47 protein-coding genes and 5 tRNA genes are annotated in these 57,671 nt (G+C 36.2%); 7 read left to right on the top strand and 45 right to left on the bottom strand.

The genetic code is table 11. From position 1 onward, the window contains the following. Window positions 1-71: 71 nt before the first annotated feature. Entirely contained in the window at window positions 72-1,079 is a 1,008-nt protein-coding gene (locus tag HRT72_01555) for a glycosyltransferase family 2 protein (protein ID NQY66398.1), read from the bottom strand. Window positions 1,080-1,087: 8 nt separating this feature from the next. After that, window positions 1,088-3,700 carry a valine--tRNA ligase gene (locus tag HRT72_01550; GenBank protein ID NQY66397.1) on the bottom strand — a complete coding sequence of 871 codons (2,613 nt, stop codon included), beginning with the start codon at window positions 3,698-3,700 and terminating at the stop codon, window positions 1,088-1,090. Window positions 3,701-3,912: 212 nt separating this feature from the next. On the opposite strand from HRT72_01550, the gene HRT72_01545 reads away from it, so the two are divergent. Continuing rightward, entirely contained in the window at window positions 3,913-4,419 is a 507-nt protein-coding gene (locus HRT72_01545) for a DUF1573 domain-containing protein (protein NQY66396.1), read from the top strand. A 55-nt stretch (window positions 4,420-4,474) separates the two neighbouring features. Beyond that, entirely contained in the window at window positions 4,475-4,861 is a 387-nt protein-coding gene (locus tag HRT72_01540) for a DUF1573 domain-containing protein (GenBank protein NQY66395.1), read from the top strand. Between the two features lie 110 nt (window positions 4,862-4,971). Here HRT72_01540 and HRT72_01535 read toward each other — a convergent pair whose 3' ends face one another. The 3 genes from HRT72_01535 to HRT72_01525 are packed head-to-tail and all read right to left on the bottom strand — an operon-like array spanning window position 4,972 to window position 7,680. Then, complete coding sequence (locus tag HRT72_01535) at window positions 4,972-6,132, bottom strand: hypothetical protein (GenBank protein NQY66394.1); 1,161 nt, start codon at window positions 6,130-6,132, stop codon at window positions 4,972-4,974. 9 nt (window positions 6,133-6,141) lie between these two features. Continuing rightward, window positions 6,142-6,471, bottom strand: a complete 330-nt coding sequence (locus tag HRT72_01530; GenBank protein ID NQY66393.1) for a hypothetical protein — start codon at window positions 6,469-6,471, stop codon at window positions 6,142-6,144. Between the two features lie 54 nt (window positions 6,472-6,525). Further along, entirely contained in the window at window positions 6,526-7,680 is a 1,155-nt protein-coding gene (locus HRT72_01525) for a DUF1343 domain-containing protein (GenBank protein ID NQY66392.1), read from the bottom strand. Window positions 7,681-7,783: 103 nt separating this feature from the next. Between HRT72_01525 and HRT72_01520 the strand changes: the two genes are divergently transcribed. Next, window positions 7,784-9,040: an ABC transporter permease gene (locus HRT72_01520; protein NQY66391.1), complete on the top strand. Its 1,257-nt coding sequence runs from the start codon at window positions 7,784-7,786 to the stop codon at window positions 9,038-9,040. A gap of 12 nt (window positions 9,041-9,052) precedes the next feature. Continuing rightward, entirely contained in the window at window positions 9,053-10,414 is a 1,362-nt protein-coding gene (locus tag HRT72_01515; protein NQY66390.1) for a pyridoxal-phosphate dependent enzyme, read from the top strand. A 103-nt stretch (window positions 10,415-10,517) separates the two neighbouring features. On the opposite strand, the gene HRT72_01510 is transcribed toward HRT72_01515, so the two are convergent. The 34 genes from HRT72_01510 to secDF all read right to left on the bottom strand — a co-directional run bounded on the left by HRT72_01510 (window position 10,518) and on the right by secDF (window position 45,220). Beyond that, complete coding sequence (locus HRT72_01510; protein NQY66389.1) at window positions 10,518-10,841, bottom strand: DUF3467 domain-containing protein; 324 nt, start codon at window positions 10,839-10,841, stop codon at window positions 10,518-10,520. 10 nt (window positions 10,842-10,851) lie between these two features. After that, complete coding sequence (rpoC, locus tag HRT72_01505; protein ID NQY66388.1) at window positions 10,852-15,162, bottom strand: DNA-directed RNA polymerase subunit beta'; 4,311 nt, start codon at window positions 15,160-15,162, stop codon at window positions 10,852-10,854. A 39-nt stretch (window positions 15,163-15,201) separates the two neighbouring features. Then, window positions 15,202-19,002 carry a DNA-directed RNA polymerase subunit beta gene (gene rpoB, locus HRT72_01500; protein ID NQY66387.1) on the bottom strand — a complete coding sequence of 1,267 codons (3,801 nt, stop codon included), beginning with the start codon at window positions 19,000-19,002 and terminating at the stop codon, window positions 15,202-15,204. Between the two features lie 103 nt (window positions 19,003-19,105). After that, the gene (rplL, locus tag HRT72_01495; protein NQY66386.1) at window positions 19,106-19,483 is read right to left on the bottom strand and encodes a 50S ribosomal protein L7/L12; all 378 of its coding nucleotides are present in this window, start codon (window positions 19,481-19,483) and stop codon (window positions 19,106-19,108) included. Window positions 19,484-19,515: 32 nt separating this feature from the next. After that, entirely contained in the window at window positions 19,516-20,037 is a 522-nt protein-coding gene (locus HRT72_01490) for a 50S ribosomal protein L10 (protein ID NQY66385.1), read from the bottom strand. Between the two features lie 22 nt (window positions 20,038-20,059). Further along, window positions 20,060-20,749 carry a 50S ribosomal protein L1 gene (locus HRT72_01485; GenBank protein NQY66384.1) on the bottom strand — a complete coding sequence of 230 codons (690 nt, stop codon included), beginning with the start codon at window positions 20,747-20,749 and terminating at the stop codon, window positions 20,060-20,062. A 21-nt stretch (window positions 20,750-20,770) separates the two neighbouring features. Beyond that, a complete protein-coding gene (rplK, locus tag HRT72_01480) occupies window positions 20,771-21,208 on the bottom strand; it encodes a 50S ribosomal protein L11 (GenBank protein NQY66383.1) in 438 nt (145 codons plus the stop codon). 12 nt (window positions 21,209-21,220) lie between these two features. Beyond that, window positions 21,221-21,787 carry a transcription termination/antitermination factor NusG gene (gene nusG / locus HRT72_01475; protein NQY66382.1) on the bottom strand — a complete coding sequence of 189 codons (567 nt, stop codon included), beginning with the start codon at window positions 21,785-21,787 and terminating at the stop codon, window positions 21,221-21,223. Between the two features lie 16 nt (window positions 21,788-21,803). Then, a complete protein-coding gene (gene secE, locus HRT72_01470; GenBank protein NQY66381.1) occupies window positions 21,804-21,995 on the bottom strand; it encodes a preprotein translocase subunit SecE in 192 nt (63 codons plus the stop codon). 17 nt (window positions 21,996-22,012) lie between these two features. Next, window positions 22,013-22,085 (bottom strand) — tRNA-Trp (locus tag HRT72_01465). Between the two features lie 45 nt (window positions 22,086-22,130). Continuing rightward, window positions 22,131-23,318, bottom strand: coding sequence for an elongation factor Tu (tuf, locus tag HRT72_01460; protein ID NQY66380.1), 1,188 nt, complete (start codon window positions 23,316-23,318; stop codon window positions 22,131-22,133). Between the two features lie 98 nt (window positions 23,319-23,416). Continuing rightward, window positions 23,417-23,488: transfer RNA gene (locus HRT72_01455), tRNA-Thr, on the bottom strand. Between the two features lie 23 nt (window positions 23,489-23,511). Continuing rightward, window positions 23,512-23,585, bottom strand: a tRNA-Gly gene (locus HRT72_01450). Window positions 23,586-23,599: 14 nt separating this feature from the next. Continuing rightward, a tRNA-Tyr gene (locus HRT72_01445) sits at window positions 23,600-23,681 on the bottom strand. A 33-nt stretch (window positions 23,682-23,714) separates the two neighbouring features. Continuing rightward, window positions 23,715-23,788 (bottom strand) — tRNA-Thr (locus HRT72_01440). 120 nt (window positions 23,789-23,908) lie between these two features. Further along, window positions 23,909-24,790 (bottom strand): tyrosine-type recombinase/integrase, encoded by an 882-nt coding sequence (locus HRT72_01435; protein ID NQY66379.1) that lies wholly within the window; start codon window positions 24,788-24,790, stop codon window positions 23,909-23,911. Window positions 24,791-24,824: 34 nt separating this feature from the next. Further along, on the bottom strand, window positions 24,825-25,016 hold the full coding sequence (locus HRT72_01430; protein ID NQY66378.1) for a 30S ribosomal protein S21: 192 nt from the start codon (window positions 25,014-25,016) through the stop codon (window positions 24,825-24,827). Between the two features lie 49 nt (window positions 25,017-25,065). Then, window positions 25,066-26,208, bottom strand: coding sequence for an acyl-CoA dehydrogenase family protein (locus tag HRT72_01425; GenBank protein ID NQY66377.1), 1,143 nt, complete (start codon window positions 26,206-26,208; stop codon window positions 25,066-25,068). 53 nt (window positions 26,209-26,261) lie between these two features. After that, entirely contained in the window at window positions 26,262-26,720 is a 459-nt protein-coding gene (locus tag HRT72_01420; GenBank protein NQY66376.1) for a hypothetical protein, read from the bottom strand. A gap of 314 nt (window positions 26,721-27,034) precedes the next feature. Next, window positions 27,035-27,922 carry a helix-hairpin-helix domain-containing protein gene (locus HRT72_01415; protein ID NQY66375.1) on the bottom strand — a complete coding sequence of 296 codons (888 nt, stop codon included), beginning with the start codon at window positions 27,920-27,922 and terminating at the stop codon, window positions 27,035-27,037. Between the two features lie 53 nt (window positions 27,923-27,975). Then, complete coding sequence (locus HRT72_01410; GenBank protein ID NQY66374.1) at window positions 27,976-29,538, bottom strand: alanine:cation symporter family protein; 1,563 nt, start codon at window positions 29,536-29,538, stop codon at window positions 27,976-27,978. A gap of 67 nt (window positions 29,539-29,605) precedes the next feature. Then, the gene (locus HRT72_01405) at window positions 29,606-30,505 is read right to left on the bottom strand and encodes an SDR family oxidoreductase (GenBank protein ID NQY66373.1); all 900 of its coding nucleotides are present in this window, start codon (window positions 30,503-30,505) and stop codon (window positions 29,606-29,608) included. 1 nt (window position 30,506) lies between these two features. Beyond that, window positions 30,507-30,671 carry a PspC domain-containing protein gene (locus HRT72_01400; GenBank protein ID NQY66372.1) on the bottom strand — a complete coding sequence of 55 codons (165 nt, stop codon included), beginning with the start codon at window positions 30,669-30,671 and terminating at the stop codon, window positions 30,507-30,509. After that, a complete protein-coding gene (locus tag HRT72_01395) occupies window positions 30,664-31,686 on the bottom strand; it encodes a potassium channel protein (GenBank protein NQY66371.1) in 1,023 nt (340 codons plus the stop codon). The genes HRT72_01400 and HRT72_01395 overlap by 8 nt, the downstream gene beginning before the upstream one ends. Before the next feature lie 9 nt (window positions 31,687-31,695). Then, entirely contained in the window at window positions 31,696-31,914 is a 219-nt protein-coding gene (locus HRT72_01390; protein ID NQY66370.1) for a PspC domain-containing protein, read from the bottom strand. Beyond that, window positions 31,910-33,196 carry a DUF2851 family protein gene (locus HRT72_01385; GenBank protein ID NQY66369.1) on the bottom strand — a complete coding sequence of 429 codons (1,287 nt, stop codon included), beginning with the start codon at window positions 33,194-33,196 and terminating at the stop codon, window positions 31,910-31,912. Before HRT72_01385 ends, HRT72_01390 begins: the two co-directional genes overlap by 5 nt. A 33-nt stretch (window positions 33,197-33,229) precedes the next feature. Further along, window positions 33,230-34,057, bottom strand: coding sequence for an orotidine-5'-phosphate decarboxylase (gene pyrF / locus HRT72_01380; protein ID NQY66368.1), 828 nt, complete (start codon window positions 34,055-34,057; stop codon window positions 33,230-33,232). Between the two features lie 7 nt (window positions 34,058-34,064). After that, window positions 34,065-35,138, bottom strand: coding sequence for a peptide chain release factor 1 (prfA, locus tag HRT72_01375; GenBank protein ID NQY66367.1), 1,074 nt, complete (start codon window positions 35,136-35,138; stop codon window positions 34,065-34,067). A 14-nt stretch (window positions 35,139-35,152) separates the two neighbouring features. Next, the gene (locus HRT72_01370) at window positions 35,153-36,322 is read right to left on the bottom strand and encodes a phosphoribosylformylglycinamidine cyclo-ligase (GenBank protein NQY66366.1); all 1,170 of its coding nucleotides are present in this window, start codon (window positions 36,320-36,322) and stop codon (window positions 35,153-35,155) included. Window positions 36,323-36,416: 94 nt separating this feature from the next. Next, window positions 36,417-38,411, bottom strand: a complete 1,995-nt coding sequence (locus HRT72_01365) for an OmpA family protein (GenBank protein NQY66365.1) — start codon at window positions 38,409-38,411, stop codon at window positions 36,417-36,419. 176 nt (window positions 38,412-38,587) lie between these two features. Then, window positions 38,588-40,774, bottom strand: a complete 2,187-nt coding sequence (locus HRT72_01360) for a glutamine synthetase III (GenBank protein ID NQY66364.1) — start codon at window positions 40,772-40,774, stop codon at window positions 38,588-38,590. A 179-nt stretch (window positions 40,775-40,953) separates the two neighbouring features. After that, entirely contained in the window at window positions 40,954-41,904 is a 951-nt protein-coding gene (locus HRT72_01355; GenBank protein ID NQY66363.1) for a calcium/sodium antiporter, read from the bottom strand. Window positions 41,905-41,962: 58 nt separating this feature from the next. Further along, entirely contained in the window at window positions 41,963-42,163 is a 201-nt protein-coding gene (locus HRT72_01350; GenBank protein ID NQY66362.1) for a twin-arginine translocase TatA/TatE family subunit, read from the bottom strand. Window positions 42,164-42,184: 21 nt separating this feature from the next. Then, window positions 42,185-45,220: a protein translocase subunit SecDF gene (gene secDF, locus HRT72_01345; GenBank protein ID NQY66361.1), complete on the bottom strand. Its 3,036-nt coding sequence runs from the start codon at window positions 45,218-45,220 to the stop codon at window positions 42,185-42,187. Between the two features lie 209 nt (window positions 45,221-45,429). On the opposite strand from secDF, the gene HRT72_01340 reads away from it, so the two are divergent. Then, complete coding sequence (locus tag HRT72_01340; protein ID NQY66360.1) at window positions 45,430-46,044, top strand: hypothetical protein; 615 nt, start codon at window positions 45,430-45,432, stop codon at window positions 46,042-46,044. 182 nt (window positions 46,045-46,226) lie between these two features. On the opposite strand, the gene mdh is transcribed toward HRT72_01340, so the two are convergent. Further along, window positions 46,227-47,153, bottom strand: coding sequence for a malate dehydrogenase (gene mdh, locus HRT72_01335; GenBank protein NQY66359.1), 927 nt, complete (start codon window positions 47,151-47,153; stop codon window positions 46,227-46,229). A gap of 303 nt (window positions 47,154-47,456) precedes the next feature. On the opposite strand from mdh, the gene HRT72_01330 reads away from it, so the two are divergent. Together HRT72_01330 and HRT72_01325 are read left to right on the top strand one after the other, a co-directional pair. Next, on the top strand, window positions 47,457-48,041 hold the full coding sequence (locus HRT72_01330; protein ID NQY66358.1) for a sigma-70 family RNA polymerase sigma factor: 585 nt from the start codon (window positions 47,457-47,459) through the stop codon (window positions 48,039-48,041). Then, a complete protein-coding gene (locus tag HRT72_01325) occupies window positions 48,034-49,392 on the top strand; it encodes a gliding motility-associated C-terminal domain-containing protein (GenBank protein ID NQY66357.1) in 1,359 nt (452 codons plus the stop codon). Before HRT72_01330 ends, HRT72_01325 begins: the two co-directional genes overlap by 8 nt. A gap of 103 nt (window positions 49,393-49,495) precedes the next feature. Here the strand turns inward: HRT72_01325 and HRT72_01320 are convergent, their stop codons facing one another. The 5 genes from HRT72_01320 to HRT72_01300 form a co-directional block, all read right to left on the bottom strand. Further along, window positions 49,496-50,038, bottom strand: a complete 543-nt coding sequence (locus HRT72_01320) for an Lrp/AsnC family transcriptional regulator (GenBank protein ID NQY66356.1) — start codon at window positions 50,036-50,038, stop codon at window positions 49,496-49,498. Between the two features lie 230 nt (window positions 50,039-50,268). Continuing rightward, window positions 50,269-52,239 carry a DNA topoisomerase (ATP-hydrolyzing) subunit B gene (gyrB, locus tag HRT72_01315; GenBank protein NQY66355.1) on the bottom strand — a complete coding sequence of 657 codons (1,971 nt, stop codon included), beginning with the start codon at window positions 52,237-52,239 and terminating at the stop codon, window positions 50,269-50,271. Window positions 52,240-52,376: 137 nt separating this feature from the next. Further along, on the bottom strand, window positions 52,377-54,056 hold the full coding sequence (locus HRT72_01310; GenBank protein NQY66354.1) for a TonB-dependent receptor: 1,680 nt from the start codon (window positions 54,054-54,056) through the stop codon (window positions 52,377-52,379). After that, a complete protein-coding gene (locus HRT72_01305; protein ID NQY66353.1) occupies window positions 54,046-57,312 on the bottom strand; it encodes a tetratricopeptide repeat protein in 3,267 nt (1,088 codons plus the stop codon). Before HRT72_01305 ends, HRT72_01310 begins: the two co-directional genes overlap by 11 nt. 126 nt (window positions 57,313-57,438) lie before the next feature. Further along, window positions 57,439-57,671, bottom strand: a 233-nt coding sequence (locus HRT72_01300) for a transposase (GenBank protein NQY66352.1), incomplete at its 5' end; no start/stop codon positions are given.

Below are 57,671 nucleotides of genomic sequence, written 5' to 3'. Positions count from 1 at the left end.
TAAATATTATAGTTTATTAAATAAACTACTTTACTTAATCAGTTATATTATTATATAAATAACATTACACCCTAACAGAAAAAGAAATAATCTTTGTTTCTCGCGAGTCCAAGCTCACCCAAATAGTAACTTATATATTCCACCGCATTACGTTGTGAAATAGCAATGATTAATTGATAATTATCCTTCTTCTTCAAATCTTCGTAAGGTTCAATTATCAACCCTTTAATGTTCACGCCGTACTTTCTTTCGTTGTTGCACATCCAAGTAAAGGAAACATCATTGGCCAATAAATTATCGGCAAGCGCCTTTCCCTTCGGCCCAGTTCCCCATAATACTAATTCTTTCGTGTTGTCGAATTCTAGCTCTAAAAAGAACTTTGTTTTGAGTTTGAAAAAATGGGGATTGGAATAATTCTCGTCGTTTCGCGAAGCCCTATACGGGTGGTCTCGCCATAGATGCAACACATCTTGAGAAGAGACAACTTGCAACCCATACTTGTAAAATCGAAAAACGAGCTCATAATCTTCTGGATACATACTTGAATCGAAGGCACCCAGCGCTTCAAAATCCGTACGATGAATCATCCAACAAGGTGACGCAACCACACACTCTTTGTATATATCATTGAACTGGCTATTCTCTGCACACAGCATATTAAGCCAATTGGCATAATTAAGGAAGCCTTCTTTAATTTCATCCTCCGGAAAGTACTTTACCTTGCCAGTCGCAAGATTCCCTTCTCCATTCGATATTAGAATATTCTTTAACTCCTTTAATTTTATTGCAGGCATTATATCGTCGGAGTCCATACGGGTAGTGTACTTCCCTTTCGATATACGATAGCCTGTTTTAAGCGCATCAATAATTCCATTGCCATTATTATCGAGAACTTGAATGCGGGAATCTTTGGCAGAGTAACCAGAGGCTATAGCCATTGTATCGTCTAACGAATTGTCGTTTACAATAATTAGTTCCCAGTTCTGTTCTTGCTGAGATACAATCGAATCGAGGCATTCGCGAATGAATCGTGAAGCATTCTTCGCAGGCATTATTATGGATATAAGTTCACTATCCATTCTACTGCTTATGCCAAAGAACTAAGTTGCTCTTCGATTAGTTTAATCTTCGTTTCGGTATCTTGTCGTTTCTTTCGTTCACCAACAATAACTTGCTCTGGTGCATTATCCACAAACCTAGAATTACTTAATTTCTTATCGATAGCTGTTAAAAAGCCTTTAAAGTAAACAAGCTCTTTCTTAAGTTCTTCGGCCTTTTCTTCTGCATTAACCTCTTCCTTGAAATCAATATAATATTGAGTTGCGTCTGACATAAAAGAAGGAACTCCTTCCATTTTTTCTTCTACTATTTCAATGCTATTGAGGTTCGTCATTTTAACAATGATAGAATCAAACGAAGAATTGATCGAATCATCTTTTTTAACCTTCAGATCCAGTTTTTCTTTTGGAGCAATATTCTTTTGTTTCCGAATATTACGAACTCCTCCGATAACACCCAGAGCAACTTCCATTTTCTTAATCACATCTTGGTCTATCGCAGAAACAGCCGGCCATTCCGAAACCATGATACAATCATCGTCTGATCTTTCTCCAACCAAATGCCAAATCTCTTCAGAAATAAAAGGCATAAAGGGATGGATCACCTTTAGTACTTTCTCCAAATCCTTAACCGTCGCATCATAAGAAGCTTTATCAATCGGCTTTAGATATTCTGGTTTAATCATCTCTAAATAATTTGAGCAGAAATCATCCCAGATTAATTTATAAGAAATCATTAGAACTTCCGAAATCTTATACTGATCGTAGCTAGAATTTGCTTTCTCAAGTTCAATACTAAATTTAGAATCGAACCAATCAATAGCAATCTTCGAAGTTTCTGGCTGAGATAAAGACGCATCAATCTCCCATCCTTTAATCAATTTAAAAGCATTCCAAATCTTATTATAGAATTTCTTGCCTTGTTCACAAAGCTTCTCATCGAACATTAAATCATTCCCTGCAGGTGAGCAAAATAACATACCAACACGAACACCGTCAGCGCTATATTTCCCCATCAATTCTATCGGATCTGGAGAATTCCCCAACGACTTCGACATCTTTCTACGTTGTTCGTCACGAACAATACCCGTTAAGTATACATTCTCGAAAGGCTTTTCATTTCTATACTCGTATCCAGAAATAACCATACGTGCTACCCAGAAAAACAAAATCTCTGGAGCCGTTACTAAATCATTCGTTGGATAGTAATAGTTTATTTCTTCATTATCAGGATTTTTTATTCCATCAAAAACAGACAAAGGCCAAAGTGCAGATGAGAACCAAGTATCCAATACATCCTCATCTTGTTTAAGATCATCCGCTCCAAATCCTTTTTCCTTTGCTTGCGCAATTGCATCTTCAACAGTAGCTGCAACAATATATTCCCCATCCGGTAAATAGTAAACTGGAATACGATGCCCCCACCACAACTGTCGAGATATACACCAGTTTTGGATATTCTCCATCCAGTGGAAATAAGTTTTAGAAAACTTATCTGGATGCAACTTCACTTCACCATCTTTTACTGCAGAGATTGCTGGCTTAACTAACTCATCCATTTTACAAAACCATTGCTTAGATAATTTAGGTTCTATAACTGCGTCTGTACGTTCCGAATGACCAACTTTATTGGTATAGTCTTCAATCTTATCAATGTGTCCAGCCTCTTCGAGATCAACCACAATTTTCTTTCTCACCTTAAATCGATCCAAGCCAACGTATAGCTTAGCAACTTCGTTAATCGTTGCATCGTCATTAAATATATCGATGGTTTCTAGCTTGTGTTTGATTCCAAGGTTGTAATCATTTACATCGTGAGCAGGTGTTATTTTAAGTACTCCTGTACCAAATTCCATATCCACATACTCATCGAAAATCACAGGAACCTCTCTTCCTACAATTGGAATAATTGCTTTCTTGCCTTTAAGCCAATCGTAACGAGTATCGTTTGGATTTACACAAATTGCAGTGTCTCCTAATATTGTTTCAGGTCGTGTAGTTGCAATTATTACTTGTCTGTCTTCACCAACTATATCATACTTCATATGATATAACTTCGACTGCTTCTCTTTGTGAATTACCTCTTCATCCGAAAGAGCAGTAAGAGCAACGGGGTCCCAATTTACCATTCTAACCCCTTGGTAGATGTATCCCTTTTTATGGAAGTCAATAAACATCTGAGTAACGGCAACAGACAAATCTTCATCCAATGTAAATCTGGTTCGATCCCAATCGCATGAAGCACCAAGCTTCTTAAGCTGTTCTAAGATTATTCCACCATGCTTATGTGTCCATTCCCAAGCATGTTCCAAAAACTCATCTCGAGAAAGATCATTCTTACTTATTCCTTCCTCTTTTAACTTAGCCACTACCTTCGCCTCAGTTGCAATAGATGCATGATCGGTTCCAGGAACCCAGCAAGCATTTTTTCCTTGCATTCTAGCTCTACGAATAAGTACATCTTGAAGTGTGTTATTGAGCATGTGCCCCATGTGCAGAACACCGGTAACATTTGGAGGAGGTATAACTATTGTATATGGTTCCCTATCATCAGGAGTAGATTTAAAAAAACCTCGATCCATCCAATGCGAATACCATTTTTCTTCACTTTTTACAAAATCGTAATTGCCTGAAATCTCCATTGTATTACTGTTTTTAGGGGAATGCGAAGCTACTAAAAGACGCTAATAAATCCTAGATAGAATTGGCGTCGAAAGTGGCACAATTTTAGCAACATAACTGACGTTAAAGGCAAAAGTGCAAAAGGCATTTTTGTCTATATTTGTAACTATAATAAAAACACAAACTTATTACAATGAAAAAATCAATCATAAGCATTTGCATCGTAGCAGGTATGCTAACTGCATCCGGAACTGTTTTGGCTCAGAATGGACCAGTAAAATTCAAAAGCACTCCAGGTAATAAAAGTAGCACTCCTCGTAAAGCAGCACCTGCAGTAGAAACAACACCTGCGGTTGTTAATCCTAATGCCGCTATCATGGAATTCGAAAATGAAACTTTGGATTATGGAACAATCAAACAAAATTCTGACCCATATAGAGAGTTCGTATTTAAGAACACAGGAAAAGAGCCTTTGATTATTACAAATGCAAAAGGATCTTGTGGATGCACTATCCCTGATTGGCCAAAAGAACCAATTAATCCAGGTGAGTCTTCTGTAATCAAAGTACGTTATGACACAAAAAGGATTGGTGCTTTTACTAAAACAATCACTATCTCTTCAAATGCTAAAAGCGCATCTAAGGTTATTAAAATAAAAGGAAAAGTAGAAGCTCTACCTTCAGTTCCATCTGAAGCTCCAGTTAAACCTACAACTCCTGGTTTACCTGTAGATAACTAGTCTATAAAACTTAATTCATTAAAGCCGTTTCGTTAGAGACGGCTTTTTTGTTGCTATGAGAAATTTATTATTGCTAGTTATCCTTTTAAACTCTTGTCTGCTTTCCATGGGGCAAGAAAATAATGCAGTGCTAAAATTTGAGTCGAAAGTAATTAAGCTTGGTAAAGTAGAAAAGGACACAATTATTCCATTCACATACTACTTTCAAAATACGGGGACAGTTCCATTGATAATTCAAGATGCCGCAGTAACATGTGGCTGCACTATTCCTAAATGGCCAGACTATCCTATTTTACCAGAAGCGAAAGATTCAATAAACGTTACGTTTAGTACAAAAGGAAAATACGGATATCAGGATAGAAACATTGAAGTAATTAGTAATGCCAAGAAAACTTCGGCATTCATTAGCTTTAGATGCAATGTAATTGATTCGTCAAAATAAACCTAAGCTAATAGCCTGAATCGTTCAATACAAAGCCATTCCACGACTAATCTTTATGGTGTATTCTAAAATCTTTTCTCATTACTGACGACCCAACAAAGGCTTTTCTCTCAACCTTTTTTTATTTTTTTATGACAAGCTTTATGCTCTGGTATTCTGGCTTTAAGTCCGAAGAAGAAGTCTAATCCGTATACATTATTCTTGAATAAATAATTTCCAAGCATATCTGTACCCATATAAAATCCAGCATACCGAAAAGACATTCCCATATGAACCTGTTCAAATTCATAAACACTGATGGGAATTGCAAACTCAAACTTCTCCTTTTCTATTCTTGTTGTAAAGGCAAAAACTGATGGTTTCTTAACTCCATATACGCCTGCATCTCTCTTAAAACCATGAACGTAGTTTACTCCGAAATAGACATCTTCTTTAAGTCTTGCCTCTAATTGAAATGCCATTGCCGAGGCTAATTTAATTTTATTAGGTTTCGACACAACCCCGCCGGTTGAAGATGCTGAAGCCCAAAATTTACTTGTAGCATCTCCTACCCCTTCGACAACTACTTCCCCATCCCGAACCATTACGCTCAAACTGTCTCTATAATTATAAACGGTGCTGGCGTAGCTCTTTAACTTAACGCTACCTATGTCTAAAAATGCGAAACCCAGTTTGTATCGGTAACCAACTTCTCTACATCTACTTAATGGGGAATTGGGAAAGTACTGCCTTACCTCATCGGTTGTGTGTTTTAACTCTAAACCTATATCTGATCCCCAACCAGATCCCAGTTTAAAACCAAACAATGGAGAATTCCCATCTCCAGAGGTAAACAGATACTCTGTATTTACATTATACCTAAAATAAGATGTATCAAATAATTGTTCCAATGTCATGTTCTCTACCCACATATCAGCATCATCGCAGTTTAGTTCATGAAATTTAAAACCTGCCGCCGCATGTGGAATAAGATATTTAACGGAGGCTCCTAATGTCAGTAATTGAAATTTTGTTTTCATCACGATACGACTATAGGTACCCATTATTTCAAGATAAGAAAGAGCGGAGCCTTGAACATTACCGAACTTAAATTCATCGATATTATCAATATCGATATCAGCTACTTCAAAACCATTTAATACCTGGTTGGTAATGTGTCGAGGGATTCCACGTACGTCAAACATTTCCCTGTCCCGTGTAGATAAAGCAAATCCATTATTACCTGAACTGTACACAAATACTGGAAGCTGAATTACAATTTCCGATACCATGTCATAGGATTATGGCTTTTGATTATAAGAAACATCGTCGGTAAAACTCTTATAACCAGCGGCAACAGAATCTCTAGATGCTTTAAGCACTCCTTTTCGTCTTATAGTTGCAAAGTTATTATTGACATACAGATTTACACCCAGAAAGGTAAGGTCCATTATGTTCTTGCAGTCTGTTATTGAGGCAGGATTGTTATATAGAGATACACCAGGGTTATAATTACTGTTTACCATCCCCCAATTATACTGTCCCAAAGCACTGTTAAGAAAGAACAGAGAAGAAATAAGAACTAAAGTTCCAATTCTCCATAAGAAATAAGCACGACTACATTTTACCATCGATTAACCTATAGGTTATCTAGTAGAAACGTTTTTCAGTGAGAAAGGATGCCTTTAATTTTCAATCAAATTTTGGCTAAAGTCGGGATACAGAAGATATTTTTTTCGAATTTCCATAAATACAGCAATATCCTTCTCCCAACTTTTCCGTATTTCGGCCTCACTCTTACCTTCTATTATTTGTTCCTTCAATGTCGAATTACCTGCTAACTTATTGAAGTAATTATTGAAAAAATCATCTTCGCTTGAAAGGTTCTTATAGACATCTAATAGCCAAAATAAATTTAATTGTTTACTCGCAGGCATAATGTTCTCCCCATAAATACTTAAATCAAAACCTTGACAAGCCACCCCTTTGTGTTTCGGATTAAGACTTGCACCAATTATGCTTTCAGGAGTAAATGAGTACTTACCCAAAGTTAACTTTGGGTGTCCCACAGATTGAAACGGTTTCTTTGTCCCTCTTCCAATACTTACGGTAGTTCCTTCGAAAAGGCAAAGTGATGGATACAAATAAATGGAGGACATATTAGGTAGATTCGGGGACGGTTTAATTGGAAGCTTGTATAAAAAATCATGGTCATAGCCTTTGCATGGGATTGTTACTAAATCGCATTTCTTTTTTTTCTTCAACCAACCTTCTCCGTTAACCATGAGAGCGTATTCAGCCATCGTCATGCCATATACAATAGGAACTTTATGCAACCCAACGAAAGATGAAAATTTTGGATCAAGAACTGGTCCATCTACAAAATGCCCATTAGGATTTGCTCTATCCATTACGATCATCTGGATATCATTTTCTGCACATGCTTCCATCGCATATGTCATTGTCGAAATATATGTATAAAACCGAACGCCGACATCCTGTATATCAAACACTACAACATCAATACCGTCTAAGTCTTCATTGCTAGGCTTCTTCTTATTACCATATAAAGACACAACAGGTAAACCGGTCTTAGCATCTGTATAGTCGGCTAAATGTTCTCCTGCATCTCCTACCCCTCTAAATCCATGTTCTGGGCTAAATATTTTAGTTACATTAATATCATATCGAAGCAAGGCATCTACCAAGTGCATATTACCTATCATGGAAGTTTGATTTCCAATAACGGCAACCGATTTACCCAATAACAATTCTTTATATGCCTTTAATTGATGACTTCCAGCAAGAAACACTTCACGTTCCTCAGGAATCGGATTCATCACTTTATTACCAGTAACTTTTTCTGATTGACCACAACTATAAAGAGCCAATAAAGAGAGTACTATTAAAAAGATTAATTTTTTATCTTTAGATTTCAATCTTGTGGATTTTAAAATTCTCAACTTATCTAATTACGCCTTGAATCTAGAACTTTTTATTGCTAAAAAAATAATTTTTGGTAAAAATGATTCACAAAATACATCTAGAACTATTGTTAAAGTAGCAACCTTTAGCATTGCTCTCGGATTAACTATAATGATTCTTTCGATTGCTATACTAAACGGTTATCGTGATCAAATTACAAGCAAGGTTATTGGGTTTAGTTCTCATATTCAAATAACAAGTTTCGACAATACCTCTTTCGACAGTTATCCTATAAAAGAAGATCAACCTTTTTTACAAGAATTTGATTCAGTAAAAGAAATTCGCCATACGCAAGGGTATGCACTTAAAACTGGCATCTTAAAAAGCAACGATGAGATCTATGGGATTTTACTCAAAGGCATTGATCAAAATTACGATTGGGATTTCTTTGAGAGTAAAATAATTTCGGGTAACAGGCTCCCCGAATATAAAAAAGGCAAGAATCAAATATTGCTTTCGAAGTTTATGTCTGACAAACTTAAACTTGGCGCAGGAGATAATTTGTTTGTTTACTTCTTAAAAGATGACAAACAACGTATCAGGAAATTTGAAATAGCCGGTATTTATGAAACAGGGCTAATTGACTTTGATAAACTATATGCTCTAACAAATATTGACGTAGTTCAGAAACTAAATGGCTGGCAAAATGACGAAGTTGGTGGTTTTGAACTATTCCTTCATGATATCGATAATCTTGAGGGCATTAATGACTATGTATACGATGCTATCGGTTCACAACTCATTTCGATCTCAGTCGACACCAATCACCCAGAAATTTTCAGTTGGTTAGAATTACAAAACATTTACGTTCAGATAATACTTGTATTGATGGTTCTAGTAGCATCAATAAATATTATTTCAACATTACTGGTTACTATATTAGAAGGTACTGGGATGATCGGCATACTCAAAGCACTCGGCGCAACGGATTGGACAGTTCAAAAGATCTTCATCTACCAATCAATCTCTATAATTGGCAGAGGAGTATTCTGGGGTAACTTGATTGGAGTTGGACTGGCATTAATTCAACATCAGTACTCGTTAATAACACTTCCTCAAGAGTCTTATTTTATTGATTACGTTCCCATAAACATTACCTTTTTTCACGTCCTCTTCCTTAACTTTGGACTACTTGTGATTTGCACAACAACATTAATTATTCCATCGTATATAGTCAAAAGAATATTGCCTATCAAAACGATTAAAATCAACTAATAAACAACCTGCATTATGTATTTCGAGGATATTTTAGGAACCATTGGTAATACTCCACTTGTGAAGTTAAATCATGTAACCAAAGAAATTGATGCGCTTGTTCTGGCCAAAGTAGAAACCTTTAATCCAGGGAATTCGGTTAAAGACAGAATGGCTGTTAAAATGATTGACGATGCCGAAGCTGATGGAAGGTTAAAACCAGGAGGAACTATTATCGAAGGAACTTCTGGAAATACAGGGATGGGACTTGCGTTAGTGGCAGTAGTGAGAGGTTACAAGTTAATATGTGTTATTAGCGATAAGCAGTCCAAAGAAAAAATGGATATACTGAGAGCCGTAGGTGCAGAAGTTGTTGTTTGTCCAACTAATGTAGAACCAGATGATGAGCGATCGTACTATTCAGTTTCGAAAAGATTAGCTAAGGAGACACCTAATAGTTGGTATGTAAATCAATACGATAACCCATCTAATGCCATCGCACATTACGAGCAAACTGGTCCTGAAATTTGGGAACAAACAGAAGGGGAAATTACGCATTTCGTTGCTGGAGTAGGTACGGGCGGAACTATTTCTGGAGTTGGAAAATATCTCAAAGAGAAAAACCCTAATATTAAACTTTGGGGCATCGATACATATGGATCTGTTTTCAAGAAATACCATGAAACCGGTGAGTTCGATGAAAATGAAATCTACTCCTATATAACTGAAGGTATTGGCGAGGATATTCTTCCTGAAAATGTAGACTTTGATATTATTGATGGTTTTACAAAAGTTACCGATAAAGATGCGGCTGTTTACACACGTAAAATCGCTAAAGAGGAAGGAATATTCGTTGGTAATTCTGCAGGGTCTGCTATAAAGGGATTACTTCAGCTGAAAGAGCATTTTAAACCAGAGGATATGGTTGTGGTGATGTTTCACGATCATGGAAGCAGGTACGTTGGCAAAATGTTTAATGACGACTGGATGAGAGACAGAGGTTTTCTTGACATAGACATTAAATTAGCTGTACAACTTATAAGCAATCATATAGATCAGCCTATGATTACCGTTAAAACGGAAGAACTTGTTTCGCACGCGATAGAGAGAATGAAGAAATATAACATCTCACAAATCCCTGTGGAAGACTCAAATGGGCTTGTGGGCTCAGTTGATGAAAGCGACTTGTTTAAATTATACTTTAACGATAAAAACGTTGCAGATACACCTATCAAGGATATAATGAAAGGCTCCTTTCCTATTGTTGGCAAAAACGCATCAATTGAAGAAGTGTCCAGACTAATTCACAAAGATAACAACGCTGTTCTTGTAGAACTAGAAGACAATAAATATCATATCATAACTAAGCATGATGTGATAAGCGCTATAAGCTAAGAAAAAATATTCGGGTAATATATTAGAAACAGATTCGGAAGGGAATTTCGTGTAAGTTTCAAATTCTGTTTAGAATTCAAAACTTACACTTAAAACTCTTTAATTAAGCCTCTGCGGCCGGCCCGCCAAAATTCATTGGAACGGTAGCCTGAGGTTCCATTTCAGGAATTGCACCATGCGTGCTTTCAAACTTTACAATATTATTATTAAGCGCTGATAATAACCGTTTAGCATGTTGAGGTGTAAGTACAATTCTAGATTTTACTTTCGCCTTTGGCAAGCCTGGCATTACTCTAATAAAGTCTAAAACAAATTCAGAGTTAGAGTGATTCACGATAGCAAGATTTGAATAGATACCATCCGCAATCTCTTCAGATAATTCAATATTCAATTGATTTTTATCCTTTCCTTCTATTTCGCCAGCCATCTTATCAACACTATTCAATTACTACTGCCTCTGTTACTTCCTCAGCCACTTCTTTACTAGTACCTGTAAGTTTATCATATTCACTTTGAGAACCCACAACTATGTTCGAGTATTCTCTAACGCCAGTACCTGCAGGAATTAAATGACCAACAATAACATTCTCCTTAAGGCCTTTTAAGTAATCTTCCTTCCCATTAATGGCAGCCTCATTAAGAACCTTAGTAGTTTCCTGGAACGAAGCAGCAGAAATAAACGAATCTGTCTGTAAAGATGCTCTAGTTATACCTTGAAGAATAGGACTAGAAGTTGCATTAATAGCGTCTCTGGACTCTATTAACTTCTTATCCTTTCTTTTTAGCATTGAATTTTCATCTCTTAGTTTTCTAGAAGTAATTATTTGCCCAACTTTCACAGTAGCAGAATCTCCACTATCAAGAACAACTTTACGACCAAAAATCCAATCATTTTCACCTCTAAAGCTAAGCTTGGTAACACTTTGCTTCTCTAAGAATTTAGTATCCCCTTGATCAGCAATAATTACTTTCCTCATCATTTGACGAACAATAACTTCAAAATGCTTATCATTAATCTTCACACCTTGCAAACGATAAACTTCCTGAATTTCATTCACTAAGTACTCTTGTACTTTAGTTGGTCCTTCAATAGCCAAGATATCAGCAGGAGTAATTGCTCCCTCAGATAACCTTGTACCAGCTCTTACATAGTCATTTTCTTGAACAAGAATATGCTTAGATAATGAAGCCAAGTATTTCTTAATCTCACCCGTTCTCGATTCAACAATTATCTCTCTATTACCTCTCTTGATTTTTCCAAAAGAAACAACTCCATCAATTTCAGAAACAACAGCTGGATTAGAAGGATTACGTGCCTCAAACAATTCAGTTACTCTTGGTAGTCCACCTGTAATATCACCCGTTTTACCAGATGATCTAGGTATCTTAACAAGAATTTGTCCTGCACTAATCTTTTGCCCTTTGTCAATTGAAATATGCGCACCAACCGGAATATTATAAGAATTCAAAACATCTTTGCCACTCATAATATGCATAGCAGGGTTCTTTGTCTTATCCTTTGAATCGATTATTACCTTTTCCTTAAATCCAGTTTGCTCATCAGACTCTTCTCTAAATGTATATCCTTCTTCAATACTCTCAAACTCAACCTTACCAGCTGATTCAGAAATAATTACCGCATTATATGGATCCCATTCGCAAAGAATATCTCCTTTTTTAACTTTAGAACCATTCTTAATAAATAAGTGTGCACCATAAGGAATATTATTTGTAGATAAAATAATTCCTTTTTCATCATCAATCAAACGCATCTCTGCAGAACGTCCAATAACCACTACTTCATCTTTAGAATTCTTAACTGTCTTGAGTTCATCAATATCTAATTTACCGTCAGCTTTTGCAACAATACTAGATGCAACAGTAGAAGTGGAAGCAGTACCCCCAACGTGGAAAGTTCTAAGCGTTAACTGTGTACCCGGTTCACCAATAGACTGAGCAGCAATAACACCAACGGCTTCACCTCTCTGAACCATAAATCCAGATGCAAGGTTTCTACCATAGCATTTAGCACAAACGCCTCTTGTCATCTCACAAGTAAGTACAGAACGTATTTCAACATGTTCTATCGGAGAATCCTCAATGATCTTAGCAACTTCTTCAGTAATTTGCTCTCCAGCTTCAATAATTAATGCATCATCAAGTGGATTAAATACATCATGAACCGTTGTCCTACCCAGTACTCTATCGTATAAAGATTCTACTTCTTCTTCATTCTTTTTAAGAGCTGATGCTATTAGGCCTCTAAGCGTACCACAATCTGCATCGGTAATTACTACATCTTGAGCAACATCTACTAATCTTCTAGTCAGGTAACCCGCATCAGCTGTTTTAAGCGCTGTATCTGCCAAACCTTTTCTAGCACCGTGAGTAGAAATAAAGTACTCAAGAATTGACAAACCTTCTTTAAAGTTTGCAAGAATTGGATTTTCGATAATTTCTCCTCCTGTTGCACCAGATTTCTGAGGTTTAGCCATTAGACCCCTCATTCCCGATAACTGTCTAATCTGCTCTCTAGAACCCCTAGCACCAGAATCAAACATCATATAGATTGAGTTAAACCCTTGCTTGCTTTCCTTAATGGTATCCATTAAGTTTTGAGTAAGCTTTGCATTCGCATTACTCCAGATATCTACAATTTGATTATAACGTTCGTTGTTCGTTATAAATCCCATTCCATAGTTTTTCTTAACCTCATCTACTTTAGCGGCAGCTGTAGCAACTAATTCAGCTTTAATATCTGGGATAATAATATCTTCAAGATTAAACGACAAACCTCCTTTAAATGCCATGGTAAATCCCATGTCCTTAATTTCGTCAAGGAATGCAGCTGTATTTGCCATACCCGTTCTCTTTTGGATAAGACCAATAATATCTCTTAATGCTTTTTTAGTTAAAACTTCGTTTATATAGCCTACTTCTTGAGGTACAACTTCGTTAAATAAAACTCGGCCACAAGTAGTATCAATAATAGCAAGTTTTGTTTCACCATCATCACCTAAAACTTCTGTTCTAATTTTAATCCAAGCATGTAGATCTACTTTCTTCTCATTGTAAGCAATGATAAGTTCCTCAGGAGAATAAAAAGATAATCCTTCACCTTTAACAGGAGCCCCTTCTTCACTCACTCTACCTTTGGTCATATAATATAGACCCAAAACCATATCCTGCGAAGGAACAGTAACTGGAGCGCCATTTGCAGGGTTAAGAATATTATGAGAAGCTAACATTAACATTTGAGCTTCCAAAATAGCTGCATTACCTAAAGGTAAATGAACCGCCATCTGATCACCATCAAAATCCGCGTTAAACGCTGTACAAACTAAAGGATGTAACTGTATTGCTTTCCCTTCAATAAGTTTTGGTTGGAAAGCTTGGATACCTAATCTGTGAAGAGTAGGAGCCCTGTTAAGCATAACTGGATGCCCCGTTAATACATTTTCCAATATATCCCAAATTACCGCATGCTTTTTATCTACAATTTTCTTTGCAGACTTCACTGTTTTCACAATGCCCCTTTCAATAAGTTTTCTAATGACAAACGGCTTGAAAAGTTCAGCGGCCATGTCTTTAGGAAGACCACACTCATGTAGCTTCAAATCTGGCCCTACAACAATTACAGATCTTGCAGAATAATCTACCCTCTTTCCTAATAAATTTTGACGGAATCTACCAGACTTACCCTTTAAACTATCACTTAATGACTTAAGCGCTCTGTTTGATTCAGTTTTAACAGCACTTGCCTTACGTGTATTATCAAGTAATGAATCTACAGCTTCCTGCAACATTCTTTTTTCGTTACGTAAGATTACTTCAGGAGCTTTAATTTCAATCAATCTTTTTAGTCGATTGTTTCTAATGATTACCCTTCTGTATAAATCATTCAAATCAGAAGTCGCAAAACGACCACCATCTAGAGGTACCAATGGACGTAATTCAGGTGGAATTACAGGTACTACCTTGATGATCATCCACTCAGGCTTGTTAACAATCCTAGTGTTGGCATTTCTAAATGCTTCAACAACTTGAAGCCTTTTTAACGCTTCATTCTTTCTTTGTTGCGAAGTTTCTTTGGAAGCCTTATCTCTTAATTGGAAAGAAAGATCATCCAAATCAATTCTAGAAAGCAAATCAAACAATGCTTCCGCACCCATTTTTGCAATAAATTTCTCTGGATCAGAATCATCTAGATACTGACTTTCAATAGGTCTAGCTTCTAAAATATCAAGGTATTCTTCCTCCGTTATGAAATCCAAATACTGATAAGGCTCACCCTCTTTATTTAACGTACCTGCAGCTTGAATGATTACATATCTTTCATAATAGATAATCATGTCCAACCTTTTGGTAGGAAGACCTAATAAATAACCAATTTTATTAGGTAACGATTTAAAATACCAAATATGGGCAACTGGTACAACTAGAGAGATGTGTCCCATTCTCTCACGACGTACTTTTTTCTCCGTCACTTCAACACCACATCTATCGCAAATAATTCCACGATATCTAATTCTCTTGTACTTTCCACAATGGCATTCCCAGTCTTTAACAGGACCAAAAATTCTTTCACAGAATAAACCATCTCTTTCAGGTTTATAAGTTCTGTAATTAATTGTTTCTGGTTTCAACACTTCACCACTAGATCTTTCTAAAATCATTTCTGGTGACGCTAAACTGATAACGATTTTTTTAAAATCGTTCTTTATCTTACTTTCCTTTTTAAAAGCCATTAATCAACAATTATTAGTAATTAATAATTTACTTCTTTTTTACTCTAATGCTATATTCAATCCTAATCCTCTAAGTTCATGCAATAATACACTGAAGGACTCAGGAACTCCAGGTGTAGGCATTGCCTCTCCTTTAACGATAGCTTCATAAGCTTTCGCTCTACCACTAACATCATCTGATTTTATAGTCAATAATTCTTGAAGAATATTTGCCGCACCGAATGCTTCAACTGCCCAAACTTCCATCTCTCCAAAACGTTGACCACCAAACTGTGCTTTACCACCAAGAGGTTGTTGTGTAATGAGTGAATATGGCCCAATTGATCTCGCATGCATTTTATCATCAATCAAGTGATGTAGTTTAATCATATAGATCACACCAACTGTCGCAGGCTGATCAAATTTATCACCTGTACCACCATCATATAGATATGTCATACCATATTCTGGTAATCCAGCATCTTTCACATATTTGCCAATTTCCTCAACAGATGCTCCATCAAAAATGGGAGTTGCAAACTTAACACCTGTTTGCACACCAGCCCAACCAAGAACCGTTTCATAAATCTGGCCTAAGTTCATCCTAGAAGGTACACCAAGTGGATTAAGTACAATATCAACAGCAGTACCATCTTCCAAGAAAGGCATATCCTCTTCTCTAACTATTTTAGCAACGATACCTTTATTACCATGACGTCCAGCCATTTTATCACCCACTTTAAGTTTCCTTTTTTGAGCAATATAAACTTTAGCCATTTTAACAATACCAGAGGGCAATTCATCACCAACCGTTATAGCAAACTTCTTTCTTCTGAATTCACCTAACTCTTCATTAAACTTTACATTGTAGTTATGTAATAATTTTTTAATGACGTTATTTTTATCTGAGTCTGTAGTCCATCTACTTGAATCGATATCAGCATACTCAACTTTTTGAAGAAGTTTTTGTGTGTATTTTGTTCCTTTCTTGATGATCTCTTCATTAAAGTGATTAATTACACCTTGCGAAGTCTTACCATTCACGATAGAAAACAATCTCTCCACTAACAAGTTCTTTAACCTAGCATTCTCAGCATCATGATCAGACTCGATTGCATCAATTACAGATTTATCTTGTGTTTTATGCTTTCTCTCTTTAAGAGCTCTAGTAAATAATTTCTTACCAATTACGATACCGTTAACAGACGGCGATACTTTTAATGAGGCATCTTTAACATCTCCTGCTTTATCTCCAAAAATTGCTCTCAATAGTTTCTCTTCAGGAGAAGGATCCGTTTCTCCTTTAGGGGTTATTTTCCCAATTAAGATATCTCCTTCTTTAACTTCAGCACCGATACGAATCAATCCATTTTCATCTAGATCCTTCGTTGCTTCTTCACTTACATTAGGAATATCAGGAGTAAGTTCCTCTAAACCACGTTTAGTATCTCTTACGTCCATAGAATATTCATCTATGTGTATAGAGGTAAAGATATCGTCTTTAACAACCTTTTGAGAGATCACAATTGCATCCTCAAAGTTATACCCTTTCCAAGGCATAAAAGCTACTTTTAAGTTACGACCTAAAGCTAACTCACCGTTATCCGTAGCATAACCCTCACATAACACCTGACCTTTTCTTACCTTCTCACCTACTACAACAATTGGCCTCAAGTTAATACAAGTACTTTGATTCGTTTTCTTGAATTTTGTTAACCCATAGCTTTTTACAGTATCATCAAAGCTGATTAATTCATCTTCTTTGCTTCTACTATATTTAACTCGAATTTCATCTCCATCAACATATTCGATAATACCTTCGCCTTCTGCATTAATTAGAACTCTAGAATCTTCAGCAACTTTGGCTTCCAATCCAGTTCCGACTACAGGAGCTTGTGGATTTAATAATGGTGTAGCTTGACGTTGCATATTCGATCCCATCAGGGCTCTATTCGCATCATCATTCTCTAAGAATGGAATTAAAGATGCAGCAATAGACGTAATCTGATTAGGAGCAACATCAATTAAATCGACATCCTTCGGTGGCACAACAGGAAAATCACCCTCGAATCTTGCTTTAACTTCCTTATTAATGAACTTTCCAGCATCATCAATAGGAGCATTCGCTTGAGCGATTGTATGAGAATCCTCTTCCTCCGCACTTAAATACTTAGGAACTGTAACGAAATCCACTTTACCATCAGTAACACTTCGGTAAGGTGTTTCAATGAATCCAAGCTTATTAATTTTCGCGTATACGCAAAGAGAAGATATCAAACCAATGTTTGGTCCCTCTGGAGTTTCAATAGTACAAAGTCTACCATAATGCGTATAATGAACATCCCTTACCTCAAAACCAGCTCTTTCTCTTGATAAACCACCTGGTCCAAGTGCAGAAAGTCTTCTTTTGTGCGTAATCTCAGCTAATGGATTCGTTTGATCCATAAACTGTGACAACTGGTTAGTTCCAAAGAATGAATTAATAACAGAGGACAGAGTCTTTGCATTAATCAAATCGATAGGAGTAAAAACCTCATTATCTCGAACATTCATTCTTTCACGAATAGTTCTAGCCATTCTTGAAAGCCCAACACCGAATTGAGTGAACAGTTGCTCACCAACAGTTCTTACTCTTCTATTACTTAAATGATCAATATCATCAACATCTGCTTTTGAGTTAACCAACTCGATCAAATAAGTTATTATGCAAATAATATCTTCTCTAGTTAAAGTCTTTGTATCTACAGGTGTATCTAAGTTTAATTTCTTATTAATTCTGTATCGACCAACTTCACCTAAATCATACCGTTTATCAGAGAAGAATAATTTATCAATTACACCTCTTGCAGTTTCCTCATCTGGAGGCTCAGTATTTCTTAACTGACGATAGATATATTCTACAGCTTCTTTACCAGAATTCGTAGCATCCTTTTGTAAAGTATTGTAAATAATTGCATAGTCAGCAGTATTTACATTCTCCTTGTGTAGGATGATTGATTTAGTTTCAGATTCAAGAATAAGTTCGATATGCTCTTTTTCAATAACAGTCTCTCTATCGATTATCATTTCATTTCTTTCGATAGAAACAACCTCACCAGTATCCTCATCAACAAAATCCTCGATCCAAGTTTTTAATACTCTTGCAGCAAGTTTTCTACCGATAACTTTCTTAAGAGCGGCTTTGCTAACTTTCATTTCATCAGCCAAGTCAAAGATCTGAAGGATCTCTTTGTCACTCTCATAACCAATTGCCCTAAGCAAAGTAGTAACAGGTAACTTTTTCTTACGATCGATATACGCATACATTACGTGATTAATATCCGTCGTAAACTCAATCCAAGATCCTCTAAAAGGAATTACCCTTGCAGAGTACAGTTTTGTACCATTTGCATGAAAATTTTGACCAAAGAAAACACCAGGCGATCTATGCAATTGCGAAACGATAACTCTTTCTGCTCCGTTTATTATAAACGAACCTTTAGGAGTCATATAAGGGATAGTTCCCAAATATACATCTTGCACAATTGTTTCGAAATCCTCATGTTCAGGATCAGTACAATACAGCTTAAGCTTTGCCTTTAACGGCAAGCTATAAGATAAACCACGCTCACAACATTCCTCTAAAGAATATCTAGGTGGATCTATAGAATATCCCAAAAACTCCAATACAAACTGATTCCGTGAATCAGTTATAGGGAAGTTTTCAGCGAAAACTTTATAGAGACCTTCGTTGTTTCTCTTTTCAGGTGCAGTGTTAATCTGAAAAAAGTCCGTATACGACTGGATTTGCACATCAAGAAAGTCAGGGTACTCTAACTTATTTTTCGTTCTCGAAAAATTAATCCTCTTTTCTGTAGCCATGTAATAATATAATTAGTTAAGAAATATAACTCTGAAAAAATCTCAATTGCGAAACAAGAAAACACTAACCTGACTAAGCCAGGTTAGCACTGGAATCAGTTGATTATTTTAATTCAACTGAAGCTCCAGCTTCTTCTAATTTTGCTTTAAGAGACTCAGCTTCGTCCTTAGACACTGCTTCTTTAATAGCTTTCGGTGCTCCGTCTACCATTTCTTTTGCCTCTTTAAGACCTAAACCAGTTAGTTCTTTAACTAATTTTACTACTGCTAATTTTGAACCACCTGCTTCAGTTAAAACTACATCGAATTCAGTTTGTTCCTCACCTGCTTCTTCAGCTGCTCCTGCTCCAGGACCTGCTACTGCAACTGCTGCTGCCGCTGGTTCGATACCGTGCTCATCTTTCAAGATTCCAGCCAACTCATTGACTTCTTTTACTGATAAACTTACTAGTTGATCTGCAAATGATTTTAAATCTGCCATTGTATTAAATTTAATTGTTGTTGTATATAAAATTATTCTTGTCTCTCCCCTAAGGTTTTAACAATTCCCGATAATGTCTGTCCTCCTGATTGAAGAGCAGAAATAACATTTTTAGCTGGAGATTGAAGTATTCCAATCACTTCCCCAATCATTTCGTTTTTAGACTTGATGTTACTTAACATTTTCAAATTCTCATCACCAATGTATACTGTCTCTTCAATGAAAGCAGCTTTAACATAAGGCCTATCCTTTTTCTTTCTAAACTTCTCTATTAGTTTAGCTGGCTCACTTGCACTTTCAGAAAACATAATAGCTGTGTTTCCTTTTAACACATCGTATAACTCGGAGTAATCTGTTTCCGAATTCTCCATTGCTCTTTTCAACAATGTGTTTTTCGTAACCGATAAAGTCACATTCTTGTCGAAGCACATTTTACGCAACTTACTTGTGCCTACCATATCCATTCCGGATATATCGGTAATATATAAATTGGCGCTATTTGCTAGCTCTGTAGTTAAGCTTCCTATTAACTGATCTTTTTCCGCTCTTGTCATGATAACAATCTTCTATATTATATTACAATGTTTTCGTGTCAACCGAGACAGAAGTACTCATCGTACTACACATTGATAAACTTTTAATGTAAATACCCTTTGTAGATGCAGGCTTCAACTTAATAATAGTTTGAATAAGCTCATTTGCATTCTCAGAAATTTTTTCTTTATCAAAAGAAGCCTTTCCAACAGCAGAATGAATAATCCCAGTTTTATCTACTTTAAAATCAATCTTACCCGCTTTAATTGCAGTAACAGCCTTCCCAACTTCCATTGTAACTGTACCTGTTTTAGGGTTAGGCATTAATCCACGTGGTCCTAAAACTTTTCCTAATGCGCCAATTTTACCCATTATGCTAGGCATAGTAATAATTGAATCAATATCTGTCCAACCACCTCTGATCTTCTCAATATAATCATCCAACCCAACAAAATCAGCACCAGCTGCTTTAGCTTCCTCTTCCTTGTCTGGAGTACATAATACTAAAACTGTAACTTCCTTACCAAGACCATGAGGAAGAGCAACATTACCTCTTACCATTTCATTTGCCTTTGTTGGATTTACATTTAACCGAACACTTATTTCAATGCTTGAATCAAAGTTTGTATTAGTAATATCCTTTACTATTCCAGCAGCCTCAAGTAACGAATATTGCTTTTCAGCATCGTATTTACCTTGCGCCTCTTTTTTCTTTTTTGTTAATCTAGCCATCAGAATTAATTCTATCTATTCTTAAAACGGTTTAGCACCTTTTACGTTGATCCCCATACTACGAGCTGTACCTGCAACCATCTTCATTGCCGACTCTATTTTAAAAGCATTCAAATCTGTCATTTTCATTTCAGCAATAGTTCTAATCTGATCCCAAGTAACAGACCCAACTTTAATTCTATTAGGTTCTGAAGATCCAGACTTTAACTTAAGAGCCTCTTTCAATTCTATTGCTGCAGGAGGAGTTTTGATTACAAAATCAAACGATTTATCTGCATATACCGTAATAACTGCAGGTACAATCTTACCTCTCTTATCTTCTGTTCTTGCATTAAATTGCTTGCAAAAATCCATGATATTCACACCTTTTGCTCCAAGAGCAGGTCCTACTGGTGGTGAAGGGTTTGCACTTCCTCCTTTAATTTGCAATTTAATTAACGCTGATACTACCTTTGCCATTTTATCTTTTGATTACATTTCTTTTTCAACCTGCATATAGCTTAACTCCAATGGTGTTTTTCTACCGAAAATCTTAACCATCACTTTAAGTTTCTTCTTCTCCTCATTAATTTCTTCAATCGTACCCGAGAAGCTACTAAACGGACCGTCGATGACTTTAACTGACTCACCAACAATGAATGGAATATTCATTATTTCAGCAGTTTCAGCCATTTCATCAACCTTTCCTAATATTCTATTAACCTCAGTTTGTCTTAATGGAACTGGGTCTCCAGCTTTAGTTCCCAAAAATCCAATAACATTGGTTACATTTTTAATTGCAAAAACAATCTCTCCAACCAATTCCGCTTCAATAAGAATATAACCAGGGAAAAAATTTCGCTCCTTGCTAACTTTCTTTCCTTTCCTTATCTGATAGACCTTTTCTGTAGGAATAAGAATCTGACCAACATATTTAGTCATCTTCAGACGAGAAATCTCAAGCTCTATATAAGCTTTAACTTTCTTTTCCTTCCCACTAATAGCACGCACTACGTACCATTTTTTATTTGAGGTTTCTATTTTAACTTCTTCAGTCATTAATAATCGTAAGTAATTAGCTCATCATGTCGTAAAACATCTGCATGATAGTGCTAAAAGATTTATCCATCATTCCAATGATCAATGCAATAATCAACGATGCAACCATAACCACAATTGCGCTACTCTGCAATTCTTGCCATGTTGGCCATGACACTTTGTTGACTAACTCGTCCCATGTCGCTTTAAAATAGGTATTCAGTCCCATCGTTATTTGTTCTTTTGCACGGGTGGCAGGACTCGAACCTGCAACCAATGGTTTTGGAGACCACTACTCTACCAATTGAGCCACACCCGTACAGTACTTAAGTGAAAAATCACTTAAGCAAAGTACTAGTTGTTATTATTTTATGATCTCAGTTACTTGACCTGCTCCAACAGTTCGTCCACCTTCTCTAATTGCAAATCTTAATCCTTTGCTTAATGCAACAGGAGCAATTAATTTAACTATGATAGTTAAGTTATCTCCAGGCATTACCATTTCTCTTCCTTCTTCTAAGAAGATCTCACCAGTAACATCTGTCGTTCTTAAGTAAAATTGAGGTCGGTATTTGTTATGAAATGGTGTATGACGTCCACCTTCTTCTTTTTTCAAGATATAAGCTTCTGCTTTAAACTCAGTATGTGTTTTAACAGTACCAGGTTTAACGATTACCATACCTCTTTTGATATGCTCTTTTTCAATACCTCTTAATAAAAGACCAACGTTATCGCCAGCTTCACCTCTATCAAGAATTTTCCTGAACATCTCAACACCTGTAACAGTACTTGTCAATTTCTCAGCACCAAATCCTAAGATATCCACAGCTTCACCTGAATTAATAACTCCAGATTCAATTCTTCCTGTTGCAACAGTACCTCTACCTGTAATAGAGAATACATCTTCAACTGGCATTAAGAAATCCTTATCAACTTCTCTTATTGGAAGTGGAATATGATTATCAACTGCATCCATTAATTCCATAACACTTGCAATACCACCTTCAGTTCCCTCCAATCCTGCAAGTGCAGAACCCTGAATCACAGGAATATTATCTCCGTCGTAATCGTAGAAAGAAAGTAATTCTCTCACTTCCATCTCAACCAATTCTAACAACTCATCATCATCAACTAAATCTACTTTGTTCATGAAAACAACAAGACTAGGTACCCCAACTTGACGAGCTAATAAGATATGCTCTCTTGTTTGTGGCATAGGACCATCCGTTGCCGCAACAACTAATATCGCACCATCCATTTGAGCAGCACCAGTAACCATGTTCTTAACATAATCAGCGTGACCAGGACAATCTACGTGAGCATAATGTCTTGCTCCAGTAGAATACTCTACGTGAGCAGTATTAATAGTAATACCCCTTTCTTTTTCCTCAGGAGCCATATCTATTGAATCGAAAGCTTTTTTCTCTGCTAAACCCATAGAAGCCAATACCGAAGTAATCGCTGCAGTCAAAGTTGTTTTACCGTGGTCAACGTGACCAATTGTACCTATATTAAGGTGTGGTTTTGACCTATCAAAATTTTCCTTTGCCATGATCTTAAATGTTTATTGTTAATGTTACTTATTACTTAATTACTCTAATTTCTCTATTCTTTCTTTCTACCTCTACTTTCCGCGCGCCCTTTAATAAGAGCCAATGAGGGGAATTGAACCCCTGACCTCTTCCTTACCAAGGAAACGCTCTACCCCTGAGCTACATCGGCTTACCTAACCGATATTATTTTTGAGCGGGAGACGGGATTCGAACCCGCGACCCTCAGCTTGGAAGGCTGATGCTCTAGCCAGCTGAGCTACTCCCGCAATACCTTCTTCAGTGGGGAGAGAAGGATTCGAACCTTCGAAGGTAAAACCAACAGATTTACAGTCTGTCCTCGTTGGCCGCTTGAGTATCTCCCCTACTCTTTTTATTTCAATCTATAAAAGAACGTGAGCCGATGGAGGGAGTCGAACCCCCGACCTGCTGATTACAAATCAGCTGCTCTAGCCAGCTGAGCTACATCGGCAACGTATTTTCCATGCTTTTACACATACTTTCCCCTCAAAAAAAGGAGTGCAAATGTAATAAAGATTTATATATAACCAAAGCATATGAAATTAATTTGAGACAGATCATGAAAATAATTTCATCCCCTTGGATGTGCTTGCTTGTGTACATTCTTTAAACGTTCTATAGAATTACTCGCATATACTTGCGTTGCGGCTAAATTTGCATGACCAAGTAACTCCTTGATTGCGTTTATATCAGCGCCATTATTTAACATGTGTGTTGCAAATGTATGCCTTAAAACATGTGGACTTTTCTTTGACAATGTAGTCACCATATTAAGGTATTTTGTAACAATTCTATAGACTTTTTTTTCGTATAATTTTTTTCCTAAAGCGTCAACAAATAAATATTCAGGGTCAATTATTTCTATTTCCCCTTTTTTTAATTCAAAATCCCGGATCGATTCGAGCAATAATTTGTTAATCGGGATGATTCTTTCCTTATTTCTTTTTCCTAATACTTTAATCGATGAGTTAGCCTGATCAACATTTATTCTTTTTATGTTTATAAGTTCTGAAAGCCTAATTCCTGTTGCATAAAATAATTCTAAAACCAACTTATCCAAAACCCCATTAAAGTCGTCAGCAAACTCCATTTCTTCAAATAGCTCTTCCATTGCCTTTTCTTCTACAAAAACAGGCAACCGTTTCGACATTTTTGGTGCAATTATCTTGAGCATCGGATTCAACTCAATTTTTTGCTCTTTTAATAAAAACTTATAGTAAGTGTTTAACGTCGCGATTTTGCGATTTACGCTTTTTGTTGAAATCTCATTTTCTATGAGTTCAACAATCCAACTGCGAATCATCATGTGATTAACGTCGGTGATTTCTTCCGTTTCGAAGAAATCTTTTAGATATACTTTAAACTGTCGTAGGTCGGTTCCATACGAAACCAAAGTGCGTTCAGAATAACGCTTCTCTACTCTTAGGTACTCAAGGAACTTTTCTTGATGCATATAACAAAATAAGGAATACTTTTACTAAAGTACGCTATTCCTCGTTTTGTCTCAATTGCTGTACGTATGCTGCTTTAGCTCTTTGCTTTCTTATGATTACAGACTTTTTTGTGAATTGCTTGCGCTCTCGCACTTGTTTCATCACTCCAGTCTTCTCGAATTTCTTCTTAAATCTCTTTAAGGCTCTTTCTACTGGTTCTCCTTCTTTTACTGGTATAATTAACATATCTCGTTTTTTGAGTGGCGCAAATGTAATATTTTTTCAAGACTTTCTACTAGTCCTTTAATATTTGTTTAGCAATTACCATTTTTTGTATTTCTGTCGTTCCTTCTCCTATTGTACACAATTTAGAATCTCGGTAAAACTTTTCTACAGGAAACTCCTTTGTATAGCCATATCCTCCAAATATCTGAACAGCTTCGTTGGATACATTTACTGCCGCTGTACCACAATAGCATTTAGCAATTGCTGATTCTTTAATCACTATTTGTCCCCTATCTTTTAAATCTGCAGCCCGATATACTAATAGTTCGGCAGCTTCGACTTCCATCGACATTTCGGCCAATTTAAACGATATGCCTTGAAAAGCAGATATTGGTTTACCAAATTGCTCACGTTCTTTTGAATATTTAACCGCAGCCTCGTATGCACCCTTTGCAATGCCCAATCCTAGGGCAGCAATTGAAATCCTGCCTCCTTCAAGTAATTTTAATGCCTGAATGAATCCTTCGCCTACTTCACCAATCACGCTGTCCTTATGAATTCTACAATCGGTGAAAATCATTTCAGAAGTTTCCGAAGCCCTCATACCAAGCTTATCCAATTTTTTCCCACCTGCAAAGCCTTCAGTTCCTCTTTCAACTACAAAAGCCGTCATAGCATGAGAATCTCCTTTTTCTCCCGTACGCATAATAACAACCGCAATGTCGGATGAAATACCGTGAGTGATAAATGTCTTAGTTCCATTAAGCACCCAATGATCTCCATCCTTAACTGCTTTCGAGATCATTCCACCAGCATCGGAACCTGATGATGGCTCGGTTAAACCCCATGCACCAATCCATTCGGCACTTGCCAACTTAGGAAGCCAGCGTTTCTTTTGCTCATCATTTCCGAATTGATAAATATGACCTGAACACAAAGAATTATGGGCTGCTAATGACAATCCTATAGATCCACAAATTTTAGATACTTCGGAAACAACGGTTACATATTCTTTGTAATTGAATCCTGATCCACCATATTCTTCGGGTAATACCACGCCCATTAAGCCTAGCTTTCCTAACTCTTTAAATAATGGAATAGGAAATTCTTGTGCTTCATCCCATTTCATAATATTAGGACGGATATGTTTGTTGCCAAATTTTCTAATCATGTCGGCAACCATGAGTTGGTTTTCTGAAAGTTCGAAGTTCATTTTACGGATTGAATGTTGTAGATACTTACTGCTTAATTCGGAGAAAGTTACTATTAAGATTTGACTATCAATAATTCATTTTCAACAAAATGAGATAGAGAATGTTCTCCTATTCTTTTCAGCCCTTTTTGCAGCATTCCTAAAAGTCTCACTTCCTGACTCATCGGAGCAATAGATGTAACTTCCAAAGGTGTTGAATTTATTACAGGCTTGTCGATAATAATTATTGGCAAAAATTTCTGAATCGTTTTCCAATAAGTGCATGTTTGCATTATTTGGTGAACACGCTTAATCAATATGTTTGTTTTCCCATAGTTAGAAAGACTTCCCATTGCTTGGTTAATGTTTGAACTAATGTTCTTTCTACTTGTATTGCGCATTTTGTTGTGTATGCCCTTTTGACTCTTCAAAATCATTGTTGCATTTCTTTGAATCGAATCTAAGTAAAGTGAAGTTTCTGCAATTCTCCTTTTAACAATAAGACTCAACATTTCTATATCTGAATTCATCATAATAATTTATTTTAAGTGTAAGCGGTATAAATTATACTTGGTGGATTATTGATTGGGAATTTCCGAATTGAGAATTCATTTGAAGAGTAGCTCCAAAATTTTAGTCCCTACGCACTTATACGCTCCTACAAATTCATACGTAGAAAGATGCTGTTTGTTGTGGTACTAGTTGATTATCTAAGGATTGACTCTCCCCCTAACCTCCCGAAGTTTCGGGACACCAAGCCTCTCTACTATATAGCAGGGAATCACATTTGTGTTTATATCAGCTTTGTTACCACCCAAAATCCTAAAGAACAATTACATAATAGAGTTCACTTCAGGCTTATATATGGCTTCATTCTTTCAAATGCCAAGCTGTCGATAATTACGATGTTGCTCAACTCAATAACATTGACCATTTCCGAATGAGCTTGAAAATAGTTATAAATCGCCCTTGATTGGTTATAGTTTATATATGGATGCTTAGATAAGCGCTTGATATCAGTTTGGGCAATCTTAATCATTTCTACTTTATCAAGATCAACATGAAGGCGTAATGATATTTTATTCACTAAGCCTGAATCTAAACCATAGATTTCGTTGAGCTGGCCTAAGCTCCTAAATCCTCCCAAACTCTCTCTGTATTTTATTATTCGTTTCGACAAAACGGGACCAATCCCCCTGAGAGACTGTAATTGATTTGTATCGCAAGAATTTATCTCGAAAATTTCAAGAGTTTTTTTCTCTTTAACAAACTTTGGTTTGGTATTATCGACATATTTTGCTCTCTCTTTTTCTACTTTGATATTGATATAAGGCAGTAGTTCAGCATATTTCTTATCTGAGATGCAATACATTTTTTTCACATCTAATTCACTTCTAAACTTCCCTCCTTTGCTTTCATATCTTTTAATAACAGCAGCTTGCTTTTTCGACAGGCCAAGTTTCTGCCAGTTTTCAAGAGATAACCCATTCGGATCAAACATAAAAAGCTCTACCATTTTCACTTCTGGCTTCGACTCTTTTTCCTGATATGAAGCAAGCGTTGCTTCTACTTTAGGCTTTTTCTGATCTTCATCAATTATAATCGTAATCGGTTCTGCCTCTCTCTTAAAGTACAGCACAACAATTAAGAATACGATTAAAAATAGAAGTACTTGAATTCCGCTTTTTTCCCTTTCGGAATAGAAAAAATACGCCTTAAGAAATTTATTCGACACGTGAGATGAGAGTTTAGTGAAATGAAAAATATGAGATGAGAGATCGAAGAATGTTATTTATAGGTTTTTATCTCTCCCGATTTAATTCGTGATAAAAAACTAGAGAGGTCATTTTTAATACCTGGAGATAAAATTAACATACCAAATATATTGGGAACGCACATTAAAAATATCATTGCATCTGAGAAACCGACCACAGCACCTAATTCCATTGAAGAACCAATTACGATTACCACACAAAAGACAAACTTATATGAATACTCCACAATTTTCGATTCGCCGAATAAGAAGGTAACGCATTTCATTCCGTAATACGACCAAGAAATCATCGTAGAGAAGGCAAACAGTACTACTGCAATAGTAAGCACCCCTTTAAACCAAGGGAAGACACTTTCGAATGCACTTGATGTCATTTCAATGCCTCCCATTCCTGATTGATCATCATAAACTCCAGTGATTACAATAACAAGAGCTGTCATAGTACAAACAACTACAGTATCAATAAATGGTTCGAGTAACGACACTAACCCTTCAGTAATTGGCTCTTTAGTTTTAACCGCAGAGTGAGCAATTGCAGCAGAACCAATACCAGCTTCGTTTGAAAAAGCGGCACGCCTAAACCCCTGAATCATCACTCCTACTACTCCACCTATTACCGCATCATTACCAAATGCTCCACTAAATATTTTCCCCATAGCAGAAGGGATTTCTTCAAAGTATGCACCTAACACTATCAATGCAGCTAAACAGTATATACCACACATAAAAGGAACAATCTTGTCTGTTACTTTAGCGATACTTTTAATTCCACCAATAATAACAACCCCAACAATTAAGGAGATAATTAGCCCTACAAGCCAAGTGTTTTCTGCTAGGTACGTACCTTGAATCATTGGTAAATCAACGAATTGTTTGGTGGCCTGATTAATCTGAAACATATTTCCACCACCAAAAGAACCACCGATCCCCATTACTGCGAAGAACCCGCCTAATAATAATCCTGCTCTTCCCCAGTTCTTACCTTTCTGCGCAAATCCCTTTTTCAAATAATACATGGGACCACCTGAAACTTCCCCATTTTCATTGATCGTTCTATACTTAACTCCCAAGGTACATTCAACGAACTTTGAAGACATACCAAGTAATCCTGCAATTATCATCCAAAATGTAGCACCCGGCCCACCTATTGAAATAGCAATGGCAACTCCTGCAATGTTTCCTAAACCAACTGTTGCCGACAGTGCTGTTGTTAACGCCTGAAAATGGGATACTTCTCCTTTATCATTAGGGTCAGTATATTTCCCTTTAACAACGTCTATGGCTAATTTAAACCCCGAAATATTAATAAATTTTAAATAGAAAGTAAAAAATAGTGCACCTAGAACTAGCCACACCAAGACAATTGGAATTTCCATTTTCTCATCTTCACTATCTCCCTCAATTGTATAGATCGGATAAAAAACGTATTTCTGAATAATATTAGAAACAGGGGTAATACTTTTGTTAATTCTGTAATCTATAGAGGTGGTATCGACTGTATTTGCCTTCTCATCTGCAACGGCTAAACTCGTATTGAAAATAAAGGCGAATAAAAAAAGGTACTTAATTGCTTTCATAAATGCTTGTTATTTCTTGATGTTCAAATATATGACTTGTTCAAGAAACTATATAGAGAGTTGTTTCTTATTTAAGTTGATTGAGTACAATGTCAAGTCCTTCCTCAAAAGAAACAGGATTGTAATCCAATTCCTTTCGTGCTTTATCTAAGATAAAACCAGTTTTAGGCGGCCTTTTTGCCGATTGATTAAGACTTTCTGAAGTTATACATGATACATTTTCGGTATTCAAATTATAATGAGCACCAACCCGATTTACCAAATCTAAAATACTCATCATGTCTTTCCCCGAAATATGAAAATAACCAGTGCATTCGCGCTTTACAATTTCGATACATGCTTTCGCCAAATCTTCCGAGAGGGTTGGCATCCGAAACTGATCATCAACCACATTCATTGCATCGCCTTTTTCTAAACCGCCTTTAGCCCATAAAACCACGTTCGATCTGCTCATATCCTCAACAACGCCATAAACCAACATTGTTCTTACAACAGCCCATTTTAAACCGCTTTCCCTAACGAGATTGTCGGCGTCATTTTTCGTTTGGGCATAATAGCTTAGTGGATTAGGAATATCGTCCTCCTTATATGGGCCATCTTCACCATCAAATACAAAATCGGTTGAAAGGTGAACCAAATGACAATCCCACTTTTTGCATGCATCAATAAGGTTTTGAACTGCAATTACATTTAGTTTTTTCGCACCTTCACGATCATCTTCGCACTGATCAACATTTGTCATTGCGGCAGTATTGATAACTGCAGTTGGCTTATAGCTTTCAATAACCTTGTTTACTTCGGCTGCATTTGTTATGTCTAATGGGCTATAATTAAATTGAATCGACGTCATTCTATTAGCACCATTACTGGTGGCCAAGAAATCAAACTCGCCTTCTGCACTTAGTTGACTTATTATTTTTTGACCTAAAAGGCCATTTGAACCTGTTATTAGAATTTTTCCTTTCAAGTTATTCAATTTTAGATTTATAGAAAGCCAACCCAAAGTAAATTAGAACAGGAACACCTAACCCGCATATTACGGCAACCAAGAAGGCGATTCTGACATATCCTACATTCACGTCGAACTTTCTGCTCAACCAAACGCAAACTCCTAAAATTTTATCGTCATACATGCTTCTTCAATCCAAAGATGTCATTCAACTGCTTAATTTGATCTGGATTGCCAAGTACAAACATTTTTGAATTGGGCAGCAATTCGGTGCTCGCGCCTGGATTGATGATAAACTCGCCATCACTCGATTTAAATCCAATTATACTTGTTCCCGTTTTAAACCTCGTTTCAATTTCTCCCAATGTTTTATATCCAAAGTCTTCCGGTAATTCTTTAAACGAAATTTCTTCCAGATTTACCTCTGCATCTCCTTCTAAAGAAATATGATCTAAAAACTGAACGATATCAGGAGTAAGAACTAATGATGCCATATGAGCTCCACCAACTTTACTTGGCATAATAACGTTATCTGCTCCAGCAATTTTCAATTTCCTAACCGAATTATCCTCGGCTGCACTACTAATTATATTTAACCGAGGATTTATCTCCCTAGCTGTTAATACAACAAATAGATTATCTGCATCCTTAGGAAAGGTGGTTATTAGAGCTTTGGCATTTTGAATATTTGCAGCATGTAAAACACTATCACGGGTAGAATCTCCTTTAATAATATTTTCATGGCCTTCTTCTTGAGCTCGTTTAATTTTTTCTGGTTCGTTTTCTATAATAACGAAAGATTGGTTGTGCACTATTAAACTTTGAATTGCACGACCGCCATTTCGACCAAATCCGCATACTATAACATGGTTATTAAGTTTTGACATTTTTTTCTTCGATTTATTTTGGGCGAAATATTTTCTAAACTCGCCATCAAGCATGTATCGTGTAATAGACGAAATAGCAAAGGCAAATGTACCAAAACTGGTTAAGATGAGAAAGATTGTAAATATTCTTCCGTTGTCACTAAGTGAATGCACTTCGTTAAACCCTACACTCGACACGGTTATTAAGGTCATGTAAATGGCCTCAAGAAATGTGTATTCTTCAATAAGCATATAGCCTATACAACCTACACCAATGATATTTAGAAGCAGAAGCAGGGCGATGTATAACTTACCAAAATATTTCCAATGCATACTATTTACTTATAGATCCCAAAATGTTCTGCGTCTTCTGCCAAAGAAACTTTTATGATCTAACAAAAAGGCGAAAACGAGATATATAATTAACGGAGACCCCAAAGTTACAAATGAAAGGTAGATAAAATACAATCGAATTTTAGACGAATCAATTCCAAGCCTGTCACCAATCCATGAACAAACTCCAAACGCCCTTTTTTCAAAAATATCTTGAATCTTATCAATCATGATCCATGTGATTTATTATTTGATTGCCTATAGCGCAATCTAAGCATTTTTTCTCACTGCAATACGCTTTCTTAAGTTGAAGCAGGGCCTGACTATCGAATGCAGATTCCGCTCTCATACCCAGTCCTTTCATTTTATCTACAATCGAATTTTTTTCTACATCCACGTTCTGAAGGAGGTCTAACGCTCTTTCCTTAAACTCATCATTTCCTTTTTTTATGCCGTACACAAATAAAAATGGGGCGATGGTATTGATAATTAAATTATCGATTGATTTTTCGCCTATTCTTTTAGGCTTGTCGCATTTCACTTTTTTATCAAATGTGAAATGCCCACTCCAATAAGCAGATGCTTCTATGTCAAATATTTTTCTGATTTTCTTAACACTGGCTTCCGAAATTAATGTGTTAAAAAGATCCTTTTCTTTCGACATTAAATTAGCAAATTGAGAGATTCTTATTGTGGGGAAATTATTTGGGCGCATCCGAGAAAATTTCCACAAGTATTTTTGAAGAGGAAGCAAATCGTATTTCTTTTGCAAATGACTGTATTCCTTAATCAAATCGTTTGGATATGCATCTGTAAAAAAGTCATCCAAAAATCCCGACTGCCCAAATAAACATGCTTCTATTAAAAACGTCTCTTTTCTGTTGGCTCTAATAAATTTATGAGGAACCGATTTAGCCAAAAGCTCAAACGGCAAAGCGTTTACTTTAAATCCGAAGTTTTTGGCCAAGTGTACATAAAATACTTCTTCCCAATTATTCTTTGTTCGTTCTAAGTCGGCTAAAATCAAATTTGATTTATCCTCCATTCTATGAACCAACATCCTTTCGAGCCAATTGTTTACAATAAACGGATTTACCTTTGCAACAAAGTCTTGGCAAGGAATCCATTTTTTACTTTTTTCTAGCGCTTGAAAGCTTTTGAATAAATTTTCATCGAATTTATTCTTGATTTCAATTGTAGGAATTTCACCTCCGTTGCTTCGCAATATCTTTTTATCTGCATCGTAAACCACATGTAGAATTACATTATCGTAAGCCTCGTTTAAATGATGTTTGTGAGCCCGCCAATCTGAAGCTTTTACATGAATCTCTATGTTTCCTGCCCAAACAGTTCCGCCAATTTTAATTTTAGCATGGGAAAAATCGGGTCCGGCGTCATCATTTCTTATTCCGGGAGACATTATTATTACTTCTTCCTTTTGACTTGTTTTTAGTGAGTTTCGATCTATGAAATGATTTTTCCATAGATAATAAATGAATTCTTCGTGCATTGAGATGAGACATGAAAGGTGAGTATTATGCGCTTATATTAGACCACGTTCAGTAAGTATGGCCTCCATTTCTTTTTGAACTTCTTGTGCTTTTTCTTTTGCTTTTATTGCAAATTCCATTCCTTGTCCAGCGAAGATAACTCCCCTCGACATGTTTACCAATAATCCACATTTGTCGTTTAAACCATACTTTGAAACTTCCTGTAAGTCGCCGCCTTGTGAGCCAACTCCTGGTACTAATAAAAAGTGATCAGGTACAATTTTTCGAATATTTTCTAATTCGCTTGCTTTGGTTGCTCCAACAACGTACATGGTATTATCTAAGTGTCCCCATTTTTGGGAAATCTCAAGAACACGTTCATACAACTGTTTTCCTCCTTCCACAGCAATCGTTTGAAAATCCTTCGCGCTATTATTAGAGGTAAGTGCTAAAATAACCACCCATTTATTGTCATATTTTAAATAAGGACTAATTGCATCCTCTCCCATATAAGGATTGACGGTAACTGAGTCGAAACTTAATCTTTTAAAAAATGCCTTTGCATATTTATTGGAAGTGTTTCCAATATCACCTCTTTTGGCATCGGCTATTGTAAATATATCTTTAGGAATGTAAGCCATGGTCTTCTCAAGGCTCTTCCACCCTGCTGCACCTGTGCTCTCATAAAAGGCCAAATTAGGCTTGTAGGCAACACAAAAATCTTTGGTTGCATCAATGATGCTTTTATTGAATTCGTAGATTGGATCTTCGTATTTATGCAGGTGCGCAGGAATTTTATCATAGTCACTATCAAGACCAATACATAGGAATGATTTCTTTTCCTTGATTCTCTGAAAAAGGGTATCTCTGTCTAGTTTCATATCGTTATTATTCTCCTGAGCTTTCTTTTAACTTCTCGGTGTTCTCTGCTAATTGTAATTCATCAATAAACTCCTGGATATCTCCATTCATAAAGTTTGGGAGGTTATGCATAGAGAAACCAATTCGATGATCTGTTACTCGGCCTTGGGCATAATTATATGTCCTAATTTTAGCCGAACGGTCGCCAGTAGAAACCATCGTTTTTCTTTTTCCGCTAATTTCTTCCATATACTTATTGTACTCCAATTCGTAGATTCTACTTCTCAGCACTTTCATCGCTTTATCAAAGTTCTTCAATTGAGATTTTTGATCTTGGCATTGTGCTACAATTCCGGTTGGAATGTGAGTAAGTCTGATTGCCGAATAAGTAGTATTTACAGATTGCCCACCTGGTCCAGATGAACAGTAGGTGTCCTTTCTAATATCGTTAGGTTTAAGGTCGATGTCAAACTCATCTGCTTCCGGTAAAACAACTACAGACGCAGCAGAAGTATGTACCCTACCTTGGGTTTCTGTTTGTGGTACCCGTTGAACTCGATGAACTCCTGATTCATATTTCATCTGCCCGTAAACATCCACACCTATAACATTAAATACAATCTCTTTATATCCTCCAGATGTACCATGAGAAGTATCTACCAATTCCATTTTCCAACCTCTCGAATCACAATATTTGGAATACATTCGGTATAAATCTCCAGCAAAAATACTAGCTTCGTCTCCACCCGTACCAGCTCTAATTTCTACCAAAGCATTTTTATCATCGGCAGGATCTTTGGGAATAATTAAGAGTTTTATTTTTTCATCTAACTTTTCAAAAGCACCCTTGTACTCTTCTAGTTCTTCCTTAGCCATTTCCTTAAAATCAGGATCCTTCTCATTGCTAAGAATATCTTTGGCCATTTCAATGTTACTCAACAGGTCTTCGTACTCCTTAAAAGCATCTCCTACCCAGTTAAGATCTTTATATTCTTTATTAAGTTGCGCATAGCGTTTTTGATCCGTTATTATCTCTGGATCGGAAATTTGCAATTCCAATTCGCCCCACTTTGCATTTAATGTTCTTAGCTTATCTAACATTATATCTCTTAGAATTAATATTCAAATGTACCCAATTCGGATTTGATGGTTACCTTTTTCGCATTATGACTTTCAACCCTACCAATTACTTGCGCATCGATTTCAAAACTCTTACAAATGTCGATTATACTTTGTGCATGCTCCTGCCCAATGTAAATTTCCATTCTGTGCCCCATATTAAAAACCTTGTACATCTCTTGCCATGGCGTGCCAGATTGCTCCTGAATCATTTTAAATAATGGTGGCACATCAAACATATTGTCTTTAATTATGTGCAGGTTATCAATAAAGTGAAGAATCTTGGTTTGCGCTCCTCCACTACAATGTACCATTCCACTTATATCTCCTCTATGTTCATCAAGCATTTTACGAATTACCGGAGCATAGGTTCTAGTTGCAGAAAGCACCAATTGACCCGCATTTAAAGGTGTCAAATCAACTTTATCTTCCAAAGAAATCCCACCAGAATAAACTAAATCGCTAGGTACTTGAGGATCGAAACTTTCAGGATACTTTTCGGCCAATGCCTTATTAAAAACATCATGACGGGCAGATGTTAATCCATTACTTCCCATTCCGCCATTATAAATCTTTTCGTAAGTAGATTGCCCTGATGAAGACAAGCCAACTATCACATCTCCTGCTCCAATTTTCTCGTTGGTTATCACTTCCGATCGCTTCATTCTACAGGTTACAGTAGAGTCCACAATAATAGTTCTAACCAAGTCGCCTAAATCAGCTGTTTCGCCACCCGTAGAATGAATATCTATTCCTTGTTCTCTAAGTTCTGCTAAAATCTCTTCTGTACCATTAATGATAGCCGCTATAACTTCACCCGGAATCAGATTTTTATTTCTACCAATGGTTGACGAAAGCAATATTTTCTGAGTAGCACCAACACAAAGCAAGTCGTCTATGTTCATTACAATTGCATCTTGTGCAATTCCCTTCCAAACGCTTATATCGCCTGTCTCCTTCCAGTAAACGTATGCTAAAGACGATTTGGTTCCAGCACCATCGGCATGCATTATATTACAATAGTCGTCGTCTCCACCTAAGATGTCGGGAATAACTTTACAAAATGCTCTTGGGTACAAACCTTTATCAATATTTGCTATTGCGTTATGTACATCTTCTTTTGAGGCAGACACTCCTCGTAATTCATATTTCAACTTTTCCGACATGTTGCAAAAATAAAAAAAGCACCTCGATTACACGAGATGCTTTCATTAAAAATATTTTAAGTTTTGAACTTTTTTAAAGTAGTTCTAAATGTAGTTATTTAGGAACGTAATCTGTTCTTAAGATAAAGAATTCAGTTCGTCTATTTAACTGCATTCCTTCTTCCCATTTAGGATCACCTTTCATTGTTCTTGGCCCTAATAACTTTTCTGTTAAAAGATCACCAGCTTCAAAGGAACATGACTTAGACATGAACTCAGAAACTCTACGAGGCGAGCTTTCGCCATACCCTTTAGGCGTTAATCTGTCTGCAGAAATCCCCTTTTCTTTCAAGAAGTCAACAACGCTTTTTGCTCTTTTTTGAGATAGTACTTTATTATTAGTAGCCGATCCCCTAAAATCTGTGTGTGCTCTTAACTCAATTGTAATATTCGGATGGTCAACTAATGTTTTCACCAAATCCAACAATGCTTCTGTAGACTTATCTAGTAATGCCCATTTAGCATATGCATACTCGATGTTTGGAAGGTTGATTGGCTTTACAATGTTTATCAAGGACAAATCTTTATCCGATTTAAGTGTTGATGACACTGTCACCCCTACAGACGTTACGTGAGCAAAATCTGATAAGAAACCTTTCTTTCTACCTTCAATATCATAACTCGTTTCTTCTGATAGAGGAAATTTGTAATAAGCATCAGCTCCTGTTGTATCTATTAATATAGACCCATCAGAACCTCGAAGTTCAACAATTGCGTAAGGAATAATCTCTTTTGTTTCCATATCTCTTACATAACCATCCAATACAATAACTAAAGGCGGTACTGTAAATTCGTAGATATCATCCTTGCCTCTTCCGCCAGGCCTATTAGATGTAAACATACCTGCTTCTCTCCGTCCTTGAAACGTAATTCCAAAATCATCGGTAGATGAATTGATAGGAAACTGCATATTTTCAGGCTCACCGAATCCACCGCCTTTTGCTTTAGAATGAAAGATATCTAACCCACCCATTCCAATATGTCCATTCGAAGCAAAATACAAATCTCCATTACTTCTAATATACGGATACATTTCGTCTCCTTTCGTATTAATAGTAGGTCCTAAGTTTTCTGCTTTCGACCAAGTTTTTGAACTAGGGTTATATACAGACTTCCAAATATCCTTCCCTCCAAGTGTTCCTGGCATATTACCCGAGAAATATAAGGTAACATCGTCTGGCGCCATTGATGGATGTCCAACTCTAATTGAATCATGTGCAAGTTTAATCTCTGAAGATGCTCCCCAACTTTTACCCTCTCTATCAGCAGTATAAATTTGACACCCCATGTCTGCTCCTTTATCAATTATACATCTTGTAAAATAAATGCTGCTAAATCTTTTATTAAATGCAACTGCTCCCTCATTGTACGGCGAATTAACTCCACCTTCAATTACAACAGGTTCTGCCCATTTACCTTTTCTATCCTGATTGGCTTGAAGGACATCCGTAAAGCTCTGCCCTGTCCAACCATCAGTTGTTTGCCCTGCAGCACTTGGTCTTGCAGAAGTAAAGTATACTACTTTATAATCCTTCTTAGCATAAACAGGCGAAAAGTCATCAAACTTAGTATTAAATGCATTACTTATTTCCACATTATAGTTTGATGGAGTATCTATCCATTCCATTGCTAATTGACAAGACTCTATACCATTTTTACCGTCTTGACTATTGGGTAAATTCTTAACGAATTTCTGATACCATACAAGAGCTTCTTCGTACTTACCATTGTATTTTTTAGCATCAGCCAAATACAATTTTGCATAAGGATCTAAATGCCTAGCATTAATGGCTTTTTGAAACCAAAGTTCAGCTTGTTTGTACTCGTTTTTCATCCGATAGCAATTAGCTACCTGATAAATAATACGAGCTTTTTCTACTCTGTTTTTCTTGGCTTTAGAAAATGCAACTTTATATAGGTCAATTGCTTCTGAATATGACGACGCTTTATATGCCTCATCCGCCTCTTTTGAAAAGTTTCTTTGTGAGTATGAATTCACTGAAACCAATACAACCACTAGTGCTGTAAATATAAGTTTTACAAATTTCATAAGATGTTTGCTCATCATTTTTGGTTAAATAGTAGACCAAAATAACGATTTTTTTAACAACTAACCCAATAACTGACAATTCATTGATATTGAATGCCTGCTATTGGATTATAATAATTTGCGTAAAATTACGATCAGCGCCCAAATACAGGCCAAACTACGAAAACAAGAAACACTTATTTAGTAAACAGCATCTCCCTATATTTTGGCAATGGCCACATTTTGTCATCTACCAAAACCTCCAATTTATCAACGTGACTTCTAATTACTTCAAAAAATGGAATTACTTTTTCACAGTATCCTCTTGCTGACTTACTCGCATTTTCGATTTTATTAATCTTTTTTCTTGCGGCTACCATTAATTCAACATTTTCCTCAATTGCTGTTATATGAGCAGAAATCTTTTCGATTGTTCTTAATTGGCTTGCAGCAGTTGTTTTAAACTTAGTCCCCATTATGTTTTTCAACCCATTAACGTTGTTCACTAACAAGTTTTGATATTCGATTGCAGTCGGGATAATTTGATTTAGTGCTAAATCTCCAATCATCCTAGATTCTATCTGGATTTTTAATTTATAGTTTTCAAGTTCAATCTCATATCTCGCCTCTAATTCAACTTCAGATAAAATCCCAAGCTCTGTGTAAAGCTTTTTAGTTTTATCAGATACCATGGCGTCAAGGGCATGTGGAGTAGTTTTAATATTAGCCAAACCTCTTTTCTCAGCTTCTTTAACCCATTCGTCACCATAGCCATTTCCTTCAAAACGAATCGCTTTCGACTCCACTATATACTTTTTCAAAATCTTCAAGATGGCTTCATCCTTTTTGGTTCCTTTAGCAATTAATGCGTCTACCGATTTTTTAAACTCTTGTAATTGCTTTGCAACGATGGTATTTAAAACAATCATTGATGAAGAACAGTTTGCTTGAGAACCAACTGCTCTTAACTCAAATTTATTTCCTGTAAAAGCAAAAGGAGATGTTCTGTTTCTGTCTGTATTATCTAATAGGATGCTTGGAATCTTTCCGATATCAAGTTTTAAATGTGTCTTATCTTCTGTTGACATTTTATTACCAGAGACTCTTTTCTCTACTTCATCCAAAACTGCACTTAATTCTGTTCCAATAAATACAGACATAATTGCTGGTGGAGCTTCGTTAGCACCTAATCGGTGGTCGTTTCCAGCACTTGTAATACATGCTCTTATCAGGTCACTGTGCTCATGAACTGCCTTAATTGTATTTACAAAGAATGTTAAGAATCGAAGGTTGCTTTTTGGTGTATTGCCTGGACTCAATAAGTTTTCACCTGAATCAGTTGCTAACGACCAGTTATTGTGTTTACCTGAACCGTTCACATTAGCAAAAGGTTTTTCATGCATCAATACTTTAAACTTATGCTTTCTCCCAACAGTCTCAAGAACATCCATCAACAATTGATTGTGATCAACAGCTAAGTTTAACTCTTCAAATATCGGAGCGCATTCAAACTGATTAGGCGCTACTTCATTGTGTCTTGTTTTAACAGGTATTCCTAATCTAATAGCTTCACATTCGAAGTCTTCCATAAACGCCTTAGCTCTTTCAGGGATCGATCCAAAATAATGATCGTCTAACTGTTGACCTTTCGAAGACAAATGACCAAATAATGTTCTTCCAGTAAGGATAATATCTGGTCGTGCATTTGTAAGTGCGTAATCAATTAAAAAATATTCTTGCTCCCAACCGAGAGTAGTAATAACCTTTGACGTTTTTTTATCAAAATATTGACAGACATCGGTTGCTGCTTTATCGATTGCAGAAATGGTTTTAAGTAATGGCGTTTTAAAGTCCAATGCTTCACCTGTATATGCAACAAATACAGTAGGAATACATAACGTTGTGCCCATTACAAAAGCCGGAGATGTTGGATCCCATGCTGTGTAACCACGAGCTTCGAAAGTATTTCTTATTCCACCATTAGGGAAACTAGAAGCATCTGGCTCTTGCTGTACCAATTGTGCTCCACCAAAGTGATCAATTGCTTCACCATCACCAGTTGTTTCAAAAAAACCATCGTGTTTTTCAGCAGTTAATCCAGTTAAAGGTTGAAACCAATGTGTGTAATGTGTAGCACCTTTTGTCATTGCCCAAGTTCTCATTCCCGTTGCAACTTGACCAGCTATCTCTCTATCTAATCTTTTACCTCCAGCTATGGAATGATTCACTTTTTTAAAGATATCGTTTGAAAGATGTTTTTTCATAGATACCTTATTGAATACATTAGCTCCAAACTGCTCTGCTAACGACTCTCCTTGATTCTCTATTATTAGGGGCTCTCTATCCAATATATCTTGTACTGCGCGAAATCTTAATGATGACATAACTTTATTTTTTATGAAATTGATTAATTAGAACAACTTGCACAAAGATATTAATACAATCCGGTTAAATCTGAAGAAATAGCTATTTTCAAAGATACACCCCCTGTTTTTTTCAACAAATCGCTATAAAAACCCATTTTTTTATAACTTACCCCCTTGTTTTCAAGAATAATTTTATTTTACAATAAGTTTACGCTTCTGCAAATCGTAAAAGTCATGAATCCACAATAGCAGGCGAATAATAGGAAACCTTTAATTCTGGATAGACTCATTTTATTCATCATTAATGGAAAAACCAATATTGAAATCCCAACCATCCACGATACATCGTAGAAAAATGCATCAAAAGAAACATCTATTTCCTTAACGGCTGCAGTAATCCCTAGAATGGCTAGAATATTAAACAGGTTAGATCCAATCAAGTTCCCAATCGAGATATCAGATTCTTTTCTAAATGCAGCAACTAAAGAAGTAACCAACTCTGGTAAGCTCGTTCCAAACGACACTATAGTTACTCCGATAAGCTTCTCGTCAACACCTAAGTCCTCTGCAATATTAACAGCCCCTTCCACCAACCAGTCCGCACCAAAGTACAAGCCAACGAATGCTCCAGCAAGATATGATATGTTAATCAACATCTCTTTCTTACCACTTTCTGCTTTTTCAACTTCTACTTCGCCCTTTTGTTCTTTCCTCGATTTCCAAATCATCCACAAAACAATGGAGACAATTAGGAAGACAAATATCCATCCCTCGGTATGACTTAAAACAGAATCTGAAATAAAATAGACAAATAGTAATGTTGCTCCGAACATTAAAGGCCAATCTACCCGAACCGAATTTTTGTCGACCACTACAGGAAAAACAATTGCTGTTAAGCCTAGCACAAGAGCAAGGTTGGCAATATTAGAACCTACAATGTTACCAATACAAATATCTGCGTGGCCATTTAAGGCTGCTTCAAGACTAACAAGTAACTCGGGGGCTGACGTACCAAAGGAAACAACGGTCATCCCTATTACTAGAGAAGAAACTTTCATCTTGCTTGCCAAGTAAACAGCTCCTCTTACAAGAAACTCCCCACTAGCTACGAGCAAACAGAGCCCGCCAAGCAACATTAAGTAATCCATTCTTAGGTAAAATTATTAATGATTATAAGAGAATCAAAACGCTTCCCCAAAGCAGCTTCTAGCTTTTGTTATTATCTTTTTCTTCGGCTCCTTTAGCTATTTCTCTTTTAATATCATTGGTGGCATCTTTTACTTCACGAATGCCTTTTCCAATTCCACGAGCAAGCTCCGGAATCTTCTTAGATCCAAATAATATTAAAACGATTAGAAGAATAACGAATATCTCACCTCCTCCAAAACTAAAAAACAGATATTGCATCCCTGCAAGATAAATCAAAATTTAAGAATTCTTCTTTGATAATTCGTAATAAATTGGAGTGGCAATACAAAGTGAAGAGTAAGTACCAACAACAACACCAATAAGTAGTGCGAAAGAAAATCCTTTTATAACTTCTCCGCCAAACAAGAAGATGGCCAACAACACAACAAAGATTGTAATCGAAGTATTAAAAGTTCTACTTAAAGTATCATTAAGCGCGTTATCAATTAAGTCTGACAAGCCTTTCTTTTTATGCAATTCCAAGTACTCTCTAATTCTGTCAAACACAACCACAGTATCATTGATTGAATAACCAACAACTGTTAATATTGCTGCAATAAATGCTTGATCTATCTCCATTGTAAATGGCATAATTCCGTGCAATAACGAGAAGCACGACATTACAACTAATACATCATGGAATATCGCAACCAAAGCACCCATACCCAATTGCCATTTAAAACCAAACCTACCGTAGATATAAAGGAAGATAATAACTAAAGAGAATACGATTGACCAAACAGCTTTTACTTTAATATCATCAGCAATAGTAGGTCCAACTTTTTGCGAGCTTTGCAAGTAGTCCGATTTAAAAGTTTCGAAACTAACATCAGAACCTATTATAGGAGACAAACCATTATAGACTTTCGTTAAAACGGTTTTCTCAACATCTTCGCTAACATCGTTAATTAAATATTTGGTAGTAATTTTCATCACTTTATCCGAACCAAATGTTTTAACCGAAGGAGCACTCATCAAGTCTGCCGTTAGAACTTTACTAACTTCATCTGATGCTACATCATTCTTGAATTCTATCACATAAGAACGACCTCCACTAAAATCAACTCCTAAATCAAACGGCTCGGCTCTTCCAAGCATTGAAGCTAATCCAGCAATAATAACAACTCCCGAAATCATATAGTAAAGCTTTCGTTTACCTATGAATGAGAATTTAATATTCTTAAAGGCTCCTTCCGTCATTCGCGTTGAAAAGGTAATTTCCTTATTCCTATCTAACATCCAAGTAAAGATCATTCGAGTAATGAAGATTGCTGAGAACATTGAAGTTCCAATACCTACCATTAATGTAAATGCGAATCCTTGAATTGGACCCGAACCGAATATAAATAGTATCGCTCCTGTTAAGAATGTTGTTACGTTCGCATCAATTATAGACGAATATGCTTTTTTATAACCGTCGGAGATCGCCAAATGCAAGCCTTTTCCTGCGGCAAGTTCCTCCCGGATCCTTTCATAGATGAGCACGTTTGCATCAACCGACATACCAATTGTTAAAACGATACCAGCAATTCCTGCCAATGTTAATACAGCAGTAACAGATGACAGAACACCCATTAAGAAGAATATATTGGCAAACAAAGCAACATTTGAAGCTATACCGGCTTTACCATAATAAAAGATCATGTATAACAACACAATGATTAATGCTATTCCAAAAGAACTTACACCATCGTTGATTGCTTTTTCTCCTAACGAAGGCCCAACTATAGCCTCTTCAACCACTTTGGTAGGAGCTGGTAACTTTCCAGCCTCAAGTATATTCGCTAAATCGTCTGCCTCATTTTTACTAAAGTCTCCTGTAATTGACGATATACCATTAGGAATCTCATTAATTACATTTGGAGCAGAGTAAACATGGTTATCTAAAACAATGGCGATACTCTTGCCTTTATTATCCCTGGTAAGCCTTTTCCAAATCTTAGTACCCTCTGGCGACATTACCATTCTAACTTCCGCTTGCGAAGAAAGCTGATCGTACTGTCCGCTTGCACTTTTTATTACGTCACCGCCTAATGGAGCATTCCCTTCTCTGTCCACAACTTTCATAGCATACAGTCTTAGCGCTTTTCCTTTATCATCAAAAGGTTTTACAGCCCATAAAAACTTAGCCGTAGCTGGAAAGATTGCCTTAATTCTTGGCATTCTCAACATTTCATTTACCGCTGCAGTATCTTTAATCAAGCAAATCCCAACCGCAGGCCCACGCACTAATACTTTCTGACCTTGCTCATCCTGCCCTACGTTAGCTGACAGTTTATAAAACAACGGATTATTTTTTTCTCTATCGGCGTCACTCAAAGTAGCATCTTCATCTGTACCACCATCGCCACTAGCAATTTGGTCAAGTAACGATTTCTCTGATGAATCTACCGCTGTTGAATCAGACTTTGCTTCTACAGTTTCTTCGTCATTTCCGTTTGATTCCGTTTCACTACCTGTTTGTAAAGAGTCTGCTCCAGTTTCTTTAATAGTTTCAGCCTTGCCATATCTCGCAAGTTCATCATTAGCCTTTGCTAAAAATGGATATATTTCCTGATTAGTATGCGTCTCCCAGAATTCCAATTTTGCAGTTCCTTGAAGCAATTTCCTAACTCTTTCAGGATCTTTAACTCCTGGTAATTCGATTTGGATTCGTCCTGAAGTACCTAAACGTTGAATATTCGGCTGAGAAACTCCGAACTTATCAATTCTTGTTCTTAACACAAGGAATGATCTTATAATAGCCGCATCGACTTCTCTTTGCAATACTGCAATTACTTCATCATTGGTACTTTCGTACTTGATACGCCCTTGCATTTCTCTCGTACCAAAAATTGAAGGTGAAGCTAATTTTGCCTGAGGATCAATCTGTTCAAATGCTTCTTTAAACAATACAATATAATCGTCTCCTCTTATTTCCTGAAGTTTTGTTGCTGTTACTAATGCTTTTTGAAATGTTTCATCTTGGCTCTTATTTGCCAATGCTTTAAGAATATCAACTACTGATACTTCTAAAGTAACATTCATTCCGCCTTTTAAATCGAGACCTAAGTTAATTTCACTCGTTTTACACTTTGCATAGGTATGATCAAATATGGGATATACCGCTACACTCTTCATTGAGTCGAGGTAATCGGACTCTATTTGGGAATCTCCATTTGCGAACGCTTTTGCATCGTTCTCTACACTATTTACTACCCACGTAAATGACAAATGGTATATACAAACCACTGCTAGTAGGATTGTAAAAATCTGAATTGCTGCCTTATTCTGCATTATAATAATACTTACTCGGTTTTTGGAATCCGCAAATATAAAACAACTAATGATACAATGGTCATTACAGATGCTGCATTATTCATTTATTTCGCGATTAGAAGATTATGCAACACCATTATCAAGGCAATTGTCATTGATTTGCATTTATCTCGAATTGACAAGTACGTAAATATGTTGTATATTTAACCCTCTGAAATCAAATAAACATGAACGTGAAAGCAAATCCAACTAAATGGGGAATCAAATGGGCATTACTAGCTGGACTTATAGCTATTGTAATCCTTCCTGCATGTAAAAAGTGTGACGACGGCAAGGCTAAGTTATTAGTTGCTGTATATCAAGGTACGGTTGATGCATCGAATCTTGTTGATAGTGCTTATGTGAGAATGGCGTGTGGAAAAACGGAGTATCCAGGTGGGTTAGATGATAATTACCATGAATTTTTAACAACAGACTACACTGGTAAGGTAATGTTTGAAGACTTGAGCCGTAACGATTTTTTCTTTTATGGTACAGCCACTGTTCCCACGGAAATTTTAGAATTTAATGCCGACACAAATTGGCTGGTAATGAAAGATGCAAGCTTGTCTCTTTATACCAATGTTTACAATTGGGTATTTTACGATAGCACAATTTCAGAATTAGATGAAAACAAATTAAAATTATATGTAGATCACATATATGAGTACGAAAACATTTCGGGAATTGCTTTAAAGGAAATCACCAATAAGCGAGGTGAACAAACAGTGGCACTTATATTATGTAGTACGCTTTCAGGAACTGCATGTGATGCAGATCCTGACAATGACAAAATACCATAAGTCCCAGTTAAACAGAAACGTAAACCGCTGCACTTGCGTTATGCAGTTGGCTCTCGAACTGCGAAGGATATAGATTCTGACAATCTCACTAATCCAGATTAATACCTTACTAATCTTATTTAAATAAAAAAGGCTTCCAATGGAAGCCTTTTTTATTTAAATTAACTATTATAAGATCGTTATTACATCTTATCTAAAACAGACATTACTTCACGAACTGCAACAGCAGATTCTTCGAGCAACTTAGTTTCTGCTTCGTTTAATTTTAATTCGATGATTTCTTCGATACCATTCTTTCCTAATTTAACAGGAACGCCTAAGTAGATGTCTTTCATTCCATACTCACCTTGCAACCATGCACAAACTGGGAAGATTCGTTTTTGATCTCTAACAATCGCTTCTACCATTTGAGCAGCAGCAGCACCTGGAGCATACCAAGCAGATGTTCCCATAAGGTTAACTAATTCTCCGCCACCTTTTTTCGTTCTATCTACAATAGCTTCTAATTCTGCTTCACTAATCAATTCTGCAACTGGAATACCACCAACAGTAGTATAGCGAGGTAAAGGAACCATTGTATCTCCATGACCACCCATTAACACAGCTTGAATATCCTTAGGAGAAACATCTAACGCTTCGGCCAAGAAAGCTCTATAACGAGCAGTATCTAAAATACCTGCCATCCCGAATACTTTAGAAGAATCAACTTTTGCAGATAAATAAGCACAATAAGTCATTACATCTAACGGGTTTGATACAATAATGATAATTGCATCAGGAGAAGCTGCAATGATATTTTCTGTTACCATTCTAACAATACCAGCATTTGTAGAAATTAAATCATCTCTAGTCATACCTGGTTTTCTAGGAATACCTGAAGTAATTACAACAACATCAGACCCTTCAGTTTTGGTATAATCACTTGTAGAACCGATAATTCTCGAATCATACATATTGATAGGAGCAGTTTGCCACATATCTAAAGATTTACCTTCTGCAAGGCCTTCTTTAATATCTACTAATACTATTTCGTTAGCTAATTCTTTGTGTGCTATTACATTTGCGCATGTTGCACCAACGTTACCAGCACCTACCACAGTTACTTTCATAAAAAAAATAAATTATTCATTAATATTTTAAGGAGGGCTAAAGTATATAAAGAAGATCATACGTTCAAATTATAACAAGAGTTATATAATCAGACCCCTTCAACACAAACCTCTACTACATGGATAGTTACACGGCCTTATTAAAAACAAACGAAGTATTCATGTATCAACAGGCAACCTCGTACAACTATTTCCGTCTTTATTTATGTAATTAAAAATGCAGGTGTATTTTTACAATGAAAAATAACTAACATTACAAGGCAACCATTTGACATATTGAACGACTTATATCTGTAACACAAAATGGGAATTGATCAAAATGCGAAAAAAGAACTTATATCCACTATTAATGGATGTGCCGCAGGAGATCGAGTTTGCCAGAAAAAGATATACACTTTATACTACCAGAAGATGATGGGAGTTTGCTTAAGATATTCGAAAGACCAGGATGAAGCCAAAGACATTTTACATGATGGCTTTCTGAAAGTTTTTGATAGTGTCCATAAATATAATTTCAAAGGCTCCTTTGAAGGTTGGGTAAGAAGAATAATAGTGAACACAACTGTGGACTTTTTCCGTAAGAACAAAATAAAATCTAAAAGTCTGGATTACGAAGCAGATATTCTGGACTTAGAAAGCTGGAATGAACAGGATGATACTAGCATGTTCAATCAGTTTAACATGCAGGAAGTAATGGCTGAAATACAAAATTTATCGCCGGCATACCGAACTGTTTTCAATATGTTCGTATTAGAAGAGTATTCGCATAAAGAAATAGCAGATCAATTAGGAATAAGTGTTAACGCATCGAAATCTAATTTATCTAAAGCAAAAATTAATTTAAGGAAAGTTTTCCTTGAAAAGTTAGCAGTAAAAAGTAATGGATAGTAGAAACACATACGATTCTTTCGATAAATTTATTAAGGATGGCCTTGATAATATCGAAGTTCCATATGATGAAGGAGTTTGGGACAGAGTAGAACAGTCGTTAGATAAAAACGCTCAAGACACTCCTGAAAAAGGGAACAACACGATTAAGTACATCAGCACAATTGCAGGTGCAGCAGTAATTGTTGGTGCAATTATGTTTTCGTCATCTTCAGATGAGACAAGCATTAAAACGGATTCAATTGTTGCTAAGGAAGTTATTACTAATAACGAATCTGCGAAACCCGAAAAGAACTCGGGCCACGCGGCTGCAGTTGCTACGCAATACAAAGAAGTTAGTACCGAAAAATTATTAAAAGCAAACAAAACACCTATATCGTCAGATTCGGATAAATCTGAAGCTAAAGAAACCGCTTCTTTAAGTGATGTAAATACTCCTTCAACAAATTATATTTCTCAAGAAGAAAAAGCACTTGCAACCGAAACACAATCTGATGCGATTGCAAATAGTCCTAGCCCTGAAAGATCACCTAACATCACACCTGCTGTAGCTATAGATGCGGTAAATGCCGACAAAAACATCTGTGATCTACATTTAGAGGACACAAATTTATGTCAGGGTGAGAAGAAAACTTACCACATCAACATAGATGATACGGAAGCTAGATTCCTATGGAAATTTAGCGATGGAAATTCATACAACAATGCATCTCCTACTCACGTGTTTAACCAAAGTGGTAATAGCAAGGTAACATTAATCATTATGCCTAATAACCGTAAAGCATGTCCGGCAATCGTGCAAAACGTTGATGTATTCCCAACACCTCAAGTACGTTTCACTTTCGAAAGCAATAGTAGCAACTCCAGCATTCAGTTTAAAAACTTAACTACTGGTGGAGCTACAGAATATTCATGGGACTTTGCGGATGGCAACACTTCAACTTTAGAAAATCCTAAAAACTTGTTTGAAGTGGAGGATGAATACCCAGTAACTCTAAAAGCTACTAATGATTACCTCTGCTCGAGCGAGATGGTGTATAAAATAAACATTCAAGAAGGCTTTATAGTGTCGGCTATTAGACAATTTAGCCCAAATAGTGATGGCTTTTTAGACTCTTTTAAACCAGATTTATCTAATAGTAATGTGAGAGATTACAAATTAGAAATCCACGATACGTCAGGTAAGTTAATCTGGTCCACAATCAATCCAGACGAAAGCTGGGATGGATTAACAGGATTAGAGAACCTATCGTCTCACAACAACACTTTCTTATGGCGATTAACTGCTGTTAGCGAAGATGGCGTACAAGTAGACGTACCAGGATCTGTAAGAATTATGAGTAATCAATAACTCATTAAGGAATGATAATAACCAGGAAACTAATTAAGCTCGGTTTCTGACCAAAAAAAAAGGGATCAATCGATCCCTTTTTTACTTTCTTATAGATGGTTTCTTATAATGGATTTATCTCCAAATTAAAGAAATCATAATCAACACCTTTCGATTTTTCGAACATTTCAGCGTCCATCCAACCACTAAGAGGAATTGCTGTTGTAGCTTTAATTTCTGCTGTTACAAAAGCAGTTTCTACCTTTCCAACATTCTCAATACCTGCTACTTTATTTTCCATAAAGTCTCTAAATTCTGTCATGTCCTCAACGATTACCTTAATTAAGTAATCAGATCTTCCAGAAATCACATAACACTCCATCACCTCATTAAAAGTGATTACTTGCTTAGCAAATTCCCATGCAAAATCTCGCCGATGTTCCTTTAACGAAACAGAGATATAGGTTACTATTTTCTTATCTAGTTTATTTCTATCAATTAAAGCAACATAATCCTTGATGTAACCAAATCGCTCTAACTTTTTCACTCTCTCAAAAACAGGAGTTGTAGATAAGCTAAGCTTTGCTGAAAGCTCCTTATTTGTAATCCTCGCATCCATTTGCAATAAATCTAGGATTCTGAGATCGATCGTATCTAACTTCTTCATTTACTGTCTTATTTTTACTTTCTCTTACAAAACGCGCAAACTATCGAAAACCCTTTTCAATGCACTATTGAGCGCTTAGTAACTAATTGTAAAGATAGAATATTTTTCTATGATATCAGTTTATTTTTCTACAATAATAACGATGCAAGGAACATACTACATGCAAAAAATGGGCTTAGCTATTGCTAAACCCATTTAACCTTGTTCCTTACCGAATAAGACTCCTAACGTTATGCGTCGATATTTGCGTATTTGGCGTTTTGTTCAATAAACTCTCTTCTTGGTGGCACTTCATCTCCCATAAGCATAGAGAAGATTCTATCTGCCTCAGAACCACTGTCGATTGTAACTTGTCTTAATGTTCTTGCTTCAGGATCCATAGTTGTATACCACAATTGCTCTGCAGTCATCTCACCAAGACCTTTGTAACGTTGAATATGAACACCTCCCCCCTCTTTTGTAGAGCCTTTAGACATTTTCATAACCATTTCGTCACGCTGAGCATCATTCCAGCAATACTGTAGCTCTTTACCTTTCTTCACCGAATATAAAGGCGGAGTAGCAATGTATACATATCCATTTTCAATTAAGTCTCTCATGTAACGGAAAAAGAAAGTCATAATTAATGTAGAGATGTGACTACCATCAACATCGGCATCACACATGATGATGATTTTGTGATATCTCAATTTTGCGAGATTCAAAGCCTTACTATCTTCCTCGGTTCCGATGGAAACACCTAAAGCAGTAAATATATTTTTAATCTCTTCGCTCTCATAAATTTTGTGTGGCATTGCTTTCTCCACATTCAAAATCTTACCTCTTAGCGGTAAAATAGCTTGAGTTCTTCTGTCTCTACCCTGTTTTGCAGTTCCACCTGCCGAATCTCCCTCAACAAGGTACAACTCACATAACGAAGGATCTTTTTCAGAGCAATCAGAAAGCTTTCCTGGTAAACCAGAACCCGTAAGTACGCTTTTACGCTGCACCATCTCTCTAGCTTTCTTAGCAGCATTTCTTGCAGTAGCAGCAATGATAATTTTCTGAACTATCACCTTAGCTTCATTTGGATGCTCTTCAAGGTAATTATTAAGCATTTCACTTACCGCTTGATCAACAGCTCCAGACACCTCTGAATTACCCAATTTAGTTTTGGTTTGACCTTCAAATTGAGGCTCTGCAACTTTAACCGAAATAATTGCAGTTAACCCTTCTCTAAAGTCATCACCACCAATCTCGATTTTCAGTTTACTAAGCATACCCGATTTATCCGCATAGTTTTTTAACGTTCGGGTTAATGCTCTTCTAAAACCAGCTAAATGCGTACCACCTTCCTGTGTATTGATGTTATTTACATACGAATGCAGGTTTTCACTATACGTGTTATTGTATTGCATCGCAACTTCAACAGGAATCCCATTTTTCTCACCCGACATCCAGATTACGTCTTCTATTAACGATTCACGCGTTGCATCTAAAAAAGAAACAAATTCTGGTAATCCTGCTTCCGAATAAAATGTAGTGGTAATATCATTCCCTTCATCGTCTTTTCTTCTTAAATCTGTAAGAATTAAAGTAATCCCTTTGTTCAAGTAACCAAGTTCACGAAGTCTTGCAGCAAGCGTATCAAATTGATACTCTACTTTATCAAAAATTGTATCATCTGGCATAAAAGTAACATGAGTACCAGTCTTGCCTGTAGTACCAATTTCTTTCACATCCTCCTGTGGCTTTCCAGTCTTGTAATTTTGTTCAAATACTTTTCCTCCTCTATGAACTGTAACGTTCATATCAATCGATAGTGCATTCACGCAAGAAACACCAACCCCGTGTAATCCACCAGAAACTTTATAACTGTCTTTATCGAATTTACCACCTGCGTGAAGAACAGTCATTACCACCTCTAAGGCAGATCTTCCTTCTTTAGCATGCATATCGGTAGGAATCCCTCTACCATTATCCTTAACGGTAATTGAGTTGTCCACATTAATAAAAACTTCAATATGGTCACAGTGTCCTGCAAGCGCCTCATCAATAGAGTTATCTACAACTTCGTACACCAAATGGTGAAGTCCTTTCACTCCAACATCGCCAATGTACATGGCAGGTCTTTTTCTAACTGCTTCTAGACCTTCTAATACTTGTATACTGTCTGCTGAATAATCAGCATTATCACCTGATTTACTAGTTGAATCACTCATTTTTTATTGATAGGAATTATGTTTATTTCAAACTCTTACAAAGATAAAAAAACAGGGTATCTTAAACGGTCGAAAACTCCATTAAAACCTATATTGTTATTAACAATTAGAGCAGGGTTATCAACTATTTAAAAACCCTAAAAAGAGAAGGAGAATCCACCTAGTACATTGAAACCAAATCGAGGGTAGCCATACCACCTATTGTATTTCTTGGAAGAAAGGTTATTCAGTCGTAAGAAAGCCGAAAGGCGTGAAGAATAATTATACTCGACACCTAAGTTAAAATCAGCAAAAGCGTCCATTTCGAGTGGTATCTCTTGACCTAAATCAAAATCACGACCAATTAACCCATCAAGCATATAAACCTCTATAAGCGCCTTAAATTTGTCTTTCAGTTTATATTCCAACATCAAAGACACATCCCAAACCGGTAAATGCCAAGCAGCCTTTAAATTATCCATCTGATAGCTGTTGTAAATTGTTTTTTGAGACATTTTCAATTTATTAGAAATTTCATAACCCAATTCAAGCTTTGCGGATAATGTGGTAACCGTATCGTACACCAAATTAAAATAGTTGAAAGCGTTATCCGTAGTATCTTGAACAAACAATGCTCTCGTATTCGTTTTTTTCCAAGAACCTTGTACATCGTAAGATATACTTGAGCTTAACGTGCCCTTAAACCCTATGTATCCAAATAACTCTTCGGAGTTTCTTAAATCCAAATTTGGTGATACAAATGGATTATTATCAACAGACCCTTTATAACCAGCTCTTTTAACAGAACCGGCAATGCCTACATAAGGAATAAATATGTTGTCGACAATGTTGTAACTAAAATTCACTTTCGGGTAAACTTTAATATTTGCAGCATCCCCTTGATGACTCACAACAAAAAACCTACCTCCCAATTCCATTCTCATGTTATCATGCGTAAGCACAGCAACAGCATCTACATTTACAATTGTATTAACAGAAGTATCTCCTTCCGATTTATAACCATACGATTTCAATCCTATCGAAACTTTCCCGGTTGCAGACGAAGTTACTGGAGTAACCATGTAAGCATCAAAATCAATTATATTTTCTAGAGATTTATTAAGGTTATTTGTTAAAAGGCTGCTAAAGTTGATGTATTCAATATTCACACCTAAGTTTAACTTAGCCGAATCTTCATGAAACGTTTTAAAACCTACATTACCACCAAATTGATTGTATCGTTGATTCAAATCAACGTCAAGCCCTAACATTTCAAAATTCCTAGACTTGTAATAATCATATCCATCCATCGAATAAGCCAACCCTCCACTTAGGGTATGTTTTTTATTGATGAATTTTTTACCAAATACTTCTACATTAGAATTACTGAATTGATTAAAGTCTTTGCCGTTACTAGAGAAATGATGCAATTTAGAACCAACCGAATAGTTTTTATCTCTTACACTGGCATAACTCGCATCCAAAAACACACTGGCATGATTTCCTCCTGCAAGTTGTACGAAACCATTGTACAATTTCGCCACGGGGCCAGCTCCTCCTATTCTTGCAGCTTGAATAGGCATTACTTTTACCTTAATATCTTTCTTCTTATTCAAGAAGTCATATTTCAAGTTTACGATTGTTTTCAAAGAATCCGTTATCGACGGATAATCATTGAATTTTTGGGCGTCGGTTATAATAGCTTCATAATCCACCACTATAATAACATTTTCATTGCCTATCCCATCTTTATCTTTTGCCTTTTCCTGCGCCAATAGCACATCAGACATTGATACCAATAACAATAACAGCAATATGTATGCAAAGTTACTCTTCATCTTTACCATTGTTCTCTTCGCTATTCTCCTCTTCTACTTTTTCTTTTTCGTCCTCTACCTTTTCTTTGTTCTTCTCTTTTTCTTTACCCTTCTCTTTTTCTCCGTCCTTGTCTTTTTCAGGTTTGATTACGTCTTCTTGTTCCTGCTCATCAGATTCATCGATTACCATTTCTGTTTTCTCTCTATTCTCCTCTAGCTCTTTCTCTTTTGCTATTCGTGCTTGTTCTTCTGCTTCAACAATTTCTAACAATCTAATTTCTGCTGTCGAAACCAATACAGAATCCTGTGACTTTTCAATTATACTTTGTAAAATGTGCTTAGCTTGAAAAGCGTCGTCTTTTTTTGCATAGATTTCTGCTAACAATATCATCCCCTTCGAAATCCAGAAATCATAAGAAGGAACTTGATATACCAATTCTGTTATAGAAGCTTCCGCAGAATCCAATTCGTTTTGCAAATACTGAATATATGCCACATGGTATTGTGCTTCGGCACCCTTTTCTGTTTTAAACTTAGTCGTTACATGTTTGAATTCGATAATTGCTGTAACAAGATCCTCTAAAGCAAAAGCCGATTTAGCAATTACAAAATGGCATTCTTCAACCAATTTATCATCTACGTTTTCGGCACTTAAAAGAACCCTCGCTTTTTCGATTGCAGTGGTGTACTCCTTCAATTTAAAGTTTATCCGCATCTGGCCAATTACAGCAGCTAGTACATTTTCTGGATATTCTGATATCGACTCTAATCTGATGTATTGATCTTTTGCTTCATTAAAGTATTTCAATTCCATATTAATATCTGCGCTTCGTCGCAATGCCTTTTCATAAAACTTGGTGCGCCCTCTACTTAAAACATAAGTATAACCTGTTAATGCCTTTACAAGCTCACTCCTTCTCACGAAGCATTCAGATCGATAAAACTGAGCTTGCAACATAAATACACCAGATGGGAAACCCGATAGATAATTACCAAAATCTAATATTGCCTTTTCACAATCCCCTTCAATGTATCCATTCTCTGCTGCATGATATGTTGCAGAATCAAGTCTTGACGGAGGCACGTCTTTACCTATGTTTTTCAAATAAGTCATCCAGCCATCAATATTACTATTGGCTATATAGATCTTTTCAATTCCGTCAAATGCAATCTTCGCTTCTGGCGTTTCCGGATAATCAGCTGCTATTTGCTTATATAATTTAATTGCTTCGTCGTCTTTATTATTGTTAAAATCGATTACAGCTATTTTCAGCAACGACTTTTTCACATAGCTACTAGTAGGGTATTCCGCTACAACCTTTTCAAAATACGATTGAGCCTCTTCTGTTTTATTCATGATCATTAGGCTGCTCGCCAGTTGAAATTTAACATCATCAATCCAAATAGATTTTTCATATTTACCTATCATCGATTCTAACAAAGCTATTTTCTCATCAAATTTCCTTAGGATGCCAAGAGCCATCGATTTCTGAAACACAGTATATGCTTCATCTTGTATCCCAAAATGTAATGCCAGATTATAGTAATCAATTGCATTGTGTCCATCCTTAGCAATAAAATAGCTATCTCCTATCCTTAAATAAGCATCAGAAATAATCTGCCTGTTGTTCGTATCTGCTTTCTTTGTGAATTGTCGTAGTCTTAAAATTGCCGAAGCGTAATCTTTTTTCTGAAAGAAAGCATAACCCTGGTTGTAATGTGCTTTTACAAACTCGTCAGAACTGGCAGCACCAGGTACTTTATAAAACACTTCGTATTCGCTAATACACTCCTCATATCTCTCCAATGCAAAATGCGCTTCAGCTTTCCAAAAATGAGCTCTCAGGTTAATCGATTTATCTAACGGATATATGAGCGCCTTTTCAAAATGAACAATCGACTTTTTTAGTTCATTGTTATTATAAAGATCGATCCCTCTATTGTAGGCCAACATTTGATAGGCTTGTTGAAGTTTAATATCCTTATCTCTAACTTCTTGCTTTACTTTTTCTAATGATTGTAATGCGAGCTTATAATTATTTGTTGTTAAATAAGCACTAACCATATACTCGTATGCCTTGGTAACCTTTGTAGATTTAGGATATTGTTCGATAAAGTCTTGAAATGCAGATATCGCCTCTTGAAAAGGATTGTATTTGTGCTCGTACGACAATTTCGCAAAGTTAAAGAGGGCGTCTTCCCTTATTTTATCATCAAATTTTAATTTAGTACAGGCACTAAAAGAGTTTCTAGCAAACTTCTTGTTATCTAATTTTATATAACAAGCAGCCATATGGTAATGACTAAACTGAGTAAGACTGTCTTTTTCGTAAACCAATTTCTTAAAGTTTACGATGGCCTCTTTATAATGAGCATTTTTATAATAAGCAAAACCCAATTGATAATAATCTTGTCGAGTTATTTTATTGGTAAGCTTTAAAAACTTCTCAAAATAAGGCGCTGCGTTTTTATAATCTCCCGATTTATAATACGAATCGGCGATTAAACGCGAAATATCTGCCGACCTTTTAGGTTTCGATGTATCAAGCAACCTAGGTGCATAAGTAAGCACGTCATCAAATTTTTCTTGGAGGTAATAAATTTGAGTGATGTAATAAGGTACAATTTTCTTGAAGTGCTTATCCGTGGTTAATTTTTTAAATTCAATTAACGCAGTCTCATACTTCTTGGCTATATAAGAAAGGTGGCCGTAATAATAAATGGCAAGCGGTGTGTATTTGGTATCGGCATTTTTAATTTCGAAGAAAGACGCCTTCGCATTTTCATGATCTCTTTGTTTGAAATAGCTGTACCCTTTTTTGAAATGGTATTCTGCTATCTCTTCATTGTTTAGCTTTAAAACATCAACCTTACTAAACCATGCAATTGCATCTTTAAATTTCCGAGTACGGTATTTAAGGCATCCCATTATAAACCGAACCTTTTCAACTTTAGGATTCTCGGGGTGACTATTTAAAAACTCCAATAATAATTGTTCGGCATCACGATTAAACAATTCGTAAGCACACAATGCTTCATAATATTCAGCTTCTTGTTTTTGAAGCGAATTATTATTCTCGCCGTATGACTTAATTGCTTTTTCAAAACCTTTTTGAGCAACCACATACTTTTTATGATCGAAAAGGACTTTGGCTTCGTTGAATTTATAATTCTCGCTTTGAAACACTTCAGTTTTCTGACCAAAGGCTTGATCTGGAAAAAGATTAAACGAAAGAATACACAGCGTAAGGGCTGTTCCGATAATAGCACGAATCATAAGCCAAAATTAGCTATTAAAGAAGGGATGGAATTACTAACACCTTCAAGTTATCAACTCGGCGTTGTTAAAACATATTTATCTATTTCCTTTAATATTTCGGTCTATTTAACAGGGCAAACGCATCTAATTTTTCATAACCTTACGTAAATACTCGTTATCCCAACCTGCCATTTTTCTTTTTGCCTTAACCCCAATCTTTGCGTCATCCTTCTTTAGCAAGTTCAGTGCTATCCTGTTAATTGTCGAATAATTTTCTGCGGCATGCCCCGTTCTTTTTCTACTTAAATCCTCATTAAAAGCAACATCGAGCACCCAATGAACTTTATTTTCAATTCCCCAATGCTTTCTAACTCCTA

The organism is Flavobacteriales bacterium (assembly GCA_013214975.1).
Taxonomy (GTDB): Bacteria; Bacteroidota; Bacteroidia; order DT-38; family DT-38; genus DT-38.
This window is presented reverse-complemented; position numbering and strand designations above follow the sequence as displayed.

Coding starts and splice junctions, on each gene's coding strand:
- HRT72_01355 (NQY66363.1), bottom strand. CDS start 41,904: ATGGATTACTTAATGTTGCTTGGCGGGCTCTGTTTGCTCGTAGCTAGT.
- nusG (NQY66382.1), bottom strand. CDS start 21,787: ATGACTGAAGAAGTTAAAATAGAAACCTCAAATAAAAAATGGTACGTA.
- HRT72_01510 (NQY66389.1), bottom strand. CDS start 10,841: ATGGCTGGCGAAATAGAAGGAAAGGATAAAAATCAATTGAATATTGAA.
- prfA (NQY66367.1), bottom strand. CDS start 35,138: ATGTTAGATAAGCTAAGAACATTAAATGCAAAGTGGGGCGAATTGGAA.
- rpoB (NQY66387.1), bottom strand. CDS start 19,002: ATGGCTACAGAAAAGAGGATTAATTTTTCGAGAACGAAAAATAAGTTA.
- HRT72_01490 (NQY66385.1), bottom strand. CDS start 20,037: ATGACAAGAGCGGAAAAAGATCAGTTAATAGGAAGCTTAACTACAGAG.
- HRT72_01360 (NQY66364.1), bottom strand. CDS start 40,774: ATGTCATCATTAAGATTTCGCGCAGTACAAGATATATTGGATAGAGAG.
- HRT72_01530 (NQY66393.1), bottom strand. CDS start 6,471: ATGGTAAAATGTAGTCGTGCTTATTTCTTATGGAGAATTGGAACTTTA.
- pyrF (NQY66368.1), bottom strand. CDS start 34,057: ATGAAACTAGACAGAGATACCCTTTTTCAGAGAATCAAGGAAAAGAAA.
- HRT72_01435 (NQY66379.1), bottom strand. CDS start 24,790: ATGCATCAAGAAAAGTTCCTTGAGTACCTAAGAGTAGAGAAGCGTTAT.
- HRT72_01485 (NQY66384.1), bottom strand. CDS start 20,749: ATGGCTAGATTAACAAAAAAGAAAAAAGAGGCGCAAGGTAAATACGAT.
- HRT72_01535 (NQY66394.1), bottom strand. CDS start 6,132: ATGGTATCGGAAATTGTAATTCAGCTTCCAGTATTTGTGTACAGTTCA.
- HRT72_01305 (NQY66353.1), bottom strand. CDS start 57,312: ATGATTCGTGCTATTATCGGAACAGCCCTTACGCTGTGTATTCTTTCG.
- HRT72_01370 (NQY66366.1), bottom strand. CDS start 36,322: ATGTCGGAAAAGTTGAAATATGAATTACGAGGAGTGTCTGCCTCAAAA.
- HRT72_01350 (NQY66362.1), bottom strand. CDS start 42,163: ATGCAATATCTGTTTTTTAGTTTTGGAGGAGGTGAGATATTCGTTATT.
- HRT72_01430 (NQY66378.1), bottom strand. CDS start 25,016: ATGTTAATTATACCAGTAAAAGAAGGAGAACCAGTAGAAAGAGCCTTA.
- HRT72_01365 (NQY66365.1), bottom strand. CDS start 38,411: ATGAAATTTGTAAAACTTATATTTACAGCACTAGTGGTTGTATTGGTT.
- HRT72_01540 (NQY66395.1), top strand. CDS start 4,475: ATGAGAAATTTATTATTGCTAGTTATCCTTTTAAACTCTTGTCTGCTT.
- HRT72_01420 (NQY66376.1), bottom strand. CDS start 26,720: ATGATGAATTCAGATATAGAAATGTTGAGTCTTATTGTTAAAAGGAGA.
- HRT72_01550 (NQY66397.1), bottom strand. CDS start 3,700: ATGGAGATTTCAGGCAATTACGATTTTGTAAAAAGTGAAGAAAAATGG.
- HRT72_01555 (NQY66398.1), bottom strand. CDS start 1,079: ATGGATAGTGAACTTATATCCATAATAATGCCTGCGAAGAATGCTTCA.
- HRT72_01395 (NQY66371.1), bottom strand. CDS start 31,686: ATGCATTGGAAATATTTTGGTAAGTTATACATCGCCCTGCTTCTGCTT.
- rplK (NQY66383.1), bottom strand. CDS start 21,208: ATGGCAAAGGTAGTATCAGCGTTAATTAAATTGCAAATTAAAGGAGGA.
- HRT72_01525 (NQY66392.1), bottom strand. CDS start 7,680: ATGAATCCGATTCCTGAGGAACGTGAAGTGTTTCTTGCTGGAAGTCAT.
- HRT72_01425 (NQY66377.1), bottom strand. CDS start 26,208: ATGAACTTCGAACTTTCAGAAAACCAACTCATGGTTGCCGACATGATT.
- mdh (NQY66359.1), bottom strand. CDS start 47,153: ATGAAAGTAACTGTGGTAGGTGCTGGTAACGTTGGTGCAACATGCGCA.
- HRT72_01325 (NQY66357.1), top strand. CDS start 48,034: ATGGATAGTAGAAACACATACGATTCTTTCGATAAATTTATTAAGGAT.
- HRT72_01385 (NQY66369.1), bottom strand. CDS start 33,196: ATGCACGAAGAATTCATTTATTATCTATGGAAAAATCATTTCATAGAT.
- secE (NQY66381.1), bottom strand. CDS start 21,995: ATGGGACTGAATACCTATTTTAAAGCGACATGGGACGAGTTAGTCAAC.
- secDF (NQY66361.1), bottom strand. CDS start 45,220: ATGCAGAATAAGGCAGCAATTCAGATTTTTACAATCCTACTAGCAGTG.
- HRT72_01545 (NQY66396.1), top strand. CDS start 3,913: ATGCTAACTGCATCCGGAACTGTTTTGGCTCAGAATGGACCAGTAAAA.
- HRT72_01330 (NQY66358.1), top strand. CDS start 47,457: ATGGGAATTGATCAAAATGCGAAAAAAGAACTTATATCCACTATTAAT.
- gyrB (NQY66355.1), bottom strand. CDS start 52,239: ATGAGTGATTCAACTAGTAAATCAGGTGATAATGCTGATTATTCAGCA.
- rplL (NQY66386.1), bottom strand. CDS start 19,483: ATGGCAGATTTAAAATCATTTGCAGATCAACTAGTAAGTTTATCAGTA.
- HRT72_01400 (NQY66372.1), bottom strand. CDS start 30,671: ATGTATGACGATAAAATTTTAGGAGTTTGCGTTTGGTTGAGCAGAAAG.
- HRT72_01340 (NQY66360.1), top strand. CDS start 45,430: ATGAACGTGAAAGCAAATCCAACTAAATGGGGAATCAAATGGGCATTA.
- HRT72_01310 (NQY66354.1), bottom strand. CDS start 54,056: ATGAAGAGTAACTTTGCATACATATTGCTGTTATTGTTATTGGTATCA.
- tuf (NQY66380.1), bottom strand. CDS start 23,318: ATGGCAAAGGAAAATTTTGATAGGTCAAAACCACACCTTAATATAGGT.
- HRT72_01320 (NQY66356.1), bottom strand. CDS start 50,038: ATGAAGAAGTTAGATACGATCGATCTCAGAATCCTAGATTTATTGCAA.
- rpoC (NQY66388.1), bottom strand. CDS start 15,162: ATGGCTTTTAAAAAGGAAAGTAAGATAAAGAACGATTTTAAAAAAATC.
- HRT72_01410 (NQY66374.1), bottom strand. CDS start 29,538: ATGAAAGCAATTAAGTACCTTTTTTTATTCGCCTTTATTTTCAATACG.